Here is a 56,571-nt window from a genome sequence, read left to right as displayed (position 1 = left end):
CCCAGCCACGTGCACAAAGGGCTGGCAGTTCTCGCGTGCCGGGGGCGCGTCCATGATGATGCGGCTGCCGCCATCCTTGGTGTCCACGCGCAGGTAACGCCGGAAACTGGCGTCGGCCGAAGCCGGGCGCAGCGTGGCGGGCTGCAGGCCCTGGTCCGAGCTCAGACGCTCCAGCCAGTGCTCGAACGCGGTCTGGCGGGTCGGGTCGTCCCAGGTCACGGCTTGGGGGGGCAGGGTCATGGCATTCGAGGAGCTGAGGGCCGGCGCGCGGCGGTCCCCATAGGATAATGGTCGCGCATGGCAGCAACCCGTTGTGGGTTCACCGCCATCGCGCTCTTGCTCCGTCACGTTCTCCCCCCATCACCTGCCTTGATGCGCGCTCTTCCCTTGTCGGTCTATCAACACCCGCCGCGACCTCGCTTTGCGTCTGCGCCGGTGATGGTGGCGATACACATGCTGCTGGCGGGATGGAGCGGGTCGATCGCATTCACGCCCGCGCCAGTGGCCGCCCAGGGGGTGCCTCGTGACGCAGCGCCCGATTCCGCCGTGGTCCTCAAACCCAGCGGCGAGCTGCAAGAGACGCTGCCGCTTGACGCGCGAGACCGCGTGCCGACCTTTGTGTCGGGTGAACGGGTCACCGGGCAGACCGACGGCGTTGTGACCATCGAAGGCGGTGCCGAGCTGCGGCGCCACGATACGGTGATCCGCGCCGATCGGCTGGAGTTTGACCAGCGCACCAGCGAAGCCAGCGCGACAGGCAATGTGCTGATCAACCGCTACGGCAACCGCTTCGAAGGCCCGTCGCTGCAGCTCAACGTCGAGACCAACCAGGGCCGCTTCGAGCAGCCTGCCTTTTCGCTGTTGGAGAGCGAAGGTCATGGCGACGCAAGCCGGGTGGACCTGCTGGGGGATGACAAACTCACCGCTTACGACGCGCGCTATTCCACCTGCCCGCGCACACCGGGCGCCAAGTGGATGCCCGACTGGCTGATCCGCGCTTCGCGCATCGATCTGGACAACGCGGCGCAGCAGGGCACGGCGGTTGGCGGTGTGCTGGAGTTCAAAGGTGTGCCCATCCTGGGCGCGCCGTACCTGAGCTTCCCGCTGTCTGACGCTCGCAAGAGCGGCGTGCTGCCGCCCACCATCAATCTGGACAACGTCAGCGGCCTCGAAATCACGCTGCCGTACTACCTGAACCTCGCACCCAACCTGGACGCCACGCTTTACCCCACGCTCATGAGCAAGCGCGGTGTCGACCTGGGGGGCGAGCTGCGCTACCTGCAGCCGAACTGGGACGGTCAGCTGCGCGCCGCCTACATGCCCTCAGACCAGTTGCGAGCCGACAACCGGTGGGGCTACTCCGCCCAGCACAACCACAGCTTCGCCGGCGCGCCTGGCCTGCGCTGGCTGGGGATGGATGGCACGCTCGATGCGCGGCTCAACCTCAACCGGGTGAGCGACGACAACTACTGGCGCGATTTCCCGCGCACCAGCACCTCGCTCACGACCCGTCTTCTGGCCAGCGAAGGCGTGCTGAGCTGGGGGCAGGGACCGTGGTCGTTCAGCGCCGGTGCCTACCGATGGCAGACCCTGCAGGATGTGGACGCACCCATCACGCCGCCCTACGACCGCCTGCCTTCCCTGGCTGCGCGCTATGTGCTGAACGACTTTTCGATCGCTGGCGTGCGCGACTGGGACGCTTCGGTGCTGGCTGAGTACACCCGCTTTCGCGCCGACGCCAGCCTCACCGGTCAGCCCAATGGCTCGCGAGCCGTGGCCGTGGCCGAGATCAGCCGCCGCTGGGAAAGGCCCGGCGGTTATGTGAAGCCTCGCTTCCAGCTGCACACCACACAGTACCGCTTCGACACGCCGCTGGTGAATGGGGCGCTCAGTGCGTCGCGCATCCTGCCCACCTTCAGCGTGGACAGTGGCCTGGTGTTCGAGCGCGAAGCCAGCTACTTTGGGCGCGGCTTCACCCAGACGCTGGAGCCGCGCGCCTTCTTCACCCACACGCCGTTTCGAGACCAGTCGCGTCTGCCCAACTACGATTCGGCGGCCAACGATTTCAACTTCGCCTCGATCTACACCGAAAACGCGTTTGGAGGCCAGGACCGCATCTCGGATACCCGCGCCCTCACGCTGGGCGCCACTTCTCGCCTGCTGGACCCGCGCACCGGCGCCGAGGTGGTGCGCCTGGGACTGGCCCAGCGCATTCGCCTGAGCGACCAGGAAGTGGTGCTGCCCAATGCTGCTGGCTTGCCCGGTGGTGACCCGGTGCGTGAGCGGCTGAGTGATGTGTTGCTTGGCGCGCGCGTGCAGTGGGACCCGCGCTGGCAGGTGGACGCCAACGTGCAGTTCAACCCGAAAGACCGCGAATCGGTCCGCACCACGCTGGGCGCGCGCTACACCCCGAGCAACTTCCGCGTGCTCAGCGCCGCCTACCGCCTGCAGCGCGGGGTCAGCGAGCAGGTGGACGTGGGCTGGCAATGGCCACTGGGCGATCTGATGGGCACGCCCGCACCACGCACCGGTGTGCCTGGTCGGGGTCTGGGTGCAGGGCAGTGGTACAGCGTGGGCCGCATCAACTACAGCGTTCCCGACAGCAAGGTCGTCGACCTGGTGGCGGGCTTTGAGTACGATGCCGGGTGCTGGATCGGGCGCGTGGTGCTGGAGCGCCTGGCGGTGGGCACCGCCAGTGCGAACCAACGTGTGTTGTTTCAACTCGAATTCAGCGGTTTTTCCCGCATCGGCTCCAACCCCCTGCAGTCGCTCAAGGACAACGTGCCTCGTTACCAGTACCTGCGTGAACAGATCAATCCGCCGAGCCGGTTCCAACAATATGACTGACCATTTCCCCACCCGACGGCGCAGCCTGCGCCTGGCCACCAGTGTCCTGGTGGCGGGCCTGCTGTGCAGCGGTGCGCTGCAAGCCCAGTCGCTGCGCCCGTCCAGCCAGCTCAACTTGCTGCGCGCTCAATCGGCTTCGCCCGGACCGCGCACGGTGGACTACATCGTGGCGCTGGTGAATTCCGAGCCAGTGACCAACAACGAAGTGCGCCAGCGCCTGGTGCGCGTCGAGCAGCAGCTGACCCAGCAAGGCGCGGCACTGCCTCCTCGCGCCGAGCTGGCGCGTCAGGTTCTGGAGCAGCTGGTGAGCGAGCGGGCCCAGATACAGGAGGCCAAAGAACTCGGCATCCGGGTCGACGAAGCCACGCTGTTGCAGGCCGAGCAGTCCATCGCGGCGCAAAACCAGTTGCCCCTGGACGAGTTCCGTCGCCGACTGGCCGCCGAGGGCATGGACAACAACCGGCTGCGCAACGAGCTGAGCAACCAGATCCTGTTGCAGCGGGTGCGCGAGCGCGAAGTTGAGGCCCGGGTACAGGTGACCGAGAGCGACATCGACGACTACATCCGCGAGCAGCGCGACCACACCGACCTCAGCGACTTGCAGCTCAACCTCGCCCATGTGTTGGTGCTGGTGCCCGAGAGCGCAGACCCAGCCCGCGTGACCGAGTTGCAGGCGCGCGCCCAGCAGGTGGCAGACCGCGCCCGCGCCGGTGGCGATTTTGCGGCGCTGGCCAGGGAATTTTCGGATGCACCCGAGAAGGTCAATGGCGGCGAATTTGGTCTGCGGCCGGCCGACCGATTGCCTGGGCTGTTTGTCGAATCCACCCGCGCGTTGCGCCCTGGCGAAATCGCCGGGCCAGTGCGCAGCCCGGCGGGCTTTCATGTGCTCAAGTTGCTGGAAAAGCGCCAGGCGGGCCTGCCCGATGTGGTCGTGACGCAGACCCGCGCGAGCCATATCCTGTTGCGCGTTTCGCCATCGCTGACGGCACAGGCTGCCGCCGAGCGACTCGGCCAGTATCGCCAGCAGATCGTGTCTGGCGCGGCGAGCTTTGCCAACCTGGCGCGGGAACACAGCCAGGATGGATCGGCGCGTGAAGGCGGTGATCTGGGCTGGGCCAGTCCGGGTCAGTTTGTGCCCGAGTTTGAAGAGGTGATGAACAGCCTCAAGCCGGGCGAGATCTCGCAGCCGCTGGCGTCGCGCTTTGGCGTGCACCTGATCCAGGTGACCGAGCGTCGCGACCAGCAGCTCAGCCAGCGCGAGCAGCGCGAGATCGTGCGTGGCCTGTTGCGCGAGAAGAAGAGCGATGAGGCTTTGTCGACCTGGCTGCAGGATGTCCGCGGCCGCGCCTTCGTCGAGTACCGCGAAGCGCCGTCAATCTGATGCACCGCGGCGATCGAGGTAGCGCATGAAGCACGTGGCGCGCAAGCGCTTTGGTCAGCACTTCCTGACCGATGGGGGCATCATCGATGCAATCGTGGCCGCGATTGCACCCCAACCGGGTGACACCATGGTCGAGATTGGCCCAGGCCTCGCCGCACTCACCCAGCCTCTGGTCGAGCGCCTGGGGTCCTTGACGGTGATCGAGCTGGACCGCGACCTGGCGGTTCGGCTGCGTGAGCATCCCCAGCTCCAGGTAATCGAGTCCGATGTGCTGAAGGTGGATTTCAGTGCGCTGGCCCAGCACTTTGGCGCAGCTGGTGCATCTGCAGCCCGCCTCAGAGTGGTTGGCAACCTCCCTTACAACATCTCCACCCCCATCCTGTTTCACCTGCTCGATCACGCAGCGGTGGTGCAGGACCAGCACTTCATGCTGCAGAAGGAAGTGATCGACCGCATGGTGGCGAAGCCCGCCACCAGCGACTACAGCCGCCTGAGCGTCATGCTGCAGTGGCGTTACGCGATGGATAACGTGCTGTTCGTGCCGCCTGAGAGCTTCGATCCGCCGCCGCGGGTGGACAGCGCGGTGGTGCGCATGGTGCCCCTGGCCGAGCCACCGCCAATTGATCTGAAGCTGTACGGTGAACTGGTCCAGGTGGCTTTCAGTCAGCGCCGAAAAATTTTGCGCAACACGCTGGGCAAGTGGCTTGAAGCGCGTGGCTTTGCTGGCGAATTCGACCTGCAGCGCCGAGCCGAAGAGGTGCCGGTGAGCGAGTACGTCAGATTGGCCCAGGCCTTACAGGCGTAAAAAAGCCGCTGCGTGAACAGCGGCTTTTCATGTGCGAGGGAGCTCAACTCAGAATGCCGCGGAACTGGCTTCACCAGGCCGCAGGCATTGCCCCCTTGAGGGGGTCGCACGAAGCGCGGCGGGGTTGGGCCAAGCGCTGCCGCTACGCGGCAGCCAGCCAGTAACCCGCGTTGAACGGGCTGCTCATGCGCAACGCCATCGGGCTCACGTCGAGCAGCTTGTCGGTTGGCATCGGATCTTCGCTCTCGACCTCGATCGGCTCCTCACCCTTGGGCGTGCGCGCCACCGAGAAAGAGTAAAAGCAACGGAACGGGATGCGCCGATCGCTCCAGTAGTCCGCTGCATCGCGGAAGATGTCGAGCAGTTGCTCGCGCGCTTCCTTGTCGAACTTCGTGTGCGCCGGGATGTGCTCGAGCACGACGATGAAGCCGGTCTGTGGGCCCGACTTGTGCACCATGTCGGTCATGCAGTCGTACAGCGCGTCGAAGTTCTTGCCGAAGTGCGAAGGCAACGTGTACTGGGCAGCAATCAGCTCCAGCACGTCTTGTTTGCTCTGAGCCTTGGCTAGATTGGCGTAGAGGAAGTGGTGGCCAAGCTGCTCGGCAGCGGCCTGCAGTTCTTTCACGCCATAGGCGCGAATCGACTGAACGATGTTGGGTCGTACGTTACGAAGTGGCGTGTCCATCTCCGCGTCTCTTTCTACAGTCAAGGTTAAAAATCTGAACTCACCATCCAGGCTCACTGCACGATCAGCCGAAAGCTGCTGTAGTGGTCCTCGGTGTAAAAACACGTCTCAGGTTGCCGCGGTTGCTGCCCGCCACACACGATACGCCGCGCTCCCCGATGACTCAGGCCTGGCGTTGGCACCGTGTATTCGCGGTAGTAGCCCCGTGTCTGACTGGGCAGCAGGCGCTCGCGATTGCCGAACACCGTGCCATCCTTTTCATATCGGAAGGGGCCGCCTTCGCGGATCTGCTCCATCACCTCACGGCCTTGCGGCGGGAGAGCGGCCAACGCCACCGAGGTGGCGCTCGACCCGGGAAAGCCTTCAGGACTGACAGGCGTCCGGTTTTGCACCAACGCGGTGCCCAGACCCATTGCCAAGGCCGTCGCCAGCACCCATGCACCGACTTTCAGCCTGCTCCCTTTGCCACCCCGGATCTGTCGCAGACCCATGAAAATCCCTGTTCCTGATGCGAATCAACCCGCCCCTGCAAACCTCTGGAAGCGGGTTCCAATGGGGTTTTGAACGGGCGGGTTAACCCTGAAATTCCAAGCCGCGAGTGTGCCCGAACCGTTACAAAAAAGCAAGCATTTGCTGAATAAATGAGCAGGTTCTGCGCTCGAACTTGTGAAAAAAAGTTAGCGCTTGCTTTTTCTAGAAATATCAGCGGCTGGCGTTTGCCTCGGCGACGGTCAAGGCCGTCATGTTCACGATGCGGCGCACGGTGGCGCTGGCCGTGAGGATCTGCACGGGTTTGGCGGCACCGAGCAACACTGGGCCGATGGCGATGTTGCCGCCGGCCGCTGTTTTGAGCAGGTTGTAGGCGATATTGGCGGCGTCGATGTTGGGCAGCACCAGCAGATTGGCGTTGCCGTGCAGGGTGGAATGCGGCATCAAGGCGGTGCGTGCTTCGGCGTCCAGGGCCACGTCGCCGTGCATCTCGCCGTCCACCTCCAGCCAGGGTGCTTGCTGGCGCAGCAGCTCCAACGTGCGCCGCATCTTCACGGCCGAGGGCTGGTTGCTGGAGCCGAAGTTGGAATGTGACAACAGCGCGGCCTTGGGTTGCAGGCCGAAGCGCAGCATTTCCTCGGCCGCCATCACCGTGATCTCGCAAAGCTCTTCGGCGGTCGGGTCGTGGTTGATGTGGGTGTCGACCAGGAATACCTGGCGACCCGGCAGCATCAGCCCGTTCATGCAGGCGTAGACACGCACATCCTGCTCTGTGCTCGGGCTGCCGCCTTCGCGCTTGCCAATCACCTGGTCGATGTACTCAAGGTGCGCATGCGTGCTGCCCCAGGTGCCGCAGATCATGCCGTCGACCATGTCCTTGTGCATGAGCATGGTGCCGATCAAGGTAAGGCGTCGGCGCATCTCGATCTTGGCCAGTTGCGCGGTCACGCCCTTGCGTTCGGTCATGCGATGGTAGGTCTGCCAGAAATCGCGGTAGCGGTGGTCCTGTTCCACGTTGACCACGTCGTAGTCCAGCTCCTCCTTCAGGCGCAGGCCGAACTTCTCGATGCGCTGCGCGATGATGGCGGGGCGCCCGATCAGCGTGGGCCGCGCCAAGCCTTCGTCGACCACGATCTGGCAGGCACGCAACACGCGCTCTTCCTCGCCCTCGGCGTAGGCCACGCGCTTCTTCGCTGCGGTCTTGGCTGCAGCGTAGATCGGTTTCATGATCGTGCCCGAGGCCAGCACAAAGCTCTGCAGCCGTTCGCGGTAGGCGGCCATGTCGGCAATCGGGCGCAGGGCCACGCCACTGTCGGCGGCGGCCTGGGCCACGGCCGGCGCGATCTTCATCATCAGTCGCGGGTCGAACGGCTTGGGGATCAGGTACTCGGGACCAAAGGCCAGCTTCTCCCCGGCGTAAGCCGCGGCCACCACCTCACTCTGCTCGGCCTGCGCCAGCTCGGCGATGGCGTACACCGCGGCGATCTCCATCTCGTCGGTGATGGTGGAGGCGCCGGCATCCAGTGCGCCACGGAAGATGTAGGGGAAACACAGGACGTTGTTGACCTGGTTGGGGTAATCGCTGCGGCCGGTGGCCATGATGATGTCGCTGCGCACGGCGTGCGCGTCTTCCGGCGCGATTTCGGGGTTGGGGTTGGCCAGCGCGAAAATCACCGGGCGCTCGGCCATGCTGGCCACCATCTCGGGCTTGAGCACGCCGCCAGCCGACAGACCCAGGAACACGTCGGCACCGATGATCACTTCCTTCAGGCTCCGCGCGTCGGTCTTCTGGGCGTAATGAATCTTGTCTTCGTCCATCAGCTCGACGCGGCCTTCATAGACCACGCCGGCCAGATCGGTCACAAACACGTTCTCGCGCTTCAGGCCCACCTTGAGCAGCAGGTTCAGGCAGGCCAGGGCCGCCGCACCAGCACCCGATGTCACCAGTTTCACTTGAGTGATGTCTTTGCCGGCCACCTTCAGGCCGTTGACCATGGCGGCGGCCACGGTGATGGCGGTGCCGTGCTGGTCATCGTGAAACACCGGTATCTTCATGCGCTTGCGCAGTTCGCGCTCGACGTAGAAGCAATCGGGTGCCTTGATGTCTTCCAGGTTCACGGCGCCAAACGTGGGCTCCAGCGACGCGATGATCTCGACCAGCTTGGCCGGGTCCTTTTCGTTGATTTCGATGTCAAACACATCCACGCCGGCGAACTTTTTGAACAGCACGCCCTTGCCTTCCATCACTGGCTTGGCGGCCAGCGGGCCGATGTCACCCAGGCCCAGCACCGCGGTGCCATTGGTGATGACCGCCACCAGATTGCCCCGGCTGGTGTACTTGTAGGCGTTGTTCGGGTCCTTGACGATTTCTTCGCAGGGAGCTGCCACACCGGGTGAATAGGCCAGCGCCAGGTCGCGCTGGTTGGTGAGCTGTTTGGTTGCGGCGATGGCGATCTTGCCCGGCGTCGGCCACTCGTGGTATTCGAGGGCGGCCTGCCGAAGCTCGGCGCGTTTGTTGTGCTGGTCCTGCTGTTCGGGGCTCATGGCCATGTCTCCTGCCGGGTACATTTTCTGCATTGTGAAAGTGAATCGCACATTCTAAATGCGCGGTCCTGGTCTGTGTGCGCTGCGCGCCGCATGCTGAAGGTGCAGTGGCCCTGACATTTTGCGGGGGAATGCACCCCCTCGGGGTCGTGTGGGCACTGCTCTTCGCGGAATCCGTGGTGAGCGCCAGGGCGACTTGCCCAGCCTGCAAAAACTTGCAACCATTTGAAGCACAGGGCTTCTTTTCAAATGCGAATCATTCGCATAAACTGGAATCCAGTTTCCATGAAAGGCCTGCCATGACACCGACCATTGACCTCGAGAAGCATGAGGAATACACCTTGCCCACCGCAGAAGCCCTGCTGGCGGGCACGCTGGCCTTGATGACAGGCTGCGCGCAAGGCGCCTATGAGCACCGGGGTGTGATGAGCGCAAAGATCGCGAGCAATCTGGCGCAGCTGAGCGAACACGCCGCGCTGTCCAGCGAGATGCGGCGCATGCTGGCTCGCCTGCAGACCCGGTGGCAGACGCCCGGAGGCGGTTGGCCAGCCTCTGACGCGGCCCTGGCGTGGGTACCCGGGCCCGGAACTGTGCAATGACCGCCAGCGCGCTGAAGCGAAGGATGGCCAGCGCAGCCGATGCCCAGCCCTTGCACCAAGAACACCAGGTGCTCATCCGAAAAATCGCCGCCTTGCAGTCCCGCGTGAGCGATCTGGTGCAGGAACACCTGATCGCTCAGAGGACGATGGAAGCCGAAATCATGAGGCTGCGAGCGCAGGCCCTGGTGGACCGCACGCAGCGTCTTTGGGCACTGCCTGAGCGGCCACCCCCACGACGTGAGCAAAGCGGGCCGGCGATGGCCGACGACTTGAGTACCCGTGGACGGCAGGCTACCGATGCGGTGCTCTGCCAGACGGGTTGCGTCGGTCATGCTCATGCCTGGCTGCGGGCCGATGGCGGCTGCAGCCGCACGGGCCGCGCATGCACCGAACTGCTTCCCGCAGCCTCCACGCCAACGCGGCACGATCCAGCGTGAGTCCACGCGAGGCTAGGTGATCCCTGCCATGCGCAGCGCCAGGTGCGCTAAGAACAAATTTAGGAAGGTAGCCGAACGGTCCGGACCTGACCCCGCAGGTTCACTGCATCGTCAGCGCAGCAAAGGCCGGTGCTGGCGCTGAGAAGGGCGCCCGTGCCGGCAGATACGCCCCAGGCAAACGCGTCCAGCAAACTCTGGCATTGCTGCAAGGCCCAGACCAGCCCGCCCACAAAGCTGTCGCCCGCGCCAACCGCACTGATCACCTTCACCGGCAAGGCGTCCGCGCTCCACATCCCCTCGCGGGTAACCAGCAACGCACCCAGGTGACCCAGGGTGAGTGCGACCACCTCGGCCGAGCCGCTCTGAACCAGTCCACAGGCAGCGGCCTGCCATTGTTCCGGCGTCTCCAGCGGTCGGCCCACGAGCTCGCCCAGTTCGCGCAGATTGGGCTTGACCAGGAAGACCCCTTCCGCCATCGCGGCCGCCAGCGCCGGTCCGGAGCCATCGAGTACCAGCCTTCCGCCGCGCGTTTTGCAGAGTCGGGCCAACTGGGCATAAAAGTCGACCGGGACGCCTGGCGGCAGACTGCCGCTGGCCACCAGCAGGTCAGGAAAATCGGCCAGATCCAGCAGATGCTGCAGGCCGCTTTGCCACTCTGCAGGGCTGAGCACAGGGCCGGGCATGACGAAGCGGAACTCGGCACCCGTGGCGGCCTCATGCACCGTGAAGCTCACCCGGGTCTCACCGGTGATGGGGAGGTAGGTGGTGGACAGGCCATCGTCCGCCATGCGGTGTTTGAGCCACTCGCCGCTGGGGCCGCCCGCCGGGCACAGCGCCACGCAGCGTCCACCCAGCCGGGTGAGGACCCGAGCCACATTGACACCGCCCCCTCCGGCGTCATGCTGGGTGGCCTCGCAACGCAACTTGTGAGTGGGTACCACTTGCTCGGTACGGGTGGCCAGATCCACCGACGGGTTCATGGTCAGGCACAAGACCCGCAAAGGAGTGGCGGAGGAGGGCATGCTGCTTTGTACCCCAAGCTGCCCCGCCATCAGCGAAGGTGCTTGAGACGCCGGGCGCTGAAGGCGTCGCGCACGCTCAGGCCCTGGGAGCCTGCCACCACCGAAAATGTCTGCCCTGCCTCGATCGTGCCGGCCTGCGCAACAGCCAGATAAAAGCCCGGACAACCCTGCTGCATCATCAGCCGACCCGCGGTGTTGATGCCCATCACCGCATTGAACTTGCCGCAGGGCTCACGCGGCGCGGTCACGCGCACCACGCAGTCAGGAAAGTGAAGTTCATCACCGATCCAGACCCGGTCTTCCAGCAGGCCTTCGATACTCAGGTTTTCGCCCAGAAAGCCAGGCAGCACCGGTTCGTCAAACAGGCTCACCCCGTGTGCGCGGCGCTGTTCGGCCCAGAACGGCAGGTGTTCGAGCGGGTACGCATACACCGCCTTGGACAGACCACCGTGCACACTGAGGTCGGCCTGTTCGTCGCCTGCCAGGCCCAGGGCACGCACAGCCACCGGACCTTGTACTGGAGTCTTGCCGATGCCGCTGAGCAGGGTCCGCGCGCCCACACGAAGCGGCCGCACCTGGCCCACATTGACGCTGACCAGCTGCACAGCAACCGCCTCAGGCGCGCATCAAGGCCTCGATTTCATCGGCCAGCACCGGCACACCACGGCTCATTAGCTCGCAACCGGTCTCGGTGACCACCGCATCGTCCTCTATGCGGATACCCATGTTCCAGAAGTGCTTGGGCACATCGGCAGCGGGGCTCACATACAGCCCAGGCTCGATGGTCAGGACCATGCCCGGGCGCAGGATGCGGCTGGGGCGGTCCTTGATGATCTCGCCTGAAAGCGGATCCCTGCGTTCGCTGGTGGTACCGACCTCGCCGGGTTCCACATAGCTGCCGCAATCGTGCACATCCAGCCCCAGCCAGTGACCGGTTCGGTGCATATAGTGGCGGAAGTAATGGCGCTGCTCGATCACGTCGTCCAGGTGGCCGACATCGTTCTTGTCCAGCAGCCCCAGGTCGAGCATGCCCTGCGCCAGCACGCGCACCGTGGCATCGTGCGGATCGATGAAGCGCGCGCCCGGCCGGGTGGCCGCCACGGCAGCCTCCTGGCTGGCCAGCACCAGGTTGTAGAGATCGCGCTGCGGCCCGGTGAACTTGCCGTTGGCCGGGAAGGTGCGCGTGATGTCCGATGCGTAGCCATCGAGTTCGCAACCGGCGTCGATCAACACCAGGTCGCCGTCACGCACTGGCGCGTTGTCGGCACGGTAATGCAGAACGCAGGCGTTGGCCCCGGCGGCAACGATGCTGCCATAGGCAGGGTATTGCGAGCCATGCTGACGAAACTCGTGCAGGAGCTCGGCATCCAGGTGGTACTCGCGCACGTCCTCACCGGCGCGGATCATGGCGGCGCTGCGCTGCATGGCGCGGATGTGGGCCTGGGCACTGATCTGCCCGGCGCGCCTCATGATGGCAATCTCGTGCGCATCTTTCACCAGCCGCATTTCGTCGAGCAGGCCACACAGGTCGCGCTGAGCATCGGGACACAGTGCGCCGTAACGAACGCGGGTGCGGACCTTTTGCAGCCAGCCGTCGATGCGCCCTTCCAGCCCCGCGTGGATCGCGAACGGGAACCAGACCGTGCGCCGGTTCTCCAGCAACTTGGGCAGCTCACTGTCCAGCGCCGGCGTCGGATGGGCCTGATGCAAACCGAGCGCGCCGGGCGCCGCCTCCGGGCCGAGTCGGTAGCCGTCCCAGATCTCGCGCTCCAGATCCTTGGGGTTGCAGAAAAGTGTGCTCTCGCCTTCGGCGGTGATCACCAGCCAGGCATTGGGCTCGGTAAACCCGGTCAGGTAATAAAAATAGCTGTCGAAGCGAAACAGGTACTCGCTGTCCCGATTGCGCGTGCGCTCCGGCGCGGTGGGCACGATGGCGATGCCACCAGGACCGAGGAGAGCAGCGAGGCGCGCGCGGCGCTCGGCATAAAGGGCGAAAGAGGTGTTGGCGTCCATGGCAAACATTGTCAGCGTTTTGCGGGTGCCGTGTTGGCGTCCAGGGCATCCGCGGAACCGGCTTTGCCGGGCCGCTGGATGCGCCCCTCGTGAGGGTGACGCCGAAGGCGGCGCAGGGGGGTCATCCCAGTTCTCTCAGGCGCTCGGGCGTACCCACATCCGTCCATCGGCCAGTGTGAAGCTCGGCGCTCACCAGCCCCTCGGCGATGGCAGCGCGCAGCAGCGGCGCCAGCGGCGCGGCTGTGCCCTGCGGGTTGCCGGGCAGGATGTCGCACCAGGGCGCTTCGAACAAGGCCCGGCGGAACAGGCCAATGGTGCTGTAGGTGAAGCGCTCGGGCGCCTCGTTGAGCGCAAGGCCTTTGGCATTCAGACCGAAATCGCCGCCCGGGTTGTGGTCCGGATTGGGCACGAGCCAGAGGTGGGCCAGCGCGGCGCTGGCGGTGAAGCGCGCCACGCTGTCTTGCGAGAAAAGAAAATCGGGCGCGTACACATCCCCGGCCAGGACCCAGAACACCTCGCCCAGCGAGGGCAAAGCGCGCGCGATGCCACCGGCGGTCTCCAGCGCGTAGCCGAAGTCCTCCTCCTCATGTGAGAACACCAGTTCGGCCTGCGGGTGCTCAGCCGCCCAGGCACCCAGCTGCTCGGCGATCTGCTCGCCCAGCCAGGCGGTGTTGACCACCACGCGGCGAAAGCCGCCCGCCTGCAGCGCTTCCATCGGCCACAGCATCAGCGGCTTGCCATGCACCGGCAGCAAGGGCTTGGGCGTGTGATCGGTCAGGGGTCGCATGCGGTTGCCACGGCCGGCGGCCAGCACCATGGCGGCAATGGCGGGCTTTTGCGGAGTGGGCATGGGGTGTGCTGTGGAGCGGGCCTGAGGGGACGAGCCAAATACTATATCGATCGACGGGTGGTTTCATCACGACGCTGGCACCCAGTTTGTTCCCATTCGTTCAGCTCGACTGGCCCGCCCTCCCGATGACGCCTTCCGCCCACCGCGACATCAACACCCGAGCGAGCTTGGTTGTGGTGGCTTTGCTCGCGGCCGTCTTCTTCGGCTTGCGCGACCAGGGCGCGCAGCGAGGTGCCGGCGCCGCTTCGGTGGCGCTGCCCACGATCATGGACGAATTGCCGGATGGCATGCGAGTGCGCTTGCCGGCGGGTAACCGATCCATGTCGCCCGGCGAGGTCGTCACGCTGCAGAAGACCCCGGCGGCCGACGGTTCGCGTCGCTACCAGCTGCAAAGCGACAACCCGTGAACCGCTCAGCCCGGCTGGCCGTCTGGCCCGGGTCGCTAAAATCAGAGGCTTCGCGCACCGCCGCAACCTCCAGCACTCCCCCCATGTCCGAAGCCACCTCCCCTGTTGTCAACGCGGCCGAAGCCGTCACACCCCAGACCCAGGCCAACGCCATCCGCGCGCTTGCCATGGATGCGGTGCAGGCGGCCAACTCCGGCCACCCGGGCGCGCCCATGGGCATGGCCGACATGGCCGTGGCGCTGTGGGGCCGGCATCTGCGCCACAACCCGACCAACCCCGCCTGGGCCAACCGCGACCGCTTCGTGCTGTCCAACGGCCACGGCTCCATGCTGATCTACGCGCTGCTGCACCTGACCGGCTACAAGCTGCCCATGCAGGAGTTGAGAAACTTCCGCCAGCTCGGCAGCAAGACCGCCGGCCATCCTGAAGTCGGTCACACACCCGGCGTGGAAACCACCACCGGCCCGCTGGGTCAGGGCATCACCAACGCGGTGGGCATGGCGCTGGCCGAGAAGCTGCTGGCGTCCGAGTTCAACCGCGACGGTCATGACATCGTCGATCACCACACCTACGTGTTCCTGGGCGACGGCTGCCTGATGGAAGGCATCAGCCACGAGGCCGTGGCCCTGGCCGGCGCCTGGAAGCTCAACAAGCTGGTGGCGCTGTACGACGACAACGGTATCTCCATCGACGGCCAGGTCGCGCCCTGGTTCATCGACGACACCCCCAAACGCTTTGAAGCCTGCGGCTGGAATGTGATCCGCGCAGTCGACGGCCACGATGCCGACGCGGTGTCCAAGGCGATTGCGGACGCCAAGAACAGCGCCGACAAGCCCACACTCATCTGCTGCAAGACCCACATCGGCCAGGGCAGCCCGAACCGCGCCAACACCGCCAAGGCCCACGGCGAGCCGCTGGGCGCCGAAGAAATCAAGCTCACCCGAGAAGCGCTGGGCTGGCACCACGCGCCCTTCGTGATCCCCAAGGACGTGTACGCCGCCTGGGACGCCAAGGACGCTGGCAAGGCCGCAGAAGCCGCCTGGAACGCCCAGTTCGCCGCCTACAAGGCTGCCTTCCCCGAGCTGGCCAAGGAGTTCACCCGCCGCATGAAGGGTGAGCTGCCCAAGGCCTTCCACCAGGTGGCCGTCAACGCCGCCGTGGAAGCCCACACCAAGGCCGAGACCGTGGCCAGCCGCAAGGCCAGCCAGATCGCGCTGGAGCACTTCACGGCGGCCCTGCCCGAGCTGCTGGGCGGCTCGGCCGACCTGACCGGCTCTAACCTGACCAATACCAAGTCCACGCCCAGCCTGCGCTTTGATCTGGCTGGCAATGTCGTGAAGAACGACGCTGGCGTGGGCGGTCGACACATCAACTATGGCGTGCGCGAGTTCGGCATGGCCGCGATCATGAACGGCGTCGCGCTGCACGGCGGTTTCATCCCCTATGGCGGCACCTTCCTGACCTTCAGCGACTACAGCCGCAACGCCATCCGCATGGCCGCGCTGATGAAGCAACGCGTGATTCACGTCTTCACGCACGACTCCATCGGCCTGGGCGAAGACGGCCCGACCCACCAGTCGGTCGAGCACGTCGCCAGCCTGCGCCTTATTCCTGGCCTGGACGTCTGGCGCCCGGCCGACACGGCCGAAACCGCCGTGGCCTGGGCCGTGGCCTTGCAGACCGCGAACCGACCGAGCGCCCTGTGCCTCTCGCGCCAGAACCTGCCGTACGCGCCCAAGGCCGACCTGGCCGACATCAGCAAGGGCGGCTACGTGCTTTCCGAGCCGGCCGATGTGGGCATCAAGAAGAAGGCCCAGGCGGTGATCATCGCCACCGGCTCCGAGGTGCAGCTGGCGCTCAGGGCACAGGAAGCTCTGGCCAAGGAACACAAAGTTTCCGTGCGCGTGGTCTCGGTGCCCAGCACCAGCGTGTTCGACCGCCAGAGCGCCGACTACAAGGCCGCCGTGTTGCCCAAAGGTCTGCCGTGCATCGCCGTCGAGATGGGCTCCACCGACGGCTGGTGGAAGTACGGCGTGTCGGCCGTGGTCGGCATCGACACCTACGGCGAATCGGCCCCCGCGCCGGTGCTGTTCCAGCACTTCGGCTTCACGCCTGCCAACGTGGTGGACACCGTCCGCACGGTGCTCGGCAAGTAAGCGTTTTCTTTTTTTTCATCCATCCACAGGAGCAGAGGACATGGCCATCAAAGTCGGTATCAACGGTTTCGGGCGCATCGGGCGCAACGTGCTGCGCAGCGCGATCCAGAATTTTCCAGACATCGAGATCGTTGCCATCAACGACCTGCTGGAGCCCGACTACCTGGCCTACATGCTGCAGTACGACAGCGTGCACGGTCGCTTCAAGGGCACCGTCAGCGTTGAAGGCAACACCCTGGTCGTCAACGGAAAGAAGATCCGCCTGACGGCCGAGAAGGACCCAACCGCCCTGAAGTGGAACGAGGTCGGCGCTGACATCGTGATCGAATCCACCGGCATCTTTCTCGACAAGGCCGGCGGCGAGAAGCACCTGGCCGCAGGCGCCAAGAAGGTCATCTTCTCCGCGCCGTCCAAGGACGACACCCCGATGTTCGTCTTCGGCGTGAACGACAAGACCTACGCCGGCCAGGCCATCATCTCCAACGCATCGTGCACCACCAACTGCCTGGCCCCGGTGGCCAAGGTGCTGCACGACAAGTGGGGCATCAAGCGCGGCCTGATGACGACGGTGCACGCGGCGACTGCCACGCAGAAAACGGTGGACGGCCCGTCCAACAAAGACTGGCGCGGTGGCCGGGGCATCCTGGAAAACATCATCCCGTCCTCAACCGGTGCCGCCAAGGCTGTGGGCGTGGTTATCCCCGAGCTGAACAAGAAGCTGACCGGCATGAGCTTCCGCGTGCCGACCTCCGACGTGTCGGTGGTGGACCTGGTGGTCGAACTCAGCAAGGAAGCCAGCTACGCCGAGATCTGCGCCGAAATGAAAGCGCAGAGCGAGGGCGCCTTGAAGGGCGTGCTGGGCTACACCACCGACAAGGTGGTGGCCACCGACTTCCGCGGCGAGACCTGCACCAGCGTGTTCGACGCCGACGCCGGCATCGCACTGGACAGCACCTTCGTGAAGGTGGTGAGCTGGTACGACAACGAGTGGGGCTACTCGAACAAGTGCCTCGAGATGGTGCGCGTTGTGGCCAAGTAAGCGCCTGCTCTGATCCGGCAACAGAGGCACCTTCGGGTGCCTTTTTGCTTTTCGGTGACGTGCTGCGAGGCCCTGTTCGTCCGCTCTGGTGCGAGCGGTGATCCTTGGCTTGCACCCTCGAGTACTCACACTTGAGAACTTTCTGCCGCTGGTCCTGGTGCCGCCCAAGGTGTGACTTTTCAGGCTTTTCCATTGCCCGAGGGATGCGCAAGCCGCACACATCGTGTTACAAAACGTTATGTGTTTTGTATACCTGGGTATTCAGCCTGCCATCGCGCGTTTTGCGGTGGTGGTGTGCCTGTGCCTGCTCGGCCAGACCGCGGCGTGGGCACAGGGTGCAGCAGGCGTCGAGCCGTCCGCCTCGGGCCTGCTCATCGGCTTGAAGCCTGGCGTGAACGAGGTGCTGGCCGCCCAGCTCGACAGCGGCCCTGAGTCGCGTGACCGGTTGCGGGCTCAGGCGCGCTGGAGCCGAGCGGCCCGCGCCGGCGAAGCGCAGGTCGCCCGCATCGCGCGCGAAGCTGGCGTGTCCTTCCACCGCGCTGCGGCGGTGGGGGATGCGCAGGTGCTGGGCCTGGATCGCCCGCTCAAGGGCGAGGGGCTGAAGAACGCCATGCGTCGCCTGCAACTGCATCCCGATGTGGCCTGGGTGGAGCCCGATGTGCTGGTGCCGCGCCTGCAGACGACGCAAATGGTGCCGAACGACGCCCTCTTTGCATCGCAATGGCATTTGCAGACGCCAGACACGGACCGTGTGGCTGGCATGAACCTGCCGGCCACCTGGGCTCGCATCACCGGTGCGCCGATCGTGGTGGCCGTGGTGGACAGCGGCGTGCGCCTCGATCACCCGGACCTCGCCGGCAAGCTGTTGCCCGGACGCGACCTGATCAGCGAGCTGGACATCGCCAACGACAGCGATGGTCGCGACAGCGATCCCAGCGACCCCGGCGACTGGGTCAGCGCCGGTGATCTGCACAAACCGGTCTTTGCCGGCTGCAACGCCAGCCACAGCTCGTGGCACGGCACCTTCATCGCCGGCCAGATCGCCGCGGCGACCGACAACGGGTCGGGCATGGCCGGTCTGAGCTGGGGTGCCCAGGTGCTGCCGGTTCGGGTCTCCGGAAAATGCGGCGCACGCCTGTCCGACCTGCTCGATGGTGTGCGGTGGGCCGCAGGTCTGCCGGTCGATGGACAGCCGCTCAATCCCCACCCGGCGCGCATCATCAACCTGAGCTTCGGTGGCGATGCGCAGTGTTCGCCCGCGTACCAGGAAACCATCGACGCCGCGACTGCGGCCGGTGCATTGGTGGTGGTGGCCGCAGGCAATGGGGGCGGTGCGCTCAAGCGCCCGGCCGATTGCCAGCGCGTGCTGGCCGTCGCTTCTGTGCAGCGCGACGGAAGCAAGGCGTCCTATTCCAGTTTCGGCACCAATGTGGCCCTGTCGGCGCCAGGCGGCTCCTGGAGCAGCCGCGCGAACGACACGTTGATCACGTCGCTCACCAACAGCGGGCTCAGTGGCCCGGTCGACCACACCACCGGCCTCAAGCAGGGCACCAGCTTTGCCGCGCCGCAAGCGACAGGCGTGGCCAGCCTGATGCTGTCGGTGAACCCCGCACTTACGCCCGCGCAGCTCATCGAACGCATGAAAGTGGCCGCCCGCCCGCATGGCCACGTGGGCTTGCCCGCCTGCGGTCCTGCGGGTGCGCCGGTTTGCCAGTGCACCACCGACACCTGTGGCGCTGGTTTGCTGGATGCCGAACGCGCCGTCCAGCTCGCTTCGGGGCCTGCTGCCATCATCGATGCGCTTGGTTCGGTGTTGCCGGGATCCTTGATCACGCTGGACGGGCGCCGCAGTGCAGCCGTGCCCAGCGCGGTGATCGTGAGCCATCGCTGGACGCAGCTGGCAGGCCCACCGGTGGTCATCAGCGCCGATGACCAGGCGCTGGCGACGGTGCAACTGCCCACCGAAGAAGCGGAGTACTGGTTTCGCCTGAGCGTTGCTGACAGCGATGGGCAGATCGGCGAAAGCGAGTTTCGTGTGCTGGCCAGCCGCCAGGATGCGCTGGCAGGGTCTGCCATCGGAGGCGGCGGTGGCGGCGCCAACAGTGTGCTGTGGGGCGCTGCATTCTGGGCCTGGGTGCTGGGTGTGGGGATTGCCCAGCGGCGGCAACGCCGCATCACCGACAACGCCTCCTGACCGATACCAGCGGTTTCAGTTGCAGGGCTGCAGCGACTTGCCCGCCAGCGGGGCGCCGAGCGCAGCCACCGCGCGCCGCTGCGCTGGCGTGACCGATGGCAGACGCAGGGTGAAGTTGCGCGATTCGGCGCGCTCCTGGGCCACGCGCGCGGTGCGCACCCCGGCCCGAGCCACCTCTTGCAGGGCCTGCTGCGCCGAAGCGTCGCTCGAGTAAGTGCCCAGTGCCAGACCAGGGCTGAGCCCGCCCGAGACCTCGCGGAACGCCACCTTGAGCTCGCGCAGCTCGGCTTTCTTGCGCTCCAGCTGTTCTTCGTTGTCGTAGCGCCCCATGTAAACGATCCAGCGCCCGCCGCTGCGGCTCTCAATCAACTGCCAGCTGCTGGCCGGAAGACCGGTCAGGGTCAGTGCGGCGCGCAGGCCGTCGGCCTGGCCCTCAGTGAAGGCGCCAGCTTGCCAGCAGGCGCGGGCGGCTTCGGCCGTCTCGATCGCTGGCGGCGCAGGCGCAGGCGCTGGGGGCCGCACCTCGGTCTCGGTCTCGGGAGGCAGCGCAGGCGCTGCTGCCTCAATCTCGCGTTGGGCAGCGGGAGTGGTGATCGCGGGCGATTCGGGCGCGGTGTCGCGCGGCGCGTTCAGCAGGCGTTGCGCTTCGGGCTTGATCTGCGCGTTCAGCCGATCGGGCTCGCGCACCTGCGGCGGTGCGTAGCCCATCGACGCCAGGTAGCCTTGGCTCCAGGCGAAATAGCCGGCATTGGCCAGCACCAGCAGCCAGATGACCCACTTCAACATGGACGCACACTCACTTCAGCGCTGCTCACGGCGCGCCAGCCGGCATCGGTCTTGACCCGCAGCGCCCCGGTGACATCCACGCCTTCGGCCAGGCCCCAGCTGCCATCAGACAAGGTCACCCGTTGCTGAAGCAAGGCATCGCGCGCCGCGAAGCGGCTGGCGAAGACGCCAAAGCCCTCAGCCTGGAACCGCAGGATGTCGCGCACCAGCGCTGGCACCACCTGCTCCAGCGTTTCCCCAGCGGTCTGACCCACGCAGACTTCCGAAAGACCCGCCGGAGCCATTGGGGTCGCTGAGTCGGGCGAGGTCAGTGCCAGAACCGCCGCTGCATCGGGCCGCGCGATGTTGATGCCCACGCCGATCACCACGCTGCGGGGCCGATCAGGCCCCTCGCCCTGGCTCGCTGTTTCCACCAGGATGCCACCGAGCTTGCGCTGGTGCAGCCACAAGTCGTTGGGCCACTTGAGCATCACGTCCGGATGCAGGCTCTCGGCCAGGCTAACCCCCACCGCCAGCGACAGGCCCGACCAGCTCGACGGGGTCAGCGGCAGGGCCAGTGAAAACGTGAGGGACTTCCCGGCCTGGCTGTGCCAGCCCTTGCCCAGGCGCCCGCGCCCGGCTGTCTGGACCTCGGCCACCAGCAGCACCGGCTCCTGTTGTCCGGCCCGTGCGCGTCTCATCAACTCGCTGTTGGTCGAGTCCACGCTGGACAGCAGCTCCACGGTGAAACCAGGAAGCTCGGGCGCGACCGCCTGCCAGACGGCCTCGACATGGCGGGTCAGCGAGCCGTGATGCGCGACCATCATGCGGGCTTCTTCTTGTCCTTGCGCTTGTCCTTGCCCTTCTTGCCTGGGCGGACGTCTTTGTTCTGCGGTGCGAGCAGGGTGCCGCGGCACTTCTTGGCACCGCACCAGCAGGGGTATTGCTTGAGCAGCTTGCGCGTGTGGGGCTCGTCGATCACCAGACCGTAGTCGTAGAACAGTTCCTGGCCGGCAGGGATGTTCTTGCGGGCGCGGATGAACACCCGACCATCGTCCACCTCGGCTTCGCAATTGGGCTTGCAGCTGTGGTTGATCCAGCGCGAGGAGTTGCCACCTACCTTGGCGTCGATCACATGGTCTTCGTCGATGTGGAAATAAAAGGTGTGGTTCGGGTCTTTGGGGTCGTGCGGATGGCGGCGCAGTGCCTCGTCCCAGGTGATCACCTCGCCCACATACTCGATCAGCGTCTCGCCTTCGGCCAGGTCCACCAGCGCGTAGACGCCTTTGCCGTGTACGCCCGATCGGCGGGTCTGGATGCGGCGCCCCCCAGGCGCAGTCGGCTTGGGTACTGTCTGTGGCGTGCTGTTGGCGAAACCGGCGATTTTCTTCACGAAGGGAATTTTTGGTAAGGTTGTTTCATGCAGGTGCGCGCGGGAGCGCGCGTGCCCATGTGCGCGTGTACACGCGCGAGCCAACCGATTGTAGAGATGAAAAACCAAGGTTCAGCCAAAACGCTGGTGATTGCCGAGAAGCCCTCGGTGGCCCAGGACATCGTGCGCGCACTCACCCCGGTGGCGGGCAAGTTCGAGAAGCACGATGACCACTTCGAGAACGACCAGTACGTGGTCACCTCGGCGGTGGGTCACCTGGTGGAGATCGCCGCGCCCGAACAGTTCGACGTCAAGCGCGGCAAGTGGAGTTTTGCCCACCTGCCGGTGCTGCCGCCCTACTTTGATCTCAAGCCCATCGACAAGACCAAGTCGCGCCTGTCGGCGGTGGTCAGGCAGGCCAAACGCAAGGACGTGGGGCAACTCATCAACGCCTGCGACGCGGGCCGAGAAGGTGAGTTGATCTTCCGCCTGATCGAGCAGTACGCAGGCGGACAGAAAAACGGCGTCTACCAGAGCCTGGGCAAGCCGGTGCGGCGCCTGTGGTTGCAGTCGATGACCCCAGCCGCGATCCGAGACGGCTTCGAACATCTGAAGAGCGACGAACAGATGCAGGGCCTGGCCGATGCCGCGCGCAGCCGCTCCGAGGCCGACTGGATGGTCGGCATCAATGGCACGCGCGCGATGACCGCCTTCAATTCCCGCGATGGCGGCTTTTTCCTGACCACGGTCGGGCGGGTGCAAACGCCCACGCTGTCCATTGTGGTCGAGCGCGAAGAAAAAATCCGCGCACACAAGAGCCGCGACTATTGGGAGATTCACGGCGTCTTCCTGGCCGAAGCCGGCGAATACCCCGGCAAGTGGTTCGACCCCGCATTCAAGAAACCCACCGGGGACGATGCCGACGCCGAACAACGCGCTGACCGCGTCTGGAGCCAGCACGAGGCCCTCGCCATCGCCGAGGCGACGCGCGGCAAGGCTTGCAGCGTCAAGGAAGAGAGCAAGCCCACCACGCAGGCCAGCGGCCTGCTGTACGACCTCACCAGCCTGCAGCGCGAGGCCAACGGCCGCTTTGGCTTTTCGGCCAAGACCACGCTGCAGCTCGCGCAAAGCTTGTACGAGCGGCACAAGGCCCTGACCTACCCGAGAACCGACTCGCGCGCCCTGCCCGAAGACTACCTGCCCACGGTGAAGCAGACCTTCGAGATGCTGGCCGACAGTGGCATGAAGCACCTGGCGCCCCACGCGCTCACCGCGCTCAACAACGGCTACATCAAGCCAAGCAAGCGCGTGTTTGACAACAGCAAGGTCAGCGACCACTTTGCCATCATCCCCACGTTGCAGGCGCCCAGCGGCCTGTCCGATGCCGAGCAAAAGCTGTACGACCTGGTGGTGCGTCGCTTCCTGGCGGTTTTCTTCCCCAGCGCGGAGTTCATGGTGACCACGCGCATCACCAGCGCGGTGGGTCATCACTTCAAGACCGAAGGCAAGGTGCTGGTCAAGCCGGGCTGGATGGCCGTTTATGGCAAGGAAGCGGCGGAAGACGTGGCCGATGCCAAAGAAGGGGACAAGGGTCAGAGCCTGGTGCCAGTCCGTGAAGGCGAGACGGTGCGTGCAGAAAGCGTCGAGCCCAAGGCGCTGAAAACGAAGCCCCCGGCGCGCTACTCCGAAGCCACGCTGCTTGGCGCCATGGAAGGCGCAGGCAAGCTGGTGGATGACGACGAACTGCGCGAAGCCATGCAGGAAAAAGGCCTGGGCACACCCGCTACGCGCGCGGCCACGATTGAAGGCCTGCTGACCGAAAAGTACATGCTGCGCGAAGGCCGCGAAATGATTCCGACGGCCAAGGCCTTCCAGCTCATGACGCTGTTGCGCGGACTGAGCGTGGAGGAGCTCTGCAAGGCCGAACTCACCGGTGAATGGGAATACAAGCTGGCGCAGATGGAGCAAGGCAAGCTCAGCCGCGCTGCCTTCATGGCCGACATTGCTGCCATGACCGAGCGCATGGTGAAAAAGGCCAAGGAATACGACCGCGACACCATCCCGGGCAACTACGCCACGCTGACCACACCCTGCCCGAATTGCGGCGGCGTGGTGAAAGAAAATTACCGGCGCTACAGCTGCGTGGGCAAAGACGGCGTCGGCGAAGGCTGTGGCTTTTCGTTCGGCAAATCGCCTGCTGGCCGGACCTTTGAACCCGAAGAAGCGGAGCAGCTTTTGCGCGACAAAAAGATCGGCCCGCTGGAAGGTTTTCGCTCCAAGGCTGGCTGGCCGTTCGTGGCCGAGATCGTGATCAAGTTCAACGAAGAAGACAAGAACTTCAAGCTCGAATTCGATTTTGGCGATGACAAAAAGAACGAAGAGACTGGTGAGCTGGTGGATTTTGCTGGTGTCGAGTCGTTGGGGGCTTGCCCCAAGTGCGGCAGCCCGGTGTACGAACACGGCAGCAATTACGTCTGCAGCAAAACCGTGCCCACCGAAGAGCAACCCACGCCGAGCTGTGATTTCAAGAGCGGCAAGATCATCCTGCAGCAGCCGGTGGCGCGCGAGCAGATGAGCAAATTGCTGGAGACCGGCAAGACCGACCTGCTCGACAAGTTCGTGTCCATGCGCACGCGGCGTGCCTTCAAGGCGTTTCTGGCCTGGGACAAGGACGCGGGCAAGGTGAACTTCGAGTTCGAGCCACGGACCAGCAAGTCCCCGCCCCGCAAGACCGTTGCGGGCGCGCCCGCGAAGGTCGCCGGTGCGAAGAAGGCTGTACCCGCCAAGAAAGCAGCGGTCAAAAAAGCCGCCACGCCCAAGGCACCGCGCAAGACCACCCTGGCCTCCGGCAAGCAGCCGAGCGCTGCGCTCATCGCGGTGATCGGTGAGGGCCTGGTGTCGCGTCCCGAAGTGACCAAAAAGCTCTGGGACTACATCAAGGCCAACGCATTGCAGGACAGTGCCGACAAGCGCAAGATCAATGCCGACACTAAGTTGCAGGCCGTCTTCGGCAAGCCGCAGGTGACGATGTTCGAGATTGCCAAGCTGATCGGACCGCACCTCAGCTGAACCCGGTTGCTTCCGCCTTTCCAGGAGACATCTCATGAGTCTGAAACTGTATTTCGCCCCCGGCGCCTGTTCGTTCGTGCCCCACGCCATGCTGGAAATGGCGGGCGTGGCCTTCGAGCCTGTCATGGTCAAGCTGCACAAAGGCGAACAGCGCACCGCCGACTACCTGGCGCTCAACCCGCGCGGCCAGGTGCCGGTGCTGGTCGATGGCGATGAGGTAATCACACAGATCGTCGCCATCTTGCTGCACCTCGACGCCCAGATGCTACAGGCGCAGATCCTGCCGGCCGGCGGTGTGTCGCGCACGCGCGCGCTGTCGTTGCTGGCCTGGATGAACAACACGGTGCACCCGACCTTCACTCACTTCTTCATGCCCCAGAAGTTCAGCGACGACGAAGCGGCGCAGAAAGCCATGCGCGCGTTTGCCGTGCCGCGCTACCGCGAGTGCCTGCAAGAGATCGAAACGATGGCCGCACAAGCGTCGCCCTGGTTGTTCGGCGAGCGGCCAAGCGCGCTGGACGCTTATGCGCTCACGCTGCTGCGGTGGGGTGGCTACGCTGGTATCGACCCCACCACCTTGCCTGCAACCTGGGACCTGGTGCAGCGCTTCGCGGCGCTGCCGGAGGTGGCAAAGGCGATTGAGCGCGAGCGCCTGGTCCTGAATGTTTATCAACCTGCCGGCTGAGCAGTCGGCGCGGGCGGGTCGTTCAACCCGTCAGTCGTCATCGCCGCGCGGTGGCGAGAAACGCACCGACACCAGCAGCCCGCGCCGCTGCAGCTGTTCGGGGTAGGTGTCCTCCATCTGCACCGTGGCGCCGTGTTGTTGGGCGATTTCCTGCACGATGGCCAGCCCCAGGCCTGAGCCGTCGACGTTGGTGCCCAGCGCCCGGTAAAAGGGCTGCATCACCAGTTCCCGCTCGTTGGCCGGGATGCCCGGTCCGTTGTCTTCCACCTGCAGGATCTGCACACCGCTGAACCGGTCCACCAGCACCCGCGCCGTGACCACGCCGCCGCGGCCGGCGTAGTGGATGGCGTTGTCCACCAGGTTGCGCACCATCTCCTGCAGCAGCGTCGGGTTGCCGTCGATGATGCAAGCCTCGGGCAGCTGCTCGGGTCCGTCGTAGCCCAGATCGATGCCGTGTTCCATGGCCCGTGGCACCGAGTCCTGCACCACCTGGGTGACCAGTTGCGCCAGATCGATTCGCGCGCTGGGCAGGGCGCGCCCTGTGGTCTCGGCCCGGGCCAGCGCCAGCAGCTGGTTGACCGTGTGCGTGGCGCGGGTGCTGGAGCGAGCGATCTGCTGCAGCGAACCGCGGATCTCAGCCGGATCGGTCTCGCGTTGGGCCAGTTCGGCCTGCATGCGCAGCCCGGCCAGCGGCGTTTTGAGCTGGTGGGCCGCATCGGCAAGGAATCGCTTTTGGGTGGTGAGCGAAATCTTGAGCCGGGTCAGCAGATCGTTGATGGATGACACGAGCGGCGCCACCTCTTGCGGAATGAAAGACTCTTCGATCGGGCTCAGGTCGTCAGGCTTTCGGGCGCGGATGCGCTGCTCCAGCTCGTTGAGCGGGCGAATGCCGCGCACCAGCGCCAGCCACACCAGCAGGACTGCCAGCGGCAGGATGATGAATTGCGGCACCATCACACCTTTGATGATTTCGGTGGCCAGCGTCGAGCGTTTGCCTTTGGTTTCGGCCACCTGCATCAGCACCAGGCGGGTGGGATCGCTGTGGCGCGCCAGCCAGGTGTAGGCCACCCGCACCTCGTCACCGCGCACCAGATCGTCGCGCATCAGCACACGCCCGGGCTCGGGCGTTTCGTTGTCGCGCGGCAGCGGGAAGTCGGTCTCACCGCTGATCAATTCGCCGCGCGGATCGACCAGCTGGTAGTACACCAGATCGCTGTCGTCAGCACGCAGCAGATCACGCGCCTGGGGCGTGAGGTTGAAGCTCACCACGTCGTTGCGGGTGACGACGAACTGCGTGAGCGCCTGCAGGTTGAACTCCAGCGCCCGGTCAAATGGCTTGCTTGCAATGCCTTGCGCCACAAACCAGGTCAAGGCCAGCGACAGCGGCCACAGCAGCAGCAGCGGCGTGAGCATCCAGTCGAGGATTTCGCCGAACAGGCTGCGCTGCTCGCGCTGGAACAGCCCAAACGACATCGGTCCGCTGCCCAGCGTCTCGGCGTCGGTGGGTTTGACGCTCCCCCCTGCGCTGGGCTTGACGCCCCCCGCGCCGCCTTCCGCGTCACCCCCCCGGGGGGGTGACGCACTGCGGCCCGGCCAAGCCGGTTCCACTGCGCCACTGAGTGAACTTCCTTTCATAGCTCCTACTGGCTGGAAAGGCAGCGTTGCGGACGACGGCTGCAGCGCGGTCCCATCCGGCGCGAAATGTCTGGTTCAGGAATCCCGTGGAACCGGCTTTGCCGGGCCACAGGGATTGCCCCCCCTTGGGGGGGTGACGCGAAGCGGAGCGGGGGGGTCAGATCTTCTCCAAGCAGTAACCCAATCCCCGCACCGTGGCGATGCGGATCGGCCCTTTCTCGATCTTTTTGCGCAGGCGGTGAATGTAGACCTCGATCGCGTTGTTGCTCACCTCTTCGCCCCACTCACACAGCCGCTCGACCAGCTGATCCTTGCTGACCAAGCGACCGGCGCGCTGCAGCAAGACCTCCAGCAGACCCAGCTCGCGCGCCGATAGCTCGACCATCTTGCCGTCGATCGTGGCAACCCGGCCGGCCTGGTCGTATTCCAGTGGACCGTGTTTGATGGTGTTGGTGCTGCCACCCATGCCGCGCCGCGTGAGCGCGCGCACCCGGGCTTCGAGTTCCTGCAGCGAAAACGGCTTGGCCATGTAGTCGTCCGCTCCATAGTCCAGGCCCTTGACGCGCTCCTCCACGCTGTCTGCCGCGGTCAGGATGAGCACCGGGATCGACGATCCACGCGCGCGCATGCGCTTGAGCACTTCGAGCCCATGCAGCCTGGGCAGACCCAGGTCCAGGATCAGCAAGTCAAATTCGTTGTTGGTCATGAGCGCGGCATCGGCCTCGCTGCCGCTGGCCACATGGTCCACCGCGGCGCCGGCGGCGCGCAGGCCGCGCAGCAGACCATCCGCCAGAACCTGGTCGTCTTCCGCAATGAGGATGCGCATGCGTGTCTCCGATCGTTTTTTGCATTATGGCGAAAGCGGCGCAGGGCGCGCCTGGCGACAAACCCGCACCAGACCCGCACGGGCGAGGTGTTCGCGCCCGCCCCCGATTCAGCGCGCGCCGTAGGCCTCCAGCCCCAGCGTCACGACCGTGGCCACTTCGTCGCCCACCAGAGCGTGGAATTCGCCTTGCGCCTGCGCCACCGCCTGGCGGAAGGCCTCCAGCCAGAGCAGCCCGGTGGCGGTGAAGACGATGCGGCGCGCGCGCGCATCGTGCGGGTCGGGCTGGCGCTCCACCAGTCCCCAGGCCTCGCATTGCGTCACCAGGTCGCCCATGGCCTGTTTGCTCATGCCCGCGGCCTGCGCCAGTTCGGTCAGGCGCGAACCGGACACCTGCAGGTGGCGTGTGATGTGCACATGGGCCGCCGCGATCTGGTCACGCGCCGCCAGATTGGACAGCGCCAGCGGCACGTTGGGGTCGTGCGCCATCAGGTGCAGCACTCGCTCGTCGAATCGGCGCAGGGCCAGGCCCATGAGCCGGCCCAGGTGGCTTTGTCGCCAGCGGTCGTCCGCGGGGTCGACCTGATGAACATGGGGCATGGTAAATAGTAAAGGAAACTGACCAATATTTTGAGGTTATGAGTTCAATCCTCCGATAAACTGCTGTTCAAGCATCCAGTCTGTATGCAAAAGCATGCGACAGATGCGAGCACCCACTTATCCTGAAGCCTTTATCAAACAGGAGTATTCAACATGGACGCAGCCGTCAAGCCCAACCCCCTCAACAGCGAAAAGGCCAAGGCCTTGCAGGCTGCCCTCGCCCAGATCGAGAAGCAGTTTGGCAAGGGCACCATCATGCGGCTGGGCGAAGGTGAGGTGATCGAAGACATCCAGGTCGTCTCCACCGGCTCCCTGGGCCTGGACATTGCGCTGGGCGTTGGTGGCCTGCCGCGCGGCCGGGTGGTCGAGATCTACGGCCCGGAATCGTCGGGCAAGACCACGCTCACCCTGCAGGTGATCGCCGAGATGCAAAAGCTCGGCGGCCAGGCCGCGTTCGTGGACGCCGAGCACGCGCTGGACATCCAGTACGCGCAAAAGCTGGGCGTGAACCTGCAGGATCTGCTGATCTCTCAGCCCGACACCGGCGAGCAAGCGCTGGAAATCGTGGACAGCCTGGTGCGCTCCGGCGCGGTCGACCTGATCGTGGTCGACTCGGTGGCGGCGCTCACGCCCAAGGCTGAATTGGAAGGCGAAATGGGCGACTCGCTGCCCGGTCTCCAAGCGCGCCTGATGAGCCAGGCGCTGCGCAAGCTCACGGCCACCATCAAGAAGACCAACTGCATGGTCATCTTCATCAACCAGATCCGCATGAAGATCGGTGTGATGTTCGGTAGCCCCGAGACCACCACCGGCGGCAACGCGCTCAAGTTCTACGCCTCGGTGCGGCTGGACATCCGCCGCACCGGGACCATCAAAAAAGGCGACGACGCCATCGGCAACGAGACCAAGGTCAAGGTGGTGAAGAACAAGGTGGCGCCACCGTTCAAGACCGCCGAGTTCGACATTCTGTTTGGCGAGGGGATCAGCCGCGAAGGCGAAATTCTCGACCTCGGTGTGGTCAACCGGGTGATCGAAAAGTCGGGTGCCTGGTACGCCTACAACGGCGAGAAGATCGGTCAGGGCCGTGACAACTCACGCGAATTCCTGCGTGAAAACCCCGACCTGCGCCTGGAGATCGAGAACAAGGTGCGCACCGAGCTGGGTGTGCCACTGCTGCCCGTGGATGAGGCTCCCGCCGCCAAGGGAGGTAAGGCCAGCAAGGTCGACAAGGCCGAGAAGGTCGACAAGCCGGTCGCTGCCGAATAAGCACGGCACGCCACAGGCAACGCGCCTGTGTGGGCGCGCCCTGGCGTGGTCTTGACCGTATTCGAACGACCAGATGGCTTTTGATCAACCCTCGCTGAAAGGGCGCGCCTTGCGCCTGCTCGGCCAGCGCGAACATTCGCGCGCTGAGCTGGAGCGCAAGCTGCGCCAGCACGAAACCGAGCCCGGCGAACTAGCGCGTGCGCTGGACGACTTGCAGGCCAAGGGCTTCATCAACGAGCAGCGGGTACTGGAGTCGGTGGTTTTCCGGCGCGCGCCGCGCCTGGGCGCGATGCGGGTGCGCCAGGAGCTGCAGGCCAAAGGCCTGGCGCCAGAAGCCATCGCCCACGCCGTGGCCGAGTTGCAGGGCAGCGAGGTGGAGCGCGCGCGCGAGGTGTGGCGAAAAAAGTTTCAGGCGCCCGCCGAGGACGCCCAGGGTCGCGCGAAACAGATGCGCTTTCTCGCCGCGCGGGGCTTTGGTGCCGAAGCGATCCGCCGGGTGGTCAAGGGTGGCGAAGAAGACTGAGTGAGGGTGATCAATAAGCGCATGTGACTCTCGCGGCGTTTCTGAAGCGCGGGCCCTCAACTCAAGGATGCCGTGGCACGGGCTTTGCCTGGCCACAGGCATCGCCCCTGGGGGGTGGCGCACCGCAGGTGCGGCGCGGGGGGTCAAATTCCCAGCATGAGGCAGAGGTTTTGTACCGCTGCGCCGCTGGCGCCCTTGCCCAGGTTGTCCAGGCGTGCGATCAGCACAGCCTGGCGGTGCGCTTCGTTGCCAAAGACCCGCAGCTCCAGCCAGTTGGTGTCGTTGAGCGCGGTGGCGTTAAGCTTGCCGTCGCCAGTGGCAGGCTCTACGCGCACAAAGCCCCCCACCGCGGCGCTGGCCGCGTAGTGGGCCACCAGCGCGTCATGCAGGTCGCTTGCCCTGGGCCGGCCAGGCAGATCGTCCAGATGCAACGGCAGCTGCACCAGCATGCCCTGGCGGAAGTTGCCGACCGCAGGCATGAAGATCGGCCGGCGGGTCAGTCCGGTGCAGAACAGGATTTCAGGAATGTGTTTGTGCGCCAGACCCAGGGCATAGGCTTCGTACAAAGGCGCTTCGCCTTTCTCGTAAGCCTCGATCATGGTCCGCCCGCCGCCGGAGTAGCCACTGACCGAAGGCAACGAGATCGGGAAATCGGTTGGCAGCAGGCCGGCGTCCACCAACGGGCGCAGCAGCGCAATGGCGCCAGTGGCGTAGCAGCCGGGATTGCCCACCCGGTCGGCAGCCATCACGGCGGCGCGCTGGTCGGCACAAAGCTCGGGAAAGCCGTAGACCCAGCCCGGTGCGCAACGGTGGGCGGTGGATGCATCAATGATGCGGGGTTTGCGGCCAGGCAGCGCATCGATCATGGCCACCGACTCGACGGCAGCGTCGTCGTGAAGGCACAGAATCACCAGATCAGCCTGCGCCATCAGTTCGCGCTTGGCCTCCGGGTCTTTGCGGCGCTCGGGCGAGATGCTCAGCAGTTCGATGCCCGGCAGCGACACGAGCCGTTCGCGAATCTGCAGGCCGGTTGTGCCGGCCTCGCCATCGATGAAGATTTTGGCCATGATCCGTCCGTCTTGTCAGTTCTGGTTCAGAGATGGGCTCATATAATTATGCATTACGTTCAGCGCCACCCCGCCCGATTTTGGTGCGTTGCAGCATGATACATTCCTTGGGTTAAGCGCCCCGGCGCTCTCGCGGCCTCCTCCGGGGCTGACCTCCGATTCTGTCCACCCTTCCCTGAGAGAGCCCTCATGAAGATCCACGAGTACCAAGCCAAGGAAATCTTGCGCCAATTTGGTGTGCCAGTGCCGCGTGGCATTGCTGCGTTCACGGTGCAGGAGGCGGTTGAAGCCGCTCAAAAACTCGGAGGCCCGGTCTGGGTCGTGAAAGCGCAGATCCACGCCGGCGGCCGAGGCAAGGGCGGTGGCGTGAAGGTGGCCAAGTCGATCGACGACGTGAAGCGCCTGGCCGGCGAGATCCTGGGCATGCAGCTCAAGACACACCAGACTGGCCCCGAAGGCCAGAAGGTTCGCCGCCTCTACATTGAAGACGGCGCTGACATCCAGAAAGAGTATTACGTCTCGGTGGTGACCGACCGCGCCACGCAGAAGGTCGCCTTCATCGCCTCCAGCGAAGGTGGGATGGACATCGAGGAAGTGGCGCACAGCACGCCGGAAAAAATCATCAAGGTCTTCGTTGATCCGCTGGTCGGCCTCACCGACGCCCAGGCCAGGGAAATCGCCGACGGCATCGGCATGCCGGCAGGTTCCAGCGCACAGACGATCGACATCCTGCAAAAGCTCTACAAGTGCTACATGGAAACCGATGCGTCGCTGGTGGAGATCAACCCGCTGAACCGCGACAGCAAGGGCAATGTCATGGCGCTCGACGCCAAGTTCAACTTCGATCCCAATGCGCTGTTCCGCCATCCCGACGTCGTCGCCTACCGCGACCTGGATGAAGAGGACGCCGCCGAAATCGAGGCCTCCAAGTTCGACCTCGCCTACATCTCGCTGGACGGCAACATCGGCTGCCTGGTCAATGGCGCTGGCCTGGCCATGGCCACCATGGACACCATCAAGCTGTACGGCGCTGAGCCGGCCAACTTCCTGGACGTGGGCGGTGGCGCCACCCCGGAGAAGGTCACCGAAGCCTTCAAGATCATGCTCAAGAACGACAAGGTGAAGGCCATCATGGTCAACATCTTCGGCGGCATCATGAAGTGCGACACCATCGCCACCGGCGTCATCACCGCCTGCAAGGCGACCAACCTCAACGTGCCACTGGTGGTGCGCATGAAGGGCACCAACGAAGCCCTGGGCAAGAAGATGCTGGCCGAGTCCGGCCTGCCCATCATCAGCGCCGACACCATGGCCGAAGCCGCCGAGAAGGTGGTCGCCGCCGTCAAGGCCGCCTAAGTCGCCCAAAGCGGTTCAAAAATCTTGCGGGACAGACCATCCGAGCTGCCCCCAACTGAATAAGGTCCACCATGTCGATCTACATCAACAAAGACACCAAAGTCATCACCCAGGGCATCACCGGCAAGACCGGTCAGTTCCACACGGAAAAATGCCAGGAATACGCGAACGGCAAAAACTGCTTTGTTGCTGGCGTGAACCCCAAGAAGGCCGGCGAATCGATCTTCAACATTCCGATCTACGCTTCGGTGAAAGAGGCCGCGGCTGAGACCGGCGCCACCGTGTCGGTGATCTATGTGCCGCCCGCTGGGGCTGCCGCGGCGATCTGGGAAGCCGTTGAGGCCGATCTCGATCTGGCGATCTGCATCACCGAAGGCATTCCGGTCAAGGACATGCTGATCGTGCGCAACAAGATGAAGGCCAAAGAAGCCGCGGGGGGCAAAAAGACCTTGCTGCTGGGCCCGAACTGCCCCGGTCTGATCACGCCCGACGAGATCAAGATCGGCATCATGCCCGGTCACATTCACAAAAAAGGCCGCATCGGTGTGGTGTCCCGCTCGGGCACGCTGACCTATGAAGCCGTGGCGCAGCTGACTGAAATCGGCCTGGGCCAGTCGAGCGCAGTGGGCATCGGCGGCGATCCCATCAACGGACTCAAGCACATCGACGTGATGCAGGCCTTCAACGACGACCCTGACACCGATGCCGTGATCATGATCGGTGAAATCGGTGGCCCGGACGAAGCCGAAGCGGCCGAATGGTGCAAGGCCAACATGAAGAAGCCCATTGTCGGCTTCATCGCGGGTGTCACCGCGCCGGCCGGTAAGCGCATGGGCCATGCCGGTGCCCTGATCAGCGGCGGCGCCGACACTGCGGACGCCAAGCTCGCCATCATGGAAGCCTGTGGTTTCAAGGTCACGCGCAACCCGTCCGAGATGGCCAAGCTGCTCAAAGCGCTGCTCTGAGCCACTCGGCATTCTGTGAAAAAGGCAACGCTGGGCGTTGCTTTTTTTTGGGCTTGTGCCTTGGCGGTCACAAATCGTTACCACCCAGGCCCGTTGGGCGCCCGCCTGTCAAGGCGGTCTGACAGCGCATATGGCTGCCTCAGAGAATCCACTCCCTGCGCGCAGTTTCGCCGATCTAGTGGGATTCCTGTGTGCCCGCATCGGTACTTTGTTCAAGAAGCGCTTTTTTGTCCCGCAAGTCCTCTTCGTCACCCACACGCCGCCCAGCTTCCGCCTGGCGGCGCGATGCGGTGCTGGGCGCTGGCGTCTTGATGGCGGTGCTGGCCCTGCACATCGCCACCGATCTGCTGGGCGGTCTGGAGCGCCGCTTCTACGACTTTGCCAGTCGGCACAGCGATCGTGATCCCAGCGATCGCATCGCCATCATCGCCATCGACGATCAAAGCATTGCCAACATCGGACGCTGGCCCTGGCCGCGCGAGGTGCACGCCCGGATGATCGACCAGTTGTCGGCTGCAGGCGCCAAGACGGTGGCGCACACTGCGCTGTTCCTGGAGCCCCAGGTGGCGCCCGGCATGGACAAGTTGCGCGAACTGCGCGGCCTGCTCGATAGCCGCTCGCCTGCCGTCGATCTGAGCGACCTCGGCGAGGTCTCGCGCCAGCAGCTGCTGGGCTTCATCGCCGAGGCCGAACGTGGACTGGACCACGATGCCCGGCTGGCCACCAGCCTGAAGCAGGCCAATCGGGTCATCGTGCCCTCGCTGTTCACCCTCGGTGAATCGCCTGGTCGCCCGGATCAGCCACTGCCCCCGTTTGCGCAACGCAGCGTGTTGCCGCTGTCCAGCGGCATGGGTCTGCCCGCCTCGCAGTCGCAGCAACCCATTGAACCCATCGGCGCAGCTGCGCGCGCCGTTGCCCACCTCAACCAGGTACCGGACCGAGATGGCGCGGTGCGTCAGGAAGCGCTGTTGCTCAACTTCGATGGACAGACCGTTCCTTCCATGGCTTTGACTGTCGCTGCACACAGCCTTAACCTGGGGCCTGCTGATGTGAGCGCGGTGCCGGGTGAGGGCATCATGCTGGGCCGGCTGCGCATCCCGACCGGCGACGATGGTCTGGTGCTGCCGCAGTTCTACCCCGACCAGGGCGGCCGCCCGGCTTTTGCGGTCGACGCGTTTTATGACGTGCTCTCGGGCAAGATCCCTGCCAGCAAATACGCCGACAAGGTGGTGCTCATTGGCGCCACGGCGGCGGGGGTGGGAACCTTGTTCAACACGCCGGTCTCGCCCGCCATGTCGCCCGCAACCATGCTGGCGCACACCACCTCCAGCATCCTCAATGGCCACTTCATCGCCCGTCCCGCCTGGGCAGGTTTCGCCACCCTAGGCCTCTTTCTGCTGGTGGCGGGCTACGTGATAGCGGTGTTGCCCCGGCTCTCGGCCGCCACCGGCGCCTGGATCACGGGGCTGGGCTTTCTGGCCATGCTGGGGTTGGAGTATGGGTTGCTGTCTCAGGCCTCGGTGTGGTTGCAGGCGGTGCTGCCCGCGGCCGCCCTGCTGGCTGGCCACCTGGCCCTCACGACGCGCCGCTTCCTGGTGACCGAGGCGGGCAAAGTCCGCTCGGACGCCGAGTCGGCCGAAACCAACCGCATGATGGGTCTGGCGTTGCAGGGTCAGGGCCAGCTCGACATGGCGTTCGACCGCTTCCGGCGCGTGCCCGCCAGCCCGGAGCTGGTGGACAACCTCAAGCACCTGGCGCTCGACTTCGAGCGCAAGCGCCAGTTCAACAAAGCGCAGGCGGTCTACGAGCACCTGGGCCGGCTCGGCGGGCAGGACGCCGACCTGCAGCAGCGACTGAGCCGCGCTCAGCGCTTGTCCGAGACCGTCATCCTGGGCGGCGGCGCTTCTCACCCCGGCGGCACGCTGTTGCTGACCGGTGGCGGCGTGGAGAAACCCATGCTGGGGCGGTACCAGGTGGAGAAGGAGCTGGGCAAGGGCGCCATGGGCGTGGTCTACCAGGGCCGCGATCCCAAAATCGGCCGAGTGGTGGCGATCAAGACCCTGGCGCTGAGCAGCGAATTCGAAGGACAGGAGCTGCAGGAGGCGCGCGAGCGTTTTTTCCGCGAGGCCGAGACCGCCGGACGCCTGCAGCATCCCCACATCGTCACCATTTTTGATGCCGGAGAAGAGCACGACCTGGCTTTCATTGCCATGGAGTTCCTGCCCGGCCGAGACTTGGTGGAGCACACCCGCCCGGGCCATCTGCTGCCAGCGGCCACCGTGATCGCGATCGGCGAGCAGGTGGCGCGCGCGCTGGACTATGCACACCAGCACCAGGTGGTGCACCGCGACATCAAGCCGGCCAACATCATGTACGACCCCACGTCAGAAACGGTGAAGGTGACCGACTTCGGCATCGCCCGCATCACCGACGCCAGCCGCACCAAGACCGGCATGGTGCTGGGCACGCCCAGCTTCATGTCGCCAGAGCAGCTGGCTGGCCAGAAGATCGAGGGCAGCTCCGACCTCTACTCGCTGGGCGTGACCCTCTTTCAGCTGCTGACCGGCACCCTGCCGCTGCGAGGCGATTCCATGGCCGCGCTGATGTACCAGATCGCCAACCAGCCCGCGCCCGACCTGCGCACTTTGCGCCCGGATTTGCCGTCAGCGCTCGCCGATATACTGGCGCGAGCGCTGTCCAAGTCGCCGCAGGCGCGTTTTGCGAATGGCAAGTCCATGGCAGATGCCCTCAGGGGTATCGCCGTTGACCAGCCTCTTGAGCCATCTGCCTTGCCCACGCCGACCCCCGCCTCCGCTGAGACCACCACCGCCTACGAGACCACGCAGATCGAAGTGAACACCGCGCAGTCGTCGTTTGCAGCCACCGAGGTCGCCCATGAGGGGCTTCCGCCCCTGGCCCGCTGAGCGCCTGACGACTGCCACTCCAACCCGATGATGAACTTCGAGTACTTCAGCCTGACCGACCCTGGTCTGGTGCGCGACAACAACGAAGATTCGGTGGCCCTGGACCCGGACCACCAGGTGGCCGTGCTGGCCGACGGCATGGGTGGGTACAACGCGGGTGAAGTCGCCAGCGCCATGGCCACCACCTTCGTCAAGACCGAGCTCGGCCGCTGGATTGCAGAAGGCGGATCCGAAGCGAGTGCGCGCGAGGTTCGTCGGGCGATGGAGATCTGCATCGACAACGCCAACCGCTCCATCTTCAATGCCGCCAATTCCAACCCCTTGTACGCCGGCATGGGCACCACCCTGGTCATGGGCGTGTTCCAGGGCACACGCACCCTGATTGGCCATGTGGGCGACTCCCGCTGCTATCGGCTGCGCCAGGGGTCGTTGGTCCAGCTCACGCGCGACCACTCCCTGCTGCAAGAGCAGATTGATGCCGGCCTGATCTCGCCTGAGCAGGCCCAGTACGCCACCCACAAAAATCTGGTCACGCGCGCGCTCGGCGTGGAGGACACGGTGTTGCTGGAGGTGAGCGAATACCGAGCAGAAGAAGGTGATATCTACCTGCTGTGCTCCGATGGCCTGACCGACATGATGACCGATGAGCGCATCGCCGCCATCCTCGTGACGGCAGGGACGCTGGAGGAAAAAAGTCGCGCTTTGGTCGACGCCGCGAATGACAGCGGAGGCCGCGACAATATTTCGGTGATACTTGCGCAAGCCCGGTCCAGACCGGTGCGCAGAGGGTTGCTGTCCCGCATGTTGGGCCAGTGAGTGGGTTATCGAACGTGTTCTACAGGTTCCACAGGAGTCGGCCATGCCGAAAATGATCGTTTCCATTGACGGCGTCGTCATCAAGGAAGTGCAACTCACCAAAGACCGGACCACGCTCGGTCGGAGGCCTTACAACGACATCGTCATCGACAACCTGGCCGTCAGCGGCGAGCACGCCGTGATGCAGATGTCGGGCAATGACGTGACCCTGGAAGACCTCAACAGCACCAACGGCACCTACGTCAACGGCAAAGCGATCAAGAAGCAGGCGTTGCAGAATGGCGACACCGTAGAGATCGGCAAGTACAAGATCAAGTTTGTCCATGAGGGTGCCTCCGACCGCCACGAAAAGACCATGGTGATCAACTCCGGTGCTGTGGAGGCGGCCCCCGTCACGTCGACTGCGGCCGCGGCATCTACCGCCACCGCCGCGATCAAGGTGCTTTCGGGTGCCGCAGCCGGTCGCGAAGTGCCGCTGGTCAAGGTCGTGACCACCATCGGCAAACCCGGCGTGGCCGTGGCGGCCATCACGCGCCGACCCCATGGTTATGTGGTGGCTCTGGTGGAAGGCGAGACCAAACCCACGATCAACGACAAGCCCCTGGGCAATGAGGCGATCGAACTGCGCGACGGTGACGTGATCGAACTCGCCGGTACGCGCATGCAGTTCGTCCAGTCCTGAGGGGAGGCCGGGTGAGCCTCCCGGCTCGCCCGAACCGCAGGCCAACGCGTTTGGCCATGCAGCGCGCCCCATCCAAGCCATGGCGGCTCTGAGACAGCACGGCGCGCGCATCGCCGTCACCCTGATACCGCTCGTCCTCGCCGTGCTGCACGCCGTGGGCGTGGCGCCCATGGGGGTGCTGCAGCGGCTCGACCACCTGATTTACGACGCTCGCCTGCGGGCCACCATGCCTGCGACGCTCGACGAGCGCGTGGTGATCGTCGACATCGATGAAAAGAGCCTGGCCGAGGTCGGGCGCTGGCCTTGGTCGCGCGACCGTGTCGCTCAGCTGGTTGACACCTTGTTCGAGCAGCAAGGCATTGCCTTGCTGGGCTTTGACACCGTGTTCGCCGAACCCGACGACAATTCTGGGCTGCGCCAGTTGCAGCAGCTCGCCCAGGGGGCACTGGCAGAACAGCCGGGCTTTGCCGCCGCGCTGCAGTCCCTCACGCCAGAGCTCGATCACGACGCGCGCCTGGCACGCGCGCTGCAGGGTCGCCCAGTGGTGCTGGGCTATTACTTCACCAGCGATCGCGACGGCCGCCGCAGCGGCACCCTGCCTGAGCCCGTCATGCAGAGCAGCGACCTGCAGGGCCGCACCATCCTCGCCACGCGCTGGGATGGCTTTGGCGCCAACATCGTCCCACTGGCCGCCGCCGCGCCGCGCGCCGGCTTCTTCAACGCGATCACCGCGCCCGACGGCGTGGTGCGCTCTCTGCCGCTGCTGGCCGAGCACGACGGACGCTACTACGAATCCCTGTCGCTCGCGATGTTTCGCCTGCTGCTGGGTTCGCCGACGGTGCAGCCCGGCTTTCCGGCCAGCCGCCTGCTGCCAAACAACTACCAGGCGCTGGAAAGCGTGCGGCTGGTGCAGGGCACGACCACGCTGGCCATCCCGGTGGACGAACGGGTCTCGGCGCTGATCCCGTTTCGTGGACCTGGCGGCCCGCAGGGGGGCTCGTTCACCTACGTGTCGGCCAGCGACGTCCTGGCCGGGCGGCTGGCGCCCGACCAGCTGCGCAACAAGATCGTGCTGGTCGGCACCACCGCGCCGGGTCTGCTCGACCTGCGCGTGACCCCGGTGGGCGAAACCTACCCTGGCGTGGAAACCCACGCCAACCTCATCGCCAGCCTGCTCGACGGCGAACTGGACAGCCAGCCCGACTACGCGCTGGGCTACGAGCTGGTGGTGCTGGTCGCCGCGGGCCTGGTGCTGGCGCTGGTCTTGCCCCTGCTGAGCGCCTGGCGCGCCGTGTTGCTCAGTCTGAGTGTGGTGGCTGCGGTGATGGGCCTGAACCTCTGGCTCTACCTCGGCCCTGGCCTCGTGCTGCCGCTGGCCAGCGCCCTGGTCATGATCGGTTTTGCGTTTGCACTCAACATGAGCTACGGCTACTTTGTGGAGAGCCGCACCAAGCGCGAGCTGGCCCAGCTCTTTGGCACCTATGTGCCGCCGGTGCTGGTCGAGGAGATGGTCAAGGACCCCGCCAGCTACAGCATGCAGGCCACCACGCGCGAGCTCACGGTGATGTTTTGCGACATGCGCGGCTTCACCGCGCTGTCTGAAAGCATGGAGCCAGCCCAGTTGCAAGCCTTGCTCAACACCGTGTTCAGCCGCCTGACGCAGGTGATTCGCGAACACCGCGGCACGATCGACAAATACATGGGCGACTGCGTCATGGCGTTCTGGGGCGCCCCGGTGGACATGCCCGATCACGCCGCCCAGGCCGTGGCGGCGGCGCTGGACATGGCGCGCGCCGTTGACGAACTCAACCGCGAGCACGCCGCTCAGGTCCTGCCCGCCATCGGAGTGGGCATCGGGCTGAACACCGGCGCCATGTGTGTGGGCGACATGGGCTCGGACGTGCGCCGCAGCTACACGGTGATTGGTGATGCGGTCAACCTCGCGTCCCGGCTCGAAAGCCTGTGCCGGGTTTACGGTGTGGACGTGATCGCCAGCGACAGCACCCGGGCGCAAGCCGCCGGTTTCGTGTGGCAGGAGGTCGACCGGGTGCGCGTCAAAGGCAAGGCCAGCAGCGTGACCGTCTACACCCCCTGGGGCGTCGGGCCTGATCTGCCCCCGGCGCAGGCCGAAGAAATGCAGCGCTGGAACCAGGCTTTGCAGGCCTGGCGCTCTCAAGACTGGCCGGCCTGCGAGGCAGCGCTTGCGCAGCTGCAGCGGCAGAACGAGAAAAAAGTCCTTTACCACCTATATGCCCAGCGGGTAGCCTCCTCCGAGGTGTTGCCAATCGACCCTTCGTGGGACGGCACCACCACTTTTGAAACCAAGTAGGCCGACCCGGGTTCGCCTGCCAACCACCTGACCACCCATGCGGGTTCGCGTACTCGGCTGTTCCGGCGCCATCGCCAAAGACTGCCGCACCACCTCGTTTCTCCTGGACGATGACGTGCTCATCGACGCCGGCACCGGCGTGGGCGATCTCACGCTCGACGAGATGGCGCAGATCCACCACGTCCTGCTAACCCACTCGCATCTCGACCACGTGGCCGCGCTGCCGCTCATGCTCGACGCCGTGGCCGCCCGCCGGCTGGCCGCCGGCGCCCAGCCGCTGCAGGTGCACGCCCTGCCCGGCACCATCGCCGCGCTCCAGGCCCACGTGTTCAACAACCTGATCTGGCCCGACTTTTCGGTCATCCCCAGCGCCGAGCGCCCGCTGATGCGCTTTGTGCCCATCGAAGTGGGGCAGGTGCTGCAGGTGGGCAGCCAGACGGTGGAGGTGCTGCCGGCTGTGCACACCGTGCCTGCAGTCGGTTACGCCGCCGCGGGCGACACCGGTCACTGGATATTCACCGGCGACACCGAGCGCAACCCGGCGTTCTGGGCCCGCGTGAACCAGATGAACGTGGCCATGCTGGTGATCGAAACCGCCTTCAGCGACCGCGAGAAAGCCCTGGCGGCCCGCAGCCTGCACCTGGCACCCAGCGTGCTGGCCACCGAGCTGGACCACATCGACCGCGCCCACCACTACCCGATCTACATCACCCACACCAAACCAGCCGAAACCGGCTTGATCATGGAAGAGATCGAGCGCTTCGATCAGACACCCAGCCGGCCCGGCGATGTGCGCCACGACATCCGCTGGCTCAGCGCCGGCATGCGCTTCGAGGTGTGACAATTCGCGTCTGCCTAGGCTGGCCTGACAAAAATCGTCACCTTCCAACGGCCCCGCCCGACACAAATCGTCACACTGCAGCGGCAAAGCGTGAAACAGGGCACAAAAAACACCCCATTTCAGGTTGGCACGGTCTCTGCTGAATAGAACCCGTCAGTCAACCTGTTTCCCCAACCCCTCTAGGAGTTTTTCTCATGAACTTGAAGCGTTCCATGCAAAAAGGTTTCACCCTCATCGAACTGATGATCGTGGTGGCCATCATCGGTATCCTGGCTGCTGTGGCCCTGCCGGCTTACCAGGACTACACGGTGCGCGCTCGCGTGTCGGAGGGCCTGGTTGCCGCCTCTGCTGCCAAAGTCAACGTGCAGGATGTGCTGGCTTCTGGCAATCCTGCTGCAAATGCTAGTGGCTATGCGACTGGTTTCACGGCACCCAATGCCACGCGGAACATCACAAGTCTGACCATCGCTCCTGCGACTGGTGTGATCGAGGTGACGACTACCGCGGCAGCTGGCAACGGAACCCTGCGGCTGACCCCTAATGCGCCTATCGGTACCGACCTGCCAGACGCTACCGCTGCGTTCACGCCGCCATCGCAGCCAGTGTCTTGGCGCTGTATGGCCGCTACCGCTGTTGCCGGCAGCTTCACTGCCACTGCTACAGCTGGCACCCTGCCCGCTCGCTTCGCCCCCTCTGAGTGCAAGTAAGCGCTGGAGATTGATGAGAGGAGCGCTTCGGCGCTCCTTTTTTGTTTAGCAGGCTCACTTGGGAAAATTAGTGTCACTAGCATGAATTGGTCTCGACGTCTTCGTAGTGCTGCTCCAATCGCGGGAATCCACCTTGGCTTGAGTAGTGTTGTAGTCTTAGTTATCGCAGTGTTGGTATTAGGTGTTTGGTACCCACACCCTTACGACCAAATGATTCAGGGGCGCAACTTGCTCTTTCTGTTGCTGGCTTTGCAACTGGCGTGCGGTCCTCTTCTCACACTTTTACTCTTCGATCCAGACAAAGAAAAGTACAAATGGCGTATCGACATTGCTCTAATTGCCTTAATTCAGATCGCTGCACTTCTTTTTAGTTTGACTCAACTCGCGAGCTCACGCCCAATCTTCACTGCCTTTGAAGGCGACAGATTTAGGGTGGTACAGGCTAACGATATTGTGGTTGGGAGCTTGCCTCAGAGCCCCTCCTCTTTGTCAAAGCTTGGTTATGGAGGTCCTAGACTAATAGGTGTCCGCTTGCTTGAGGCATCGGATCCCGAATACCCAAAAAGCGTAACAATGGCGATGCAAGGTGTTCATCCGGCGTTCAGGCCAGAAAGGTGGCGCGAGTACAATTTAATAGTGCCTGAAATTAGTAGGGCTTTGCGTCCAATCGCTGAGCTAAAGGCAAAGCATCCTAATCGCGTTGAAGAATTGATGCAGTTAGAAAATTCGCTTGGAATTGATGAGGAAAACCTGGGCTACCTACCATTGGTGCGAGCAGAAATCACGGATTGGGTGATTTTTATTCGAAGAGCTGATGGACAACCAGTGGCCTATGCTCATATCGATAGTTGGTGACTCAATTAAGGAAAATCTTGAGTGAAGCTCTGATGGGCGAAGCGCCTGCACCTTTGACCAACCGTATCGCTTGGACTCCCCAGATGTTATTGGGAGTGCTGGTCGGCGCAATGATTTGGTTGTGGCCATATACCAATGGACCACTCTCGCAATTTTGGCCCAATCTAGTCGCTTGGGCATCAGGTCTATTGCTGCTGATTTTGTTTCTTGAACGAGCACGCAGGGGGGCAGATGTCATCGTGTTTGGTTGGCTTGTTGCTTCGGTCGTGAGCGCGATCATGGCGGTGATGCAATATTTCAACTGGGACGACTCCTTCTTCCCATTTATTGCTACTGCAGTCCCTGGCTATGCATACGCGAACACAAGACAGGCAAACCACCTTGCGAGTTTGCTAAATGTTGGTTTGTTGAGTGTGCTCTGGTTGATTCGTAAAGATAAGCTTCCCCATCAGACGCACTGGATTGGCGTTCTTCTTGCAATAGGATTGGCGACGACAGCTTCCCGGGGAGGGGCGATACAGCTCGTGTTGGTTTTGATGATTGGAATTCTTTGGGCACGGTCTCAACGCCAACAAATAATTCGATGGAGTGCTCTAATATTTGTAGCCTATGTAATTGCAGTCCTGTCATTGCCGGCGCTCCTTTCGATGGTCTGGGGGTTCGAAGGGCGAAATTTGCTCGATAGGATGGCTGTCGAATCAACATGTAGCAGCAGGAAGGTTCTTTGGCAAAATGTTCTGAGCTTAATTTCTCAAAAACCATGGATAGGCTGGGGCTGGGGAGAACTCAAATATGGTCATTACATCACTCTGTATGATGAGCCTCGGTTCTGCGATATGCTATCTAATGCGCATAACTTGCCGCTTCACTTGGCGACCGAGTTCGGTATTCCAGTAGCAGGACTTATGATGTCGGGATTACTTTTTTTAGTATATCGGTTGAAGCCCTGGGTATCAATTGATGGAAACGAACAATTGGCGTGGGGCATTATTGCAATTGTCGGCCTTCATAGTTTGCTGGAGTATCCTTTGTGGTTTGGCAATTTTCAAACTTTAATTGCCTTCTCGGTGTGGCTTTTGTGGCCTTCGATTCGCGCTAAATTTTCTCCTAAAAACGGTTCAAATTTGTCGGTCATTGCCTATAAAACTAGAATTACTTGGCTCGTGGTCGCATTCACTTTTATGGTCGGATCGACTTGGGATTACATTAGAGTTACACAGTTGTATCTCCCCTATTCAGAAAGAATTGCGAAGTTTCAAGACGGAACCCTAGAGAAGGTTTACCGATCTTTACTATTTAGAGATCAGGTCTTATTCGCGCAGGTAGCAGCATCAGAACCAAGAGCTGAAAACGCAGCTGTAGTGCTTCAGGCGGCCCTGCAGGTGCTTCACATTTCGCCAGAGCCTAAAATCATTGAGCGTGTGATTGTGAGTGCCAATCTCATCGGAAGGGCTGACCTTGTACATGCACATATGTTGAGATATGCGGCCGCTTGGCCAGACGCATATTCGGTTTGGACAAGTGCTCAATCAAGTACGCCCCAACAGCGCCCTTAAACACTCATTGGTTCCTCATGTGTTTCTTGCGATGTGGACGCTCATGGTCCGCGCCACTTAGCCAGCCACAAAATGCCCACTCCTTCCTCCCGTCTTGTCAACTAATCGCACCCCTTCCATCACCATGCCCCGGTCCACCGCCTTGCACATGTCGTAGATGGTGAGCAAGGCTACGGAGACAGCGGACAGGGCTTCCATCTCCACGCCGGTCTGGCCGGTGCACTCTGCTGTCGCGCGGCACAGCACGCTGTGGTGTGACTCATTCACTTCAAACTCCACCGCCACCCGCGTCAGTGCGATCGGGTGACACAAAGGGATGAGGTCGCTGGTCTTCTTGGCGGCCTGGATGCCCGCGATGCGGGCGATGCCGAGCACGTCGCCTTTTTTGGCGGTGCCCTGTTGGATCAACGCCAGCGTGGCGGGCAGCATGGTGATGCGGCCCTCTGCGATGGCCACGCGGTGGGTGCTGGCTTTGGCGGCCACGTCGACCATGTGGGCCTGGCCCTGGGCGTCGAAGTGGGTCAGCGGGCTGTCTGAAGCGGAGGTGGATTCGGCGGTCATCGGCACAGTTTGCTACGGCTTGGTTACCGGTGGATGGAAACCTTAGGGCGAAGGCGGCATCATACGGTGATGGTTCCTTTTTCAAACCGGTTGGGAGTGTGGCGGCGGCGCTGGGCTGGCCCGGCCTGTGTGCTGGCGCTGCTGAGTGCGCCGGCCACGTTGTCGCTGGCCCAAAACCCGCTGCCTCCTGCTGGCACCTCTGTGACCGGGTTGCCCAGCCTGGGTGATGGCGCGGGCATGACGGTGGCCGAAGAGCGACGCCTGGGCGACCGCATTGCGCGCGACATCTACCGCGACCCAGACTACCTGGACGACCCGGTGCTGGTCGACTACCTGCAGTCGATCTGGCGGCCCTTGCTGGGTGCGGCGCGCGCACGGGGTGACGTGGCGCCCGAACTGAGCGAGCGGCTGGCCTGGGAGCTGATGATTTCGCGCGACAAGCGCGTCAACGCGTTTGCGCTGCCGGGCGGGTACCTCGGCGTGAACCTGGGGTTGCTGGCGGTGACGGAGCGGCCCGAAGAGCTTGCCTCGGTGCTGGCGCACGAGCTCAGCCATGTCTCGCAGCGGCACATCGCGCGCATGATCGCGACGCAGGATCGACTCGCGCCCTGGATGCTGGGCGCCATGATCCTGGGTGCGCTGGCCGCACGCAGCAACGTGGACGTGGCCAACGCCGCCATTGCGGGCAGCCAGGCGGTTGCGGCGCAAAGCCAGCTCAATTTTTCGCGCGACATGGAGCGCGAGGCCGACCGCGTGGGTTTCGGGGTGCTGACCGGTGCGGGGTTTGACGGCCGGGGATTCGTCAGCATGTTCGACAAACTGCAGCAAGCCGGGCGGCTGAACGACGACGGCTCGTTTCCTTACCTTCGCAGCCACCCGCTGACCGGCGAGCGCATCGCCGACATGCGCGCCCGGCTGCCGCTGGACGCCGCCCCGGTCCATGGTCCGCTGCGCCAGGGTGCTGCCAGCGGTGCAGGCCAGCTGGGCCCATCTGCGCAAATGCATGCGCTCATGGCCGCCCGCGCCCGCGTCCTGGCGGAAAACAGCGCAGAACGCTGGCGCGACTGGCAACAAAGCGGCGCTTCCGCCACCGCCTCGCCCGGCGAACGTTACGCCGCCGCCTACGCCAGCCTACGCCTGGGGCAACGCTCGCAAGCCCTGGCGCTGGCGCAACGGCTGCGCGGGGAGGTCGAACTGAGCCAGCGCAGCGCCGTGGACCACCTCGCGCTGGAAATCCTGCTTTCGCCTGGTGCACCACTGACCCCCGCTGACCTGGCGCAGCGCGCTCAGCTGGGTGAACAGGCTTTGGCTGGTGGCTCGCGCGCTGGGCTGCTGTTGGGCGCACAGACTGCGCTGGCCCACAACGAGGCGCAGCGGGTCAGCGTGCGTTTGCTGGACTGGGTGGTGCAGCACCCGCGCGACGCCCTGGCCTGGCAGACCTTGGCGCGTGCCCAGCAGGCGCAAGGCCAGACGCTGCGGGCCGTGCGGGCCGAAGCCGAGTCGCGGGTCGCGCAACGCGATTACGCCGGCGCGCTCGATCGTTTCAAGGCCGCGCAGGCGCTGCCGGCGGCGCTGCGAGTGGCGGATCCGATCGAACTGGCGATCGTGGACAGCCGTCGGCGCGAGGTGGAGGTGCTGCTGCGCGAAGCCGAGTCGGAGAAGTGAGCGGGCTCGCGCTCAGCGCGCGAACATCGCCTTGAGCCCGGCGTCCACCACCAGCATCAGCACCGAATAAATCAGCGAGCCGAACAACGCAGCCCAGAAGCCGGGTACGTGAAAACCATCGAGCAGGCTGGCGGCGGCCCAGAACATCAGCGCGTTGATGACGAACAGGAACAGCCCCAGCGTGACCACGGTCACCGGCAGGGTGAGCACCACCAGCAGCGGACGCACCAGGGTGTTGAGCAGGGCAATCACCGCGGCGGCGATCAGCGCCGAGGTGTAGCTCTGGATCTGCACACCCGGGTAGAGGTAGGCCACCAGCAGCAAGGCGCAGGCTGCGAGCAGCCATTTGACAATCAGTTTCATGGGGTCAGCATAGCACCGGGCCGTGTGCTGGCCAGTGTCATCAGGCGCTCACGCAGCCTCGGCGGGCGGCTGGCGAGCGGCCAGGGCCTTGCCGATGGCCAGCACCAGCACCGCCCCGGCGATCGCCGCGCCGTACTTCACCAGCGACGACTGCGGAATCTTGAACATCCACTGCCACTGGCTGGGGTCGGCAAACACCGGATCGGTCACCAGCATGCCACCGGCGATCCAGCCCAGCAGCATGCCTCCGGCCACGATGATGAAGGGAAAACGCGCCATCAGTTTGATGACGATCTGGCTGCCCGCCACGATGATGGGAATGGAAATCAGCAGGCCCAGCACCACCAGCAAGGTGGAATGTTCGCCTGCGTTTTGTGCCGCGCCCGCGATCGCGATCACGTTGTCCACGCTCATCACCAGGTCGGCCACGATGATGGTCTTGATGGCGGCCAGCAGCTTGTCGCTGCCGGCGATATCGCCGTGATCGTCGGTATCGGGCGCGAGCAGCTTGACGCCGATCCACACCAGCAGCAGCGCGCCGACAAACTTGAGGAAAGGCAGGTTGAGCAGCGTCATCGCAAACAGGATCAGCACCACCCGCAGGACGATGGCACCCGCCGTGCCCCAGATGATCCCCTTGGTGCGCTGCGCCGGCGGCAGCTTGCGGCAGGCCAGTGCAATCACCACCGCGTTGTCGCCACCCAGCAGGATGTCGATCACCACGATCTGGCCCAGAGCAACCCAGAAAGCGGTCGAAGTCAGGAATTCCATGGGTTTCTCGATGTGGCGCGCAGAGCGGTGTGGGTACCTGGGCGCGGCTCCATCGACGAACGGCTGCGCTCTCCGCTGCAGATTGTAGGCAGCGAGACCTGTCGCCAGCTGTCATGGTCTGTACGCAGTTGCCACAGGTCTGAGCGCTTGCGCGGCCCTTTGCGCGTGGACATCAACTGGAGCCTGAGCCGACTGGAGCGGGGCTCGCTAAGATCGTCTCACTCATGCCCGGCATCCACATCACCGACATCGAAGCCGCCATCAACCACTGGCGCGCGCGCGCGCCGGCTTGCGACGGCGGGGCTCTGGCGCCACCCCTGCGCGCGCTGGCCGAGGTGTACGCGCTGCTGATCTACCACGGTGAGACCGAGGCCGATGAGGCCTCCCTGCCGGCGCAGGCGAAGCAGGCCTGGCTGGATTGGTTCCACACCATGCCAGACACCCCTTGCATTGCCATCTGTTCCACCAGCCAGGGCGATGCGATGTGCAAAGGCTGCGGTCGCTTCTTTGACGAGGTGCAGCGCTGGACCGAGATGACCCCGGGCGAAAAGCGGGCGACATGGCGGCGCATCACGTTCGAAGGCTCCTCCTGGCGCTTCAACCGCTACGCCGAGCGAGCGCTGGAAGGCAAGCCAAGCTGAATCCAGCAGGACCTTGGTGCTGGCTGGAGTTCGACAGGCTCAGTCCGAACGGTCCTGAGTGCGCCAAGAACCTGTCGGTCGGCAGGAAAAGAAGTCCTTATCAGGGCACCGCGGAACCGGCTCCACCGGAGCAGCCCCTTGTGGGGTCACGCCGCAGGCGGCGCGGGTGGTCAGGGCCGACGCCGGGCCGCTCCCAAGGCGGCCCAGCCCCCTCGGGGGGCAGCGACCCGCGCAGCGGCGGAGCGTGGGGGTGCTCGTCAAACTCGCCTGGCCAGCTCCGCCGCCTTGCCCACGTAGCTGCCTGGCGTCATGGCCAGCAGGCGGTCCTTCTCTGGCTGGGGAATTTCCAGGCTGCGAATGAGCGCGTGCAAGGCCTCGGCCGTCACAGTCTGGCCGCGTGTGACTTCCTTGAGCTTCTCGTAGGCACCGGGCACGCCATAGCGGCGCATCACGGTCTGGATCGGTTCGGCCAGCACCTCCCAGGAGGCGTCCAGGTCTTCGGCCAGCGCGGCCTCGTTGAGTTCGAGTTTGCCCAGACCCACGCCCAGCGAGTGGTAGGCCAGCACCGCGTAGCCCAGGGCCACACCCATGTTGCGCAGCACGGTGGAGTCGGTCAGGTCGCGCTGCCAGCGGCTGATGGGCAGCTTCTCGGCCAGGTGCTTGAGCAGCGCGTTGGCCAGGCCCAGGTTGCCTTCGGCATTTTCAAAGTCGATCGGATTGACCTTGTGCGGCATGGTCGACGAGCCGATCTCGCCGGCTTTGAGCCGCTGCTTGAAATAGCCCAGGCTCACATAGCCCCAGATGTCGCGCGAGAGATCAATCAGGATGGTGTTGCAGCGCGCGATGGCATCAAACAGCTCGGCCATGTAGTCGTGCGGCTCGATCTGGATGCTGTAGGGCTGGAACGTGAGGCCCAGGCCCAGGGGTTCCGGCGTTTCCACCACGCGCTGGCTGAAGGCCTCCCAGTCGAAATCGGGCCAGGCGGCCAGGTGGGCGTTGTAGTTGCCTACGGCGCCGTTCATCTTGCCCATGAGCTTGACGGCTGCGATGCGTTCGCGCGCGGCCACCAGGCGCACCACGACGTTGGCGATCTCTTTGCCCACGGTGGTCGGGCTGGCGGTCTGACCGTGGGTGCGGCTGAGCATAGGCACCGCCGCAAACGCGTAGGCCATCTCACGCAGCTTGGTGATCACCGCATCCAGCGCCGGCAGCAGCACCACGTCGCGCCCGCCCTTGAGCTGCAGGGCATGGCTGGTGTTGTTGATGTCTTCGCTGGTGCAAGCGAAATGCACGAACTCGGCGGCGCGCTGCAGTTCAGGCCGCGCTTCGAACTTGGACTTGATCCAGTATTCGACCGCCTTCACGTCGTGGTTGGTGGTTTTCTCGATGTCTTTGATGGCATTGGCATCGGCTTCGCTGAAATTTTTCACCAGCCCCATGAGGTAGGTGCGCGCCCCGGGCGAGAGCGGTTTGAATTCGGCGAAACCGGCGTCGGACAAAGCGATGAACCAGGCCACTTCGACCTGTACGCGCCGGTGCATGTAACCCTGCTCACTCATGAACGGGCGCAACTGGGCCAGTCGGGCGGCGTAGCGGCCGTCCAGCGGCGAAAGGGCGGCCACGGGGGAGGGCGCGGCGAGGGCGGCGGCAGGCGCCAGAGAGGGGGCGGGGGCGGTAGGGCGCATGGCGCGATTGTAGGAGGGGCACAGACGCAGGCCCGGGATCGGGCACGGCGCAGTGCCCGCCTTGAGCCGTCGCTGGCCCTGGAAAGCGGTGTCAGGCGCGGGGCCGGGCGTGCTGGCTAAAATGGCCAGCCCGAGGGAAACCTGTCACCCAACCCCCAAGTCCATGAAACTGATTGGCGCCATCACCAGCCCCTACGTCCGCAAGGTGCGCATCGTCATGGCCGAGAAGAAACTGGACTACCAGTTCGTGCCCGAAGACGTGTGGTCGGCGACCACCCAGATCGGCGCCTCCAACCCGTTGGGCAAGGTGCCCTGCCTGGTGATGGAGGGGGCTGAGGCGGTTTTCGACTCGCGCGTCATCGTCGAGTACCTCGATACGCTCTCGCCGGTGGGCAAGCTCATCCCGGGCCAGGGCCGCGAACGGGCTGAGGTCAAGACCTGGGAAGCGCTGGCCGATGGCGTGCTCGATGCCGCCATCCTCGCGCGCCTTGAAGCCACCTGGCCCGGCCGCAGCGATGAGCAGCGCTCGCAGGCCTGGATTGATCGCCAACTCGGCAAGATCGACACCGCCCTGGCCGCCATGGCGCGCGGCCTGGGCGACAAGCCCTTTTGCTCAGGGGTTCACTTCAGTCTGTCCGACGTGGCCGTGGGCTGCGCCCTGGGTTACCTGGATTTCCGCTTCCCCCAGATCGACTGGCGCACGCCCCACCCCAACCTGACCAAACTCAGCGACAAGCTGGCGCTGCGCCAGAGTTTTGTCGATTCTCGACCAGACTAGGCACACCCCCGCGCCGCGCCTGCGGCGCGTCACCCGCTCCAGGGGGCAACGCTGGCGGCCCGGCAGAGCCGGTTCCGCGGCGTTCTGGTTTGAAGGCAGCTCCCGCCGGAAATGCGCTTGAGCGCCACATGTCCTGAAGACTTCTTCGGCGAGAGATGTCTGGGCTCAGGGCACCGCGGAACCGGCTCTGCCGGGCCGCCAGTGCCGCCCCCCTCAGGGGGGTGACGCGCCGCAGGCGCGTCGCGGGGGGAGCGGTCAAGTGACCGCGCGTCTCTTCAACCAGCGCATCAAGCCCCCCACCACCGGCAGCTTTTCGTACAGCTCCTCGGCCGCATCCCAGTAGTCGCGGTGGTCGCTGATGCGGCCGTCTGGTGTGAGCGTGAGGTGGGAGCCGCCGCGGATCACTTGCGGGCTGGCGGTATCGAAGCGCTTGAAGCGAAAGTGCATTTCCCACACTAGAAACAGCTGCGCGCCGTCGACGATGCGCTGTGTGATCACAAAACGCGGCTCGTGCAGGCTCTCGAACATGTGCGCGAAGATGTGGATGATCGCGGCGGTGCCGAAGACTTCGTTGAACGGGTCCTTGAAGCGCGCGCCCTCGGTGTAGAGAGCGCCGAGCTGCGGCAGGCTCTGGGGGGTCAGGGTCTCGAACCGACGGGCGATCTGTTCGGCCGCAGCCCGGTGGTCGGGCGCTTCGCTCATAAACCGGTGAAGCGGCGCACGGCCGGGAAGTAGGCCCGGTAGGGCAGCAGGCTGAGCAGCTTCATCACGCGGGTGAAGCGCTTGGGGTAGTGGATTTCGAACTCACCACGGGCCCAGCCAGCGATCATGTCCTGCGCCGCCTGCTCGGGGGTGATGAGTGCGGGCATGGTGAAGTTGTTCTGCGCCGTCAGCGGCGTCTGCACAAACCCCGGGTGCACCACGCTCACGCCCACCCCCAGCGGCTCCAGATCGAGGTACAGGTTTTCAGCCAGGTTGGTGAGTGCTGCCTTGGTGGGCCCGTAGGCCAGGCTCTTGGGCAGGCCGCGAAAACCCGCCACGCTGCTGATCAGGCTCACATGACCGCGTCCGCGTGCGATGAGAGCTGGCAATACCGCGTCCATCACGTGCAGTGCACCGGTGTAGTTGATGGCCAGGTGCTGCTTCAAATCGGCCATGTCCATCTCAGTGGCGCGCATCTCGCGGTAGTGACCGGCGCAGTACACCACCAGATCCAGCGGGCCCTGGGCCAGGATGGCCTGCGCTGTGGCGCGGACCGCCTCGGCATCGGTCACGTCCAGCGGCCAGGCCTGAGGCGCACGGCGAGGGTCCTGGTGGTTGCTGCTGTGTTGTTCGACAAATCGACTCAAGGCCTCAGCGCCGCGCGCCGACACCAGGACCTGAGCTCCAAGCCCATGCAGGGCCGACGCGGTGGCCGCGCCGATGCCGCTGGAGGCGCCGATCATCCACACCCGCTGGCCACGCCAGTCGGTGATGCGCGGGTTGAAGCTGGGCCACCAGGCGCTGCCGCGCGTCGGCGCCGCCGCCACTGGAAGTGAGGTGGGCTGGTCAGCAGCAAATTGGCGTGGGGCGGTCATGGGGGCGTCCTCACGCACGACGTTTGACGAAGGTGAGCTGCACTTCGCCCAGGTAGATGCCGAATTTGCTCATCACTGCTTTGTTGAGCATGACGTGCTCGTCCATCAGGTACATCCAGTCGTCGAACTGCACCTCGTACACCTTGCCGTCGACCGGCAGCGACAGCGTGTAACCCCAGCGGAAGGCGTTGCCAGCGGTCTGACCGAAGGCAGTGCCGACCACGTCGTCGGCGGTGCCGCTGTAGCGGCCTTCGCCGAGGTATTTCATGCGCCAGATGCGCTTCTGTTTCTCGCCGTCCGAGTAGATGAAATCTTCATCGAGCACGCCGTCGGCGCCGTTCCAGCTGCAGTTCATCACGACGGTGAAGCGGCGCGCTACCTTGCCGGAGCGGTCCAGGAAGACGCCGTATGCGTCGAGCGTGCCGTTGAAGTACTGGCGCAGATCCAGTTCGGGCTTCTGACCGGCGTAGTCGGAGATCTGCGGCCCGGCACAACCGGTGAGGGCAGCCGCACCAGCCAGGCCGGCGCCGAGCAAGAGTCGTCGTTGCATCATGAGGGGACTTTCAGAGAAGCAGGGAGTGGGCTGGCTGCGCGCTGTTCAGGGCGGATGACCAGGGTGTAGAGGGCGCCGCCCGCCAGCAGCTTGAGCACGCATGGCAGCAGGCAATAGGCGACGGTGAGGGTCCAGAGGGCCTCGGCATCGCGTGCACCCGGTGTGTAGCCGAACCAGGCCAGCAGCGGCAGCGCCAGGCCGGCGGCGAGCGCCAGGTTGAGCTTGGCGGCAAAGCTCCACCAGCCGAAGTAAGCACCTTCGCGCTGGCCGCGTTCGCCCAGGCGCCCGATCACGCCGGCCAGCATGGCGCCGGGCAGGGCCAGGTCGGTGCCGACCGCGATGCCCGAGAGTGCACACACGATCAGGAACGGCACGATGTCGCCCGTGCCCAGCGTGGCGGCCCACACGAACACCGCGACCGCCAGCGCCATGCCGACCAGCCAGGTGCGCGCCAGCCCGAAGCGGCTAACTGCGCGTACCCACAGGGGGATGGAAAGGGCGGCGAACAGGAAGTAAATCGCAAGAAACGCCGGTTCCTGCGCGGACGAGGCTTGCAGCCGGTCCTGCACGAAAAACAGCACCAGGGTCGCGGGGATGGCGCTGGCCGTGCCGTTGAGCACGAAGACGGCGAGCAGTTTCTGGAACAACGGCTGGCGCAGCGGCGAGAGTGAGGGCAGGGCAGCAGCCGTGGGGCTGGTTGCCATGGACGGCTGGTCGAGCGGGCGCACCGAGCGACTCCAGGCCCACCAGCCCAAAGTCAGCAACACCGCGAAAGTGGACACCGTCACGCCCAGGCCCAGTGTGCCGGGCAACACCGCGGCCACCAGCACGCCCACCAGCGCCAGCGCCTCGCGCCAGGCCACCACGCGGCTGCGTTGCGCCTCATTGCCACCCAGGCGCGCACCCCAGGCCTGGTGCGCCACGCTGACCACACTGTAGGCGGTGTAGGTGACGGCCATGACCGCGCCCGCCCAGCTCAGCAGCGCCGCCATGCCGGCGGCCTGGACCTCGGCTGGTGGAAATAGCAGGCCCCACAGGCCCAGCGCCAGCACCACCGCCGAGACCGCCGCGGCGCTGAGCACCGCGCCAATGGAGCGGGCAAACAGCCGATCGCACCAGCGCCCGATGAGGGGGTCGAGCACGGCGTCGATCAGGCGCGCGCCCAGCAACACCGCGCCGAGTGCGGCCAACGGAGCCGCGAATTCGCGCGCGTAGTGGTTCGGCAGGATCACATACAGCGGCAGCGCCACGAAGGCCAGCGGCAGACCGAGCAAGCCGTAGCCCAGGCCGTGGCGCCACGCGCCCGCACCGATGAACCGGGCCGCTGGCTCGCTCACCGGTGCGGCTGCACTCATGGCGCGCGTGCGCTCACGCGTTGCAACAAGGTCTCGCGCATCGCGGGCTGCGAGGTCTTGGGAGAGAGCCAGATGCCAAAGAACAGGCGCGAGAAGCGATCGTCCGCGATTTCTCCGAGCAGCCGGTCGTTGAGGTAGAACGAGGCGCCCCGGCCTGGTGTGTGCACGCCGGTGATGCGGTCGCCTTTCTTCACATCCGGAAACAGCGCACTCATGGCGGCCTGCCATTGCGTGGCCAGCTCCGGCGCGAGGGTGTCCAGATCGCGCATTTCATCGATCGACCGTTTGGCGATCTCGGCACCTTTGAAATTGCGCAGGTACTGCAGCTCCAGGGCAAACGGCTGCTGGCCGAACTGGGCGCTGTCAAAGCCAGGCGAGGCGAACAGGCGCGCGTCGTAGACCTCGAAGCCCCAGACCCGCAGGCGCGCGTTGCCCACCACCTGTTTGTCTTGCAGCGCCGCGGTGAGCGCTGGCTCGGGCTTGTTGGCGCGAGCAGGCAGGGCCAGCGCCACGGTCGCCAGCACCAGCAGGCTCGCCGCGGCGAGCGCTTTGAAGGGCGCGGCGGGGCGGGCAGCAGCGGTCTGGACGCGGAATGGCTTCATGTGGCTTCTCCTGAGGCTGTTCAGCCCGGCTTGCGCAAGGTGAACTGCACGACATCGATATTGCCTTCGGCAAATGCGGCTTCGCAGTAGGCGAGGTAAAACTCCCAGATGCGAAGAAAGCGTTGGTCGAAGCCGAGCTGCAACACGCGTTCCTGTTGCTGCAGGAAGGCATCGCGCCAGAGCTGAAGCGTTCGCGCGTAATCGGGGCCAAAGGCAAACTGGTCGACCACCTGCAGACCGGCACGCTCGGCTTCGGCGCGAAAGCGCGAGGGGCTGGGCAGGCAGCCACCGGGGAACACGTATTGCTGGATGAAATCGGTGCTCTTGAGGTAACGGTCAAACAGCGCGTCGTCGATCACGATGCTCTGGATGCAGGCCTGACCGCCGGGCTTGAGCAGCTTTTCCACCGCCTGGAAATAGGTGGGCCAATAGGCCTGACCCACGGCCTCGACCATTTCGATCGAGCAGATGGCGTCGAACGGACCGTCCTGAATGTCTCTGTAATCTTGCAGCCGCAGATCGGCCAGATCAGTGACGCCCAGCCTGGCCATGCGCTGCTGCGCAAACGCCAGCTGTTCGGTGGAGAGCGTCACGCCGGTCACGGTGGCACCGAACTCGGTGGCGCCCAGCTCGGCCAGCGCGCCCCAGCCGCAGCCGATCTCCAGCACGCGGTCGCCGGCTTTCACGCCGGCCATGCGCAGCGCGCGCCGCACCTTGGCGCGCTGTGCGTCACCCATGCTTTGCTCGGGCGTCTCGAACCAGGCCGACGAGTAGTTCATCGTGTCGTCCAGCCACAGCTCGTAGAAGGCATTGCCCAGGTCGTAGTGGGCGTGGATGTTCTTGCGGCTGTTGGTCTTGGAATTGCGGTTGAGCAGGTGGCGCACGCGGTAGGCCAGGCGGCCCAGCCAGGAGCCGTAGACCATGTCTTCAATGTCGCGCCGGTTGGTGATGAACAGGCGCAGCAGATCGGTGAGGTCGGGCGTGTGCCAGTCGCGGGCGATGTAGGTTTCGGCAAAGCCGATGTCACCCGACTTCAGCGCCGCGCTGCAAACGTTCCAGTTGTGCCAACTCATGCTGGCCGCCGGGCCCTGACCGTCGCCAAAGCGCTGGATGCTGCCATCGGGCAGTTGCAGCGTGAGGCTGCCGTGGCGCAGGCGCTGCAGCATTTGCAGAATCGTTCGCGCGGCGGCCGGTGCGTTGCGGGGCAGATCGAATCCAGCGGGGTGGCGTTGGGCGGTCGAAGAGGTCATGGGCTTGCGGGCGGGTCTGACGAAACAGGTGAAAGATTCCGCTCAGCGCGTTTGCGCTGGATCGGGAGCGTGGGCCGCGGTCACGAAATCGGCCGGCGGTGCGGGTTGTCGGAAAAAGGGCGCTTTCTTGATCCACAGGTGCAGGGCCTGCCAATGGATGCGAGCGATCACGCCGAAGGTCATGGCAGGGTATTGCAAGAGTGCGCGCCGGGTGCTGCGCGCATCCAGCGACACCAGCTGCCCGCTCACGCTGGTGTTGATGAGCACGTCCGACCCTTCCTGGTCGAAGTAGTCGATGCGCGCCACGGTGCGCGCCTCGGCGCTGGCCGACGCGTTGGCCTCGGTGCGCATGAAGACGAAGCGGTAATGGCCTCGCACAGGGCAGAACGGCGACACATGGAACACCTTGCTGGCGGTGCAGGGAACGCCGTAGCTTGGTGCATCGAGCAAGTAGCAGTGGCGTTCA

51 protein-coding genes and 1 pseudogene (2 of these 52 cut by a window edge) are annotated in these 56,571 nt (G+C 64.7%); 26 read left to right on the top strand and 26 right to left on the bottom strand.

Going from position 1 to position 56,571, the window contains the following annotated elements; genetic code table 11:
• Positions 1-240, bottom strand: partial view of a phosphotransferase gene (locus tag QUV25_RS05335; RefSeq protein ID WP_300861933.1) — the 5' end (the start) only. It extends 852 nt beyond the left edge of the window; only the first 240 of its 1,092 coding nucleotides appear in the window; its start codon is at positions 238-240; its stop codon lies off the left edge, out of view.
• Between the two features lie 132 nt (positions 241-372).
• Between QUV25_RS05335 and QUV25_RS05330 the strand changes: the two genes are divergently transcribed.
• From QUV25_RS05330 to rsmA, 3 genes are read left to right on the top strand one after another with little or no spacing between them, the layout of a single operon-like run.
• Positions 373-2,847 carry an LPS-assembly protein LptD gene (locus QUV25_RS05330; RefSeq protein ID WP_300861932.1) on the top strand — a complete coding sequence of 825 codons (2,475 nt, stop codon included), beginning with the start codon at positions 373-375 and terminating at the stop codon, positions 2,845-2,847.
• Entirely contained in the window at positions 2,840-4,228 is a 1,389-nt protein-coding gene (locus tag QUV25_RS05325; protein ID WP_300861931.1) for a peptidylprolyl isomerase, read from the top strand. The genes QUV25_RS05330 and QUV25_RS05325 overlap by 8 nt, the downstream gene beginning before the upstream one ends.
• A gap of 25 nt (positions 4,229-4,253) precedes the next feature.
• Positions 4,254-5,033 (top strand): 16S rRNA (adenine(1518)-N(6)/adenine(1519)-N(6))-dimethyltransferase RsmA, encoded by a 780-nt coding sequence (gene rsmA / locus QUV25_RS05320; RefSeq protein WP_300861929.1) that lies wholly within the window; start codon positions 4,254-4,256, stop codon positions 5,031-5,033.
• A gap of 289 nt (positions 5,034-5,322) precedes the next feature.
• Here the strand turns inward: rsmA and QUV25_RS05315 are convergent.
• From QUV25_RS05315 to QUV25_RS05305, 3 genes and pseudogenes are all read right to left on the bottom strand, one after another.
• A pseudogene (locus QUV25_RS05315) lies at positions 5,323-5,718 on the bottom strand (barstar family protein); the annotation flags it as partial.
• 53 nt (positions 5,719-5,771) lie between these two features.
• Entirely contained in the window at positions 5,772-6,131 is a 360-nt protein-coding gene (locus tag QUV25_RS05310; protein ID WP_300862060.1) for a ribonuclease domain-containing protein, read from the bottom strand.
• Positions 6,132-6,420: 289 nt separating this feature from the next.
• The gene (locus QUV25_RS05305) at positions 6,421-8,757 is read right to left on the bottom strand and encodes an NADP-dependent malic enzyme (RefSeq protein ID WP_300861927.1); all 2,337 of its coding nucleotides are present in this window, start codon (positions 8,755-8,757) and stop codon (positions 6,421-6,423) included.
• 293 nt (positions 8,758-9,050) lie between these two features.
• On the opposite strand from QUV25_RS05305, the gene QUV25_RS05300 reads away from it, so the two are divergent.
• The gene (locus tag QUV25_RS05300) at positions 9,051-9,350 is read left to right on the top strand and encodes a hypothetical protein (protein WP_300861926.1); all 300 of its coding nucleotides are present in this window, start codon (positions 9,051-9,053) and stop codon (positions 9,348-9,350) included.
• Positions 9,347-9,787: a hypothetical protein gene (locus tag QUV25_RS05295; RefSeq protein WP_300861923.1), complete on the top strand. Its 441-nt coding sequence runs from the start codon at positions 9,347-9,349 to the stop codon at positions 9,785-9,787. The genes QUV25_RS05300 and QUV25_RS05295 overlap by 4 nt, the downstream gene beginning before the upstream one ends.
• A gap of 59 nt (positions 9,788-9,846) precedes the next feature.
• On the opposite strand, the gene QUV25_RS05290 is transcribed toward QUV25_RS05295, so the two are convergent.
• The 4 genes from QUV25_RS05290 to QUV25_RS05275 form a co-directional block, all read right to left on the bottom strand.
• Positions 9,847-10,809 (bottom strand): 1-phosphofructokinase family hexose kinase, encoded by a 963-nt coding sequence (locus tag QUV25_RS05290; RefSeq protein WP_300861921.1) that lies wholly within the window; start codon positions 10,807-10,809, stop codon positions 9,847-9,849.
• 29 nt (positions 10,810-10,838) lie between these two features.
• Entirely contained in the window at positions 10,839-11,414 is a 576-nt protein-coding gene (locus tag QUV25_RS05285) for an MOSC domain-containing protein (RefSeq protein ID WP_300861919.1), read from the bottom strand.
• A gap of 10 nt (positions 11,415-11,424) precedes the next feature.
• Positions 11,425-12,822 carry an aminopeptidase P N-terminal domain-containing protein gene (locus tag QUV25_RS05280; protein ID WP_300861918.1) on the bottom strand — a complete coding sequence of 466 codons (1,398 nt, stop codon included), beginning with the start codon at positions 12,820-12,822 and terminating at the stop codon, positions 11,425-11,427.
• A 121-nt stretch (positions 12,823-12,943) separates the two neighbouring features.
• A complete protein-coding gene (locus QUV25_RS05275; RefSeq protein WP_300862057.1) occupies positions 12,944-13,639 on the bottom strand; it encodes a nucleotidyltransferase family protein in 696 nt (231 codons plus the stop codon).
• Positions 13,640-13,797: 158 nt separating this feature from the next.
• Between QUV25_RS05275 and QUV25_RS05270 the strand changes: the two genes are divergently transcribed.
• The 4 genes from QUV25_RS05270 to QUV25_RS05255 all read left to right on the top strand — a co-directional run bounded on the left by QUV25_RS05270 (position 13,798) and on the right by QUV25_RS05255 (position 19,468).
• Positions 13,798-14,079 (top strand): hypothetical protein, encoded by a 282-nt coding sequence (locus QUV25_RS05270; RefSeq protein WP_300861916.1) that lies wholly within the window; start codon positions 13,798-13,800, stop codon positions 14,077-14,079.
• Between the two features lie 83 nt (positions 14,080-14,162).
• A complete protein-coding gene (gene tkt, locus QUV25_RS05265; protein WP_300861915.1) occupies positions 14,163-16,235 on the top strand; it encodes a transketolase in 2,073 nt (690 codons plus the stop codon).
• A 40-nt stretch (positions 16,236-16,275) separates the two neighbouring features.
• Positions 16,276-17,274, top strand: coding sequence for a type I glyceraldehyde-3-phosphate dehydrogenase (gap, locus tag QUV25_RS05260; RefSeq protein ID WP_300861913.1), 999 nt, complete (start codon positions 16,276-16,278; stop codon positions 17,272-17,274).
• Positions 17,275-17,512: 238 nt separating this feature from the next.
• Entirely contained in the window at positions 17,513-19,468 is a 1,956-nt protein-coding gene (locus tag QUV25_RS05255) for a S8 family serine peptidase (RefSeq protein ID WP_300861910.1), read from the top strand.
• 15 nt (positions 19,469-19,483) lie between these two features.
• On the opposite strand, the gene QUV25_RS05250 is transcribed toward QUV25_RS05255, so the two are convergent.
• The 3 genes from QUV25_RS05250 to QUV25_RS05240 are packed head-to-tail and all read right to left on the bottom strand — an operon-like array spanning position 19,484 to position 21,617.
• The gene (locus QUV25_RS05250) at positions 19,484-20,254 is read right to left on the bottom strand and encodes an SPOR domain-containing protein (protein WP_300861908.1); all 771 of its coding nucleotides are present in this window, start codon (positions 20,252-20,254) and stop codon (positions 19,484-19,486) included.
• Complete coding sequence (locus QUV25_RS05245) at positions 20,248-21,057, bottom strand: biotin--[acetyl-CoA-carboxylase] ligase (RefSeq protein ID WP_300862055.1); 810 nt, start codon at positions 21,055-21,057, stop codon at positions 20,248-20,250. Before QUV25_RS05245 ends, QUV25_RS05250 begins: the two co-directional genes overlap by 7 nt.
• The gene (locus QUV25_RS05240) at positions 21,057-21,617 is read right to left on the bottom strand and encodes an SET domain-containing protein-lysine N-methyltransferase (RefSeq protein ID WP_300862054.1); all 561 of its coding nucleotides are present in this window, start codon (positions 21,615-21,617) and stop codon (positions 21,057-21,059) included. The genes QUV25_RS05245 and QUV25_RS05240 overlap by 1 nt, the downstream gene beginning before the upstream one ends.
• Before the next feature lie 105 nt (positions 21,618-21,722).
• Here QUV25_RS05240 and QUV25_RS05235 point away from each other — a divergent pair, with 105 nt between their 5' ends.
• Together QUV25_RS05235 and QUV25_RS05230 are read left to right on the top strand one after the other, a co-directional pair.
• Positions 21,723-24,674: a DNA topoisomerase III gene (locus QUV25_RS05235; protein ID WP_300861906.1), complete on the top strand. Its 2,952-nt coding sequence runs from the start codon at positions 21,723-21,725 to the stop codon at positions 24,672-24,674.
• 34 nt (positions 24,675-24,708) lie between these two features.
• Positions 24,709-25,359 carry a glutathione S-transferase family protein gene (locus QUV25_RS05230; RefSeq protein ID WP_300861905.1) on the top strand — a complete coding sequence of 217 codons (651 nt, stop codon included), beginning with the start codon at positions 24,709-24,711 and terminating at the stop codon, positions 25,357-25,359.
• A 30-nt stretch (positions 25,360-25,389) separates the two neighbouring features.
• On the opposite strand, the gene QUV25_RS05225 is transcribed toward QUV25_RS05230, so the two are convergent.
• The 3 genes from QUV25_RS05225 to QUV25_RS05215 form a co-directional block, all read right to left on the bottom strand.
• A complete protein-coding gene (locus QUV25_RS05225) occupies positions 25,390-26,832 on the bottom strand; it encodes a sensor histidine kinase (RefSeq protein WP_300862052.1) in 1,443 nt (480 codons plus the stop codon).
• Between the two features lie 319 nt (positions 26,833-27,151).
• Positions 27,152-27,820, bottom strand: a complete 669-nt coding sequence (locus QUV25_RS05220; protein WP_300861903.1) for a response regulator transcription factor — start codon at positions 27,818-27,820, stop codon at positions 27,152-27,154.
• Positions 27,821-27,928: 108 nt separating this feature from the next.
• The gene (locus QUV25_RS05215) at positions 27,929-28,417 is read right to left on the bottom strand and encodes a MarR family winged helix-turn-helix transcriptional regulator (RefSeq protein ID WP_300861901.1); all 489 of its coding nucleotides are present in this window, start codon (positions 28,415-28,417) and stop codon (positions 27,929-27,931) included.
• A 153-nt stretch (positions 28,418-28,570) separates the two neighbouring features.
• On the opposite strand from QUV25_RS05215, the gene recA reads away from it, so the two are divergent.
• Both recA and recX read left to right on the top strand, forming a co-directional pair.
• Positions 28,571-29,683 carry a recombinase RecA gene (gene recA / locus QUV25_RS05210; RefSeq protein WP_300861899.1) on the top strand — a complete coding sequence of 371 codons (1,113 nt, stop codon included), beginning with the start codon at positions 28,571-28,573 and terminating at the stop codon, positions 29,681-29,683.
• A 73-nt stretch (positions 29,684-29,756) separates the two neighbouring features.
• Complete coding sequence (gene recX, locus QUV25_RS05205) at positions 29,757-30,206, top strand: recombination regulator RecX (protein WP_300861896.1); 450 nt, start codon at positions 29,757-29,759, stop codon at positions 30,204-30,206.
• Positions 30,207-30,349: 143 nt separating this feature from the next.
• Here recX and argC read toward each other — a convergent pair whose 3' ends face one another.
• Positions 30,350-31,273: an N-acetyl-gamma-glutamyl-phosphate reductase gene (gene argC, locus QUV25_RS05200; RefSeq protein WP_300861894.1), complete on the bottom strand. Its 924-nt coding sequence runs from the start codon at positions 31,271-31,273 to the stop codon at positions 30,350-30,352.
• Positions 31,274-31,462: 189 nt separating this feature from the next.
• Here argC and sucC point away from each other — a divergent pair, with 189 nt between their 5' ends.
• From sucC to QUV25_RS05150, 10 genes are all read left to right on the top strand, one after another.
• On the top strand, positions 31,463-32,629 hold the full coding sequence (sucC, locus tag QUV25_RS05195) for an ADP-forming succinate--CoA ligase subunit beta (protein ID WP_300861892.1): 1,167 nt from the start codon (positions 31,463-31,465) through the stop codon (positions 32,627-32,629).
• Positions 32,630-32,700: 71 nt separating this feature from the next.
• Positions 32,701-33,594: a succinate--CoA ligase subunit alpha gene (gene sucD / locus QUV25_RS05190; protein WP_291011218.1), complete on the top strand. Its 894-nt coding sequence runs from the start codon at positions 32,701-32,703 to the stop codon at positions 33,592-33,594.
• A 227-nt stretch (positions 33,595-33,821) separates the two neighbouring features.
• Complete coding sequence (locus tag QUV25_RS05185) at positions 33,822-36,518, top strand: CHASE2 domain-containing serine/threonine-protein kinase (protein ID WP_300861890.1); 2,697 nt, start codon at positions 33,822-33,824, stop codon at positions 36,516-36,518.
• Positions 36,519-36,548: 30 nt separating this feature from the next.
• A complete protein-coding gene (locus tag QUV25_RS05180) occupies positions 36,549-37,334 on the top strand; it encodes a Stp1/IreP family PP2C-type Ser/Thr phosphatase (protein WP_300861887.1) in 786 nt (261 codons plus the stop codon).
• 43 nt (positions 37,335-37,377) lie between these two features.
• Positions 37,378-38,016, top strand: a complete 639-nt coding sequence (locus tag QUV25_RS05175; RefSeq protein ID WP_300861885.1) for an FHA domain-containing protein — start codon at positions 37,378-37,380, stop codon at positions 38,014-38,016.
• A gap of 79 nt (positions 38,017-38,095) precedes the next feature.
• The gene (locus QUV25_RS05170; RefSeq protein WP_300861884.1) at positions 38,096-40,345 is read left to right on the top strand and encodes a CHASE2 domain-containing protein; all 2,250 of its coding nucleotides are present in this window, start codon (positions 38,096-38,098) and stop codon (positions 40,343-40,345) included.
• Positions 40,346-40,382: 37 nt separating this feature from the next.
• Positions 40,383-41,186, top strand: coding sequence for a 3',5'-cyclic-nucleotide phosphodiesterase (locus QUV25_RS05165; protein ID WP_300861882.1), 804 nt, complete (start codon positions 40,383-40,385; stop codon positions 41,184-41,186).
• Positions 41,187-41,386: 200 nt separating this feature from the next.
• The gene (locus QUV25_RS05160) at positions 41,387-41,893 is read left to right on the top strand and encodes a pilin (RefSeq protein ID WP_300861880.1); all 507 of its coding nucleotides are present in this window, start codon (positions 41,387-41,389) and stop codon (positions 41,891-41,893) included.
• 81 nt (positions 41,894-41,974) lie between these two features.
• Entirely contained in the window at positions 41,975-42,748 is a 774-nt protein-coding gene (locus tag QUV25_RS05155) for a hypothetical protein (protein WP_300861879.1), read from the top strand.
• Between the two features lie 17 nt (positions 42,749-42,765).
• Positions 42,766-44,304, top strand: coding sequence for an O-antigen ligase family protein (locus QUV25_RS05150; protein WP_300861877.1), 1,539 nt, complete (start codon positions 42,766-42,768; stop codon positions 44,302-44,304).
• A gap of 57 nt (positions 44,305-44,361) precedes the next feature.
• Here the strand turns inward: QUV25_RS05150 and moaC are convergent, their stop codons facing one another.
• The gene (gene moaC / locus QUV25_RS05145) at positions 44,362-44,865 is read right to left on the bottom strand and encodes a cyclic pyranopterin monophosphate synthase MoaC (protein ID WP_300861874.1); all 504 of its coding nucleotides are present in this window, start codon (positions 44,863-44,865) and stop codon (positions 44,362-44,364) included.
• A 69-nt stretch (positions 44,866-44,934) separates the two neighbouring features.
• On the opposite strand from moaC, the gene QUV25_RS05140 reads away from it, so the two are divergent.
• Complete coding sequence (locus QUV25_RS05140) at positions 44,935-46,530, top strand: M48 family metalloprotease (protein WP_300861871.1); 1,596 nt, start codon at positions 44,935-44,937, stop codon at positions 46,528-46,530.
• A gap of 12 nt (positions 46,531-46,542) precedes the next feature.
• Here QUV25_RS05140 and QUV25_RS05135 read toward each other — a convergent pair whose 3' ends face one another.
• On the bottom strand, positions 46,543-46,893 hold the full coding sequence (locus tag QUV25_RS05135; RefSeq protein ID WP_300861868.1) for a phage holin family protein: 351 nt from the start codon (positions 46,891-46,893) through the stop codon (positions 46,543-46,545).
• A 48-nt stretch (positions 46,894-46,941) separates the two neighbouring features.
• Positions 46,942-47,664: a TerC family protein gene (locus QUV25_RS05130; RefSeq protein WP_300861866.1), complete on the bottom strand. Its 723-nt coding sequence runs from the start codon at positions 47,662-47,664 to the stop codon at positions 46,942-46,944.
• Between the two features lie 224 nt (positions 47,665-47,888).
• Here QUV25_RS05130 and QUV25_RS05125 point away from each other — a divergent pair, with 224 nt between their 5' ends.
• On the top strand, positions 47,889-48,305 hold the full coding sequence (locus tag QUV25_RS05125) for a DUF3717 domain-containing protein (protein WP_300861864.1): 417 nt from the start codon (positions 47,889-47,891) through the stop codon (positions 48,303-48,305).
• A gap of 257 nt (positions 48,306-48,562) precedes the next feature.
• On the opposite strand, the gene purB is transcribed toward QUV25_RS05125, so the two are convergent.
• Complete coding sequence (purB, locus tag QUV25_RS05120; RefSeq protein WP_300861862.1) at positions 48,563-49,990, bottom strand: adenylosuccinate lyase; 1,428 nt, start codon at positions 49,988-49,990, stop codon at positions 48,563-48,565.
• A 163-nt stretch (positions 49,991-50,153) separates the two neighbouring features.
• Between purB and QUV25_RS05115 the strand changes: the two genes are divergently transcribed.
• A complete protein-coding gene (locus QUV25_RS05115; protein WP_300861860.1) occupies positions 50,154-50,768 on the top strand; it encodes a glutathione S-transferase C-terminal domain-containing protein in 615 nt (204 codons plus the stop codon).
• Between the two features lie 255 nt (positions 50,769-51,023).
• On the opposite strand, the gene QUV25_RS05110 is transcribed toward QUV25_RS05115, so the two are convergent.
• The 7 genes from QUV25_RS05110 to QUV25_RS05080 all read right to left on the bottom strand — a co-directional run.
• Positions 51,024-51,470, bottom strand: coding sequence for a nuclear transport factor 2 family protein (locus tag QUV25_RS05110; protein ID WP_300861857.1), 447 nt, complete (start codon positions 51,468-51,470; stop codon positions 51,024-51,026).
• A complete protein-coding gene (locus tag QUV25_RS05105; RefSeq protein WP_300862049.1) occupies positions 51,467-52,213 on the bottom strand; it encodes an SDR family NAD(P)-dependent oxidoreductase in 747 nt (248 codons plus the stop codon). The genes QUV25_RS05110 and QUV25_RS05105 overlap by 4 nt, the downstream gene beginning before the upstream one ends.
• Positions 52,214-52,355: 142 nt before the next feature.
• Positions 52,356-52,898 (bottom strand): DUF3833 domain-containing protein, encoded by a 543-nt coding sequence (locus QUV25_RS05100; protein WP_300861855.1) that lies wholly within the window; start codon positions 52,896-52,898, stop codon positions 52,356-52,358.
• Complete coding sequence (locus QUV25_RS05095) at positions 52,895-54,253, bottom strand: MFS transporter (protein ID WP_300861853.1); 1,359 nt, start codon at positions 54,251-54,253, stop codon at positions 52,895-52,897. Before QUV25_RS05095 ends, QUV25_RS05100 begins: the two co-directional genes overlap by 4 nt.
• Positions 54,250-54,855, bottom strand: coding sequence for a chalcone isomerase family protein (locus tag QUV25_RS05090; protein WP_300861851.1), 606 nt, complete (start codon positions 54,853-54,855; stop codon positions 54,250-54,252). The genes QUV25_RS05095 and QUV25_RS05090 overlap by 4 nt, the downstream gene beginning before the upstream one ends.
• Positions 54,856-54,875: 20 nt before the next feature.
• Entirely contained in the window at positions 54,876-56,105 is a 1,230-nt protein-coding gene (locus QUV25_RS05085; protein ID WP_300861848.1) for a cyclopropane-fatty-acyl-phospholipid synthase family protein, read from the bottom strand.
• Between the two features lie 42 nt (positions 56,106-56,147).
• Positions 56,148-56,571, bottom strand: partial view of a DUF1365 domain-containing protein gene (locus tag QUV25_RS05080; RefSeq protein WP_300861845.1) — the 3' portion only. It continues 404 nt past the right edge of the window; the window shows 424 of its 828 coding nt (coding positions 405-828); the start codon falls outside the window, past its right edge; the stop codon is at positions 56,148-56,150.

The sequence above is a fragment of the Hydrogenophaga sp. genome (assembly GCF_030373245.1).
Taxonomy (GTDB): Bacteria; Pseudomonadota; Gammaproteobacteria; order Burkholderiales; family Burkholderiaceae_C; genus Hydrogenophaga.
Note: the sequence above shows the minus strand (reverse complement) of the source record. Positions and strands in the feature narration are given on the sequence as shown.

Bases quoted from the DNA above. Each gene is read 5' to 3' on its own strand.
- QUV25_RS05330 (WP_300861932.1), top strand. From the start codon at position 373: ATGCGCGCTCTTCCCTTGTCGGTCTATCAACACCCGCCGCGACCTCGC.
- QUV25_RS05325 (WP_300861931.1), top strand. From the start codon at position 2,840: ATGACTGACCATTTCCCCACCCGACGGCGCAGCCTGCGCCTGGCCACC.
- rsmA (WP_300861929.1), top strand. From the start codon at position 4,254: ATGAAGCACGTGGCGCGCAAGCGCTTTGGTCAGCACTTCCTGACCGAT.
- QUV25_RS05310 (WP_300862060.1), bottom strand. From the start codon at position 6,131: ATGGGTCTGGGCACCGCGTTGGTGCAAAACCGGACGCCTGTCAGTCCT.
- QUV25_RS05305 (WP_300861927.1), bottom strand. From the start codon at position 8,757: ATGGCCATGAGCCCCGAACAGCAGGACCAGCACAACAAACGCGCCGAG.
- QUV25_RS05300 (WP_300861926.1), top strand. From the start codon at position 9,051: ATGACACCGACCATTGACCTCGAGAAGCATGAGGAATACACCTTGCCC.
- QUV25_RS05295 (WP_300861923.1), top strand. From the start codon at position 9,347: ATGACCGCCAGCGCGCTGAAGCGAAGGATGGCCAGCGCAGCCGATGCC.
- QUV25_RS05290 (WP_300861921.1), bottom strand. From the start codon at position 10,809: ATGCCCTCCTCCGCCACTCCTTTGCGGGTCTTGTGCCTGACCATGAAC.
- QUV25_RS05280 (WP_300861918.1), bottom strand. From the start codon at position 12,822: ATGGACGCCAACACCTCTTTCGCCCTTTATGCCGAGCGCCGCGCGCGC.
- QUV25_RS05275 (WP_300862057.1), bottom strand. From the start codon at position 13,639: ATGGTGCTGGCCGCCGGCCGTGGCAACCGCATGCGACCCCTGACCGAT.
- QUV25_RS05270 (WP_300861916.1), top strand. From the start codon at position 13,798: ATGACGCCTTCCGCCCACCGCGACATCAACACCCGAGCGAGCTTGGTT.
- tkt (WP_300861915.1), top strand. From the start codon at position 14,163: ATGTCCGAAGCCACCTCCCCTGTTGTCAACGCGGCCGAAGCCGTCACA.
- gap (WP_300861913.1), top strand. From the start codon at position 16,276: ATGGCCATCAAAGTCGGTATCAACGGTTTCGGGCGCATCGGGCGCAAC.
- QUV25_RS05255 (WP_300861910.1), top strand. From the start codon at position 17,513: ATGTGTTTTGTATACCTGGGTATTCAGCCTGCCATCGCGCGTTTTGCG.
- QUV25_RS05250 (WP_300861908.1), bottom strand. From the start codon at position 20,254: ATGTTGAAGTGGGTCATCTGGCTGCTGGTGCTGGCCAATGCCGGCTAT.
- QUV25_RS05245 (WP_300862055.1), bottom strand. From the start codon at position 21,057: ATGGTCGCGCATCACGGCTCGCTGACCCGCCATGTCGAGGCCGTCTGG.
- QUV25_RS05235 (WP_300861906.1), top strand. From the start codon at position 21,723: ATGAAAAACCAAGGTTCAGCCAAAACGCTGGTGATTGCCGAGAAGCCC.
- QUV25_RS05230 (WP_300861905.1), top strand. From the start codon at position 24,709: ATGAGTCTGAAACTGTATTTCGCCCCCGGCGCCTGTTCGTTCGTGCCC.
- QUV25_RS05225 (WP_300862052.1), bottom strand. From the start codon at position 26,832: ATGTCGTTTGGGCTGTTCCAGCGCGAGCAGCGCAGCCTGTTCGGCGAA.
- QUV25_RS05220 (WP_300861903.1), bottom strand. From the start codon at position 27,820: ATGCGCATCCTCATTGCGGAAGACGACCAGGTTCTGGCGGATGGTCTG.
- QUV25_RS05215 (WP_300861901.1), bottom strand. From the start codon at position 28,417: ATGCCCCATGTTCATCAGGTCGACCCCGCGGACGACCGCTGGCGACAA.
- recA (WP_300861899.1), top strand. From the start codon at position 28,571: ATGGACGCAGCCGTCAAGCCCAACCCCCTCAACAGCGAAAAGGCCAAG.
- recX (WP_300861896.1), top strand. From the start codon at position 29,757: ATGGCTTTTGATCAACCCTCGCTGAAAGGGCGCGCCTTGCGCCTGCTC.
- argC (WP_300861894.1), bottom strand. From the start codon at position 31,273: ATGGCCAAAATCTTCATCGATGGCGAGGCCGGCACAACCGGCCTGCAG.
- sucC (WP_300861892.1), top strand. From the start codon at position 31,463: ATGAAGATCCACGAGTACCAAGCCAAGGAAATCTTGCGCCAATTTGGT.
- sucD (WP_291011218.1), top strand. From the start codon at position 32,701: ATGTCGATCTACATCAACAAAGACACCAAAGTCATCACCCAGGGCATC.
- QUV25_RS05180 (WP_300861887.1), top strand. From the start codon at position 36,549: ATGAACTTCGAGTACTTCAGCCTGACCGACCCTGGTCTGGTGCGCGAC.
- QUV25_RS05175 (WP_300861885.1), top strand. From the start codon at position 37,378: ATGCCGAAAATGATCGTTTCCATTGACGGCGTCGTCATCAAGGAAGTG.
- QUV25_RS05170 (WP_300861884.1), top strand. From the start codon at position 38,096: ATGGCGGCTCTGAGACAGCACGGCGCGCGCATCGCCGTCACCCTGATA.
- QUV25_RS05165 (WP_300861882.1), top strand. From the start codon at position 40,383: ATGCGGGTTCGCGTACTCGGCTGTTCCGGCGCCATCGCCAAAGACTGC.
- QUV25_RS05155 (WP_300861879.1), top strand. From the start codon at position 41,975: ATGAATTGGTCTCGACGTCTTCGTAGTGCTGCTCCAATCGCGGGAATC.
- moaC (WP_300861874.1), bottom strand. From the start codon at position 44,865: ATGACCGCCGAATCCACCTCCGCTTCAGACAGCCCGCTGACCCACTTC.
- QUV25_RS05140 (WP_300861871.1), top strand. From the start codon at position 44,935: ATGGTTCCTTTTTCAAACCGGTTGGGAGTGTGGCGGCGGCGCTGGGCT.
- QUV25_RS05135 (WP_300861868.1), bottom strand. From the start codon at position 46,893: ATGAAACTGATTGTCAAATGGCTGCTCGCAGCCTGCGCCTTGCTGCTG.
- QUV25_RS05130 (WP_300861866.1), bottom strand. From the start codon at position 47,664: ATGGAATTCCTGACTTCGACCGCTTTCTGGGTTGCTCTGGGCCAGATC.
- QUV25_RS05125 (WP_300861864.1), top strand. From the start codon at position 47,889: ATGCCCGGCATCCACATCACCGACATCGAAGCCGCCATCAACCACTGG.
- purB (WP_300861862.1), bottom strand. From the start codon at position 49,990: ATGCGCCCTACCGCCCCCGCCCCCTCTCTGGCGCCTGCCGCCGCCCTC.
- QUV25_RS05115 (WP_300861860.1), top strand. From the start codon at position 50,154: ATGAAACTGATTGGCGCCATCACCAGCCCCTACGTCCGCAAGGTGCGC.
- QUV25_RS05110 (WP_300861857.1), bottom strand. From the start codon at position 51,470: ATGAGCGAAGCGCCCGACCACCGGGCTGCGGCCGAACAGATCGCCCGT.
- QUV25_RS05105 (WP_300862049.1), bottom strand. From the start codon at position 52,213: ATGATCGGCGCCTCCAGCGGCATCGGCGCGGCCACCGCGTCGGCCCTG.
- QUV25_RS05100 (WP_300861855.1), bottom strand. From the start codon at position 52,898: ATGATGCAACGACGACTCTTGCTCGGCGCCGGCCTGGCTGGTGCGGCT.
- QUV25_RS05095 (WP_300861853.1), bottom strand. From the start codon at position 54,253: ATGAGTGCAGCCGCACCGGTGAGCGAGCCAGCGGCCCGGTTCATCGGT.
- QUV25_RS05090 (WP_300861851.1), bottom strand. From the start codon at position 54,855: ATGAAGCCATTCCGCGTCCAGACCGCTGCTGCCCGCCCCGCCGCGCCC.
- QUV25_RS05085 (WP_300861848.1), bottom strand. From the start codon at position 56,105: ATGACCTCTTCGACCGCCCAACGCCACCCCGCTGGATTCGATCTGCCC.